Annotated in this window: 54 protein-coding genes and 3 pseudogenes (1 of these 57 running past the window's edge); 45 read left to right on the forward strand and 12 right to left on the reverse strand. The window is 45.6% G+C overall.

All coding sequences use genetic code 11. From position 1 onward, the window contains the following. The 9 genes and pseudogenes from JCM14374_RS13790 to icd all read left to right on the forward strand — a co-directional run. A partial coding sequence (locus JCM14374_RS13790; protein ID WP_172674203.1) for a hypothetical protein occupies nucleotides 1-186 on the forward strand: 186 nt, incomplete at its 5' end. 13 nt (nucleotides 187-199) lie between these two features. Next, on the forward strand, nucleotides 200-835 hold the full coding sequence (locus JCM14374_RS09610; RefSeq protein ID WP_054696595.1) for a TetR/AcrR family transcriptional regulator: 636 nt from the start codon (nucleotides 200-202) through the stop codon (nucleotides 833-835). 17 nt (nucleotides 836-852) lie between these two features. Continuing rightward, entirely contained in the window at nucleotides 853-2,376 is a 1,524-nt protein-coding gene (locus tag JCM14374_RS09615) for an aldehyde dehydrogenase family protein (RefSeq protein ID WP_054696598.1), read from the forward strand. An 18-nt stretch (nucleotides 2,377-2,394) separates the two neighbouring features. Next, nucleotides 2,395-3,585 (forward strand): iron-containing alcohol dehydrogenase, encoded by a 1,191-nt coding sequence (locus JCM14374_RS09620; protein ID WP_054696601.1) that lies wholly within the window; start codon nucleotides 2,395-2,397, stop codon nucleotides 3,583-3,585. Nucleotides 3,586-3,735: 150 nt separating this feature from the next. Further along, nucleotides 3,736-4,278 carry an NADH-quinone oxidoreductase subunit NuoE gene (nuoE, locus tag JCM14374_RS09625; RefSeq protein WP_369397344.1) on the forward strand — a complete coding sequence of 181 codons (543 nt, stop codon included), beginning with the start codon at nucleotides 3,736-3,738 and terminating at the stop codon, nucleotides 4,276-4,278. A 76-nt stretch (nucleotides 4,279-4,354) separates the two neighbouring features. Next, nucleotides 4,355-6,118: an NADH-quinone oxidoreductase subunit NuoF gene (locus JCM14374_RS09630; protein ID WP_054696605.1), complete on the forward strand. Its 1,764-nt coding sequence runs from the start codon at nucleotides 4,355-4,357 to the stop codon at nucleotides 6,116-6,118. A 20-nt stretch (nucleotides 6,119-6,138) separates the two neighbouring features. Then, nucleotides 6,139-9,354 (forward strand): FAD-dependent oxidoreductase, encoded by a 3,216-nt coding sequence (locus JCM14374_RS09635; RefSeq protein ID WP_054696608.1) that lies wholly within the window; start codon nucleotides 6,139-6,141, stop codon nucleotides 9,352-9,354. A gap of 56 nt (nucleotides 9,355-9,410) precedes the next feature. Continuing rightward, entirely contained in the window at nucleotides 9,411-9,611 is a 201-nt protein-coding gene (locus JCM14374_RS13590; protein WP_157049065.1) for a hypothetical protein, read from the forward strand. 113 nt (nucleotides 9,612-9,724) lie between these two features. Continuing rightward, a pseudogene (gene icd, locus JCM14374_RS09640) lies at nucleotides 9,725-11,070 on the forward strand (NADP-dependent isocitrate dehydrogenase). A 106-nt stretch (nucleotides 11,071-11,176) separates the two neighbouring features. Here the strand turns inward: icd and JCM14374_RS09645 are convergent. Genes JCM14374_RS09645 through JCM14374_RS09655 form a run of 3 tightly spaced genes read right to left on the reverse strand, consistent with a single transcriptional unit; the run spans nucleotide 11,177 to nucleotide 14,240 of the window. After that, nucleotides 11,177-12,622 carry a sensor histidine kinase gene (locus tag JCM14374_RS09645; RefSeq protein ID WP_054696611.1) on the reverse strand — a complete coding sequence of 482 codons (1,446 nt, stop codon included), beginning with the start codon at nucleotides 12,620-12,622 and terminating at the stop codon, nucleotides 11,177-11,179. Next, entirely contained in the window at nucleotides 12,591-13,271 is a 681-nt protein-coding gene (locus tag JCM14374_RS09650) for a response regulator transcription factor (RefSeq protein WP_054696740.1), read from the reverse strand. The genes JCM14374_RS09645 and JCM14374_RS09650 overlap by 32 nt, the downstream gene beginning before the upstream one ends. 18 nt (nucleotides 13,272-13,289) lie before the next feature. Beyond that, a complete protein-coding gene (locus JCM14374_RS09655) occupies nucleotides 13,290-14,240 on the reverse strand; it encodes a cation diffusion facilitator family transporter (RefSeq protein WP_054696614.1) in 951 nt (316 codons plus the stop codon). A 257-nt stretch (nucleotides 14,241-14,497) separates the two neighbouring features. On the opposite strand from JCM14374_RS09655, the gene JCM14374_RS15320 reads away from it, so the two are divergent. From JCM14374_RS15320 to JCM14374_RS09665, 3 genes are read left to right on the forward strand one after another with little or no spacing between them, the layout of a single operon-like run. After that, a complete protein-coding gene (locus tag JCM14374_RS15320; protein ID WP_172674204.1) occupies nucleotides 14,498-14,728 on the forward strand; it encodes an ATP-binding cassette domain-containing protein in 231 nt (76 codons plus the stop codon). 2 nt (nucleotides 14,729-14,730) lie between these two features. Beyond that, nucleotides 14,731-15,429, forward strand: coding sequence for an ATP-binding cassette domain-containing protein (locus tag JCM14374_RS09660; protein WP_278279265.1), 699 nt, complete (start codon nucleotides 14,731-14,733; stop codon nucleotides 15,427-15,429). Further along, on the forward strand, nucleotides 15,416-16,207 hold the full coding sequence (locus tag JCM14374_RS09665; protein WP_054696617.1) for an ABC transporter permease: 792 nt from the start codon (nucleotides 15,416-15,418) through the stop codon (nucleotides 16,205-16,207). The genes JCM14374_RS09660 and JCM14374_RS09665 overlap by 14 nt, the downstream gene beginning before the upstream one ends. A gap of 6 nt (nucleotides 16,208-16,213) precedes the next feature. Here JCM14374_RS09665 and JCM14374_RS09670 read toward each other — a convergent pair whose 3' ends face one another. Beyond that, nucleotides 16,214-18,010 carry an eIF2A family protein gene (locus JCM14374_RS09670; protein ID WP_054696619.1) on the reverse strand — a complete coding sequence of 599 codons (1,797 nt, stop codon included), beginning with the start codon at nucleotides 18,008-18,010 and terminating at the stop codon, nucleotides 16,214-16,216. Nucleotides 18,011-18,275: 265 nt separating this feature from the next. Here JCM14374_RS09670 and JCM14374_RS15325 point away from each other — a divergent pair, with 265 nt between their 5' ends. The 8 genes from JCM14374_RS15325 to JCM14374_RS09710 all read left to right on the forward strand — a co-directional run bounded on the left by JCM14374_RS15325 (nucleotide 18,276) and on the right by JCM14374_RS09710 (nucleotide 26,732). Further along, nucleotides 18,276-19,274 carry a peptidyl-prolyl cis-trans isomerase gene (locus JCM14374_RS15325; protein WP_054696622.1) on the forward strand — a complete coding sequence of 333 codons (999 nt, stop codon included), beginning with the start codon at nucleotides 18,276-18,278 and terminating at the stop codon, nucleotides 19,272-19,274. A gap of 47 nt (nucleotides 19,275-19,321) precedes the next feature. After that, entirely contained in the window at nucleotides 19,322-19,756 is a 435-nt protein-coding gene (locus JCM14374_RS09680) for a Fur family transcriptional regulator (protein ID WP_054696626.1), read from the forward strand. 74 nt (nucleotides 19,757-19,830) lie between these two features. Beyond that, on the forward strand, nucleotides 19,831-20,649 hold the full coding sequence (locus JCM14374_RS09685; protein WP_242848947.1) for an ABC transporter ATP-binding protein: 819 nt from the start codon (nucleotides 19,831-19,833) through the stop codon (nucleotides 20,647-20,649). Next, nucleotides 20,639-21,562, forward strand: coding sequence for a SufB/SufD family protein (locus tag JCM14374_RS09690; RefSeq protein WP_054696631.1), 924 nt, complete (start codon nucleotides 20,639-20,641; stop codon nucleotides 21,560-21,562). The genes JCM14374_RS09685 and JCM14374_RS09690 overlap by 11 nt, the downstream gene beginning before the upstream one ends. A gap of 22 nt (nucleotides 21,563-21,584) precedes the next feature. Then, complete coding sequence (locus JCM14374_RS09695) at nucleotides 21,585-22,475, forward strand: selenium metabolism-associated LysR family transcriptional regulator (protein WP_054696634.1); 891 nt, start codon at nucleotides 21,585-21,587, stop codon at nucleotides 22,473-22,475. Nucleotides 22,476-22,693: 218 nt separating this feature from the next. Next, nucleotides 22,694-24,031, forward strand: a complete 1,338-nt coding sequence (gdhA, locus tag JCM14374_RS09700) for an NADP-specific glutamate dehydrogenase (protein ID WP_054696636.1) — start codon at nucleotides 22,694-22,696, stop codon at nucleotides 24,029-24,031. Between the two features lie 89 nt (nucleotides 24,032-24,120). Continuing rightward, nucleotides 24,121-24,972 carry a hypothetical protein gene (locus JCM14374_RS14795; protein WP_054696639.1) on the forward strand — a complete coding sequence of 284 codons (852 nt, stop codon included), beginning with the start codon at nucleotides 24,121-24,123 and terminating at the stop codon, nucleotides 24,970-24,972. Nucleotides 24,973-25,037: 65 nt separating this feature from the next. Further along, a complete protein-coding gene (locus JCM14374_RS09710) occupies nucleotides 25,038-26,732 on the forward strand; it encodes a PEP/pyruvate-binding domain-containing protein (RefSeq protein ID WP_242848953.1) in 1,695 nt (564 codons plus the stop codon). Nucleotides 26,733-26,736: 4 nt separating this feature from the next. Here the strand turns inward: JCM14374_RS09710 and JCM14374_RS09715 are convergent, their stop codons facing one another. Together JCM14374_RS09715 and gdhA (JCM14374_RS09720) are read right to left on the reverse strand one after the other, a co-directional pair. After that, the gene (locus JCM14374_RS09715) at nucleotides 26,737-27,573 is read right to left on the reverse strand and encodes an IclR family transcriptional regulator (RefSeq protein ID WP_054696746.1); all 837 of its coding nucleotides are present in this window, start codon (nucleotides 27,571-27,573) and stop codon (nucleotides 26,737-26,739) included. A gap of 349 nt (nucleotides 27,574-27,922) precedes the next feature. Further along, nucleotides 27,923-29,254, reverse strand: coding sequence for an NADP-specific glutamate dehydrogenase (gene gdhA, locus JCM14374_RS09720; RefSeq protein ID WP_054696645.1), 1,332 nt, complete (start codon nucleotides 29,252-29,254; stop codon nucleotides 27,923-27,925). A 323-nt stretch (nucleotides 29,255-29,577) separates the two neighbouring features. On the opposite strand from gdhA (JCM14374_RS09720), the gene JCM14374_RS09725 reads away from it, so the two are divergent. The 3 genes from JCM14374_RS09725 to speB are packed head-to-tail and all read left to right on the forward strand — an operon-like array spanning nucleotide 29,578 to nucleotide 31,756. Further along, nucleotides 29,578-30,036 carry a pyruvoyl-dependent arginine decarboxylase gene (locus JCM14374_RS09725; RefSeq protein ID WP_054696648.1) on the forward strand — a complete coding sequence of 153 codons (459 nt, stop codon included), beginning with the start codon at nucleotides 29,578-29,580 and terminating at the stop codon, nucleotides 30,034-30,036. Nucleotides 30,037-30,057: 21 nt separating this feature from the next. After that, the gene (gene speE / locus JCM14374_RS09730) at nucleotides 30,058-30,888 is read left to right on the forward strand and encodes a polyamine aminopropyltransferase (protein WP_054696652.1); all 831 of its coding nucleotides are present in this window, start codon (nucleotides 30,058-30,060) and stop codon (nucleotides 30,886-30,888) included. 1 nt (nucleotide 30,889) lies between these two features. Next, the gene (gene speB / locus JCM14374_RS09735) at nucleotides 30,890-31,756 is read left to right on the forward strand and encodes an agmatinase (protein WP_083454013.1); all 867 of its coding nucleotides are present in this window, start codon (nucleotides 30,890-30,892) and stop codon (nucleotides 31,754-31,756) included. A gap of 99 nt (nucleotides 31,757-31,855) precedes the next feature. On the opposite strand, the gene rbr is transcribed toward speB, so the two are convergent. After that, entirely contained in the window at nucleotides 31,856-32,395 is a 540-nt protein-coding gene (rbr, locus tag JCM14374_RS09740) for a rubrerythrin (protein WP_172674205.1), read from the reverse strand. A 40-nt stretch (nucleotides 32,396-32,435) separates the two neighbouring features. Continuing rightward, entirely contained in the window at nucleotides 32,436-32,873 is a 438-nt protein-coding gene (locus JCM14374_RS09745) for a hypothetical protein (protein WP_054696656.1), read from the reverse strand. 250 nt (nucleotides 32,874-33,123) lie between these two features. Between JCM14374_RS09745 and JCM14374_RS09750 the strand changes: the two genes are divergently transcribed. Next, nucleotides 33,124-33,318, forward strand: a complete 195-nt coding sequence (locus JCM14374_RS09750) for a hypothetical protein (RefSeq protein ID WP_054696657.1) — start codon at nucleotides 33,124-33,126, stop codon at nucleotides 33,316-33,318. Between the two features lie 33 nt (nucleotides 33,319-33,351). On the opposite strand, the gene trpS is transcribed toward JCM14374_RS09750, so the two are convergent. After that, nucleotides 33,352-34,347: a tryptophan--tRNA ligase gene (trpS, locus tag JCM14374_RS09755; protein ID WP_054696658.1), complete on the reverse strand. Its 996-nt coding sequence runs from the start codon at nucleotides 34,345-34,347 to the stop codon at nucleotides 33,352-33,354. A gap of 138 nt (nucleotides 34,348-34,485) precedes the next feature. Between trpS and JCM14374_RS09760 the strand changes: the two genes are divergently transcribed. After that, nucleotides 34,486-34,908 carry a MarR family winged helix-turn-helix transcriptional regulator gene (locus tag JCM14374_RS09760; protein WP_054696661.1) on the forward strand — a complete coding sequence of 141 codons (423 nt, stop codon included), beginning with the start codon at nucleotides 34,486-34,488 and terminating at the stop codon, nucleotides 34,906-34,908. Here the strand turns inward: JCM14374_RS09760 and JCM14374_RS09765 are convergent. The 3 genes from JCM14374_RS09765 to JCM14374_RS09780 form a co-directional block, all read right to left on the reverse strand. Beyond that, nucleotides 34,892-35,368 carry a hypothetical protein gene (locus JCM14374_RS09765; protein WP_054696664.1) on the reverse strand — a complete coding sequence of 159 codons (477 nt, stop codon included), beginning with the start codon at nucleotides 35,366-35,368 and terminating at the stop codon, nucleotides 34,892-34,894. The two genes, JCM14374_RS09760 and JCM14374_RS09765, sit on opposite strands and share 17 nt — an antisense overlap. 86 nt (nucleotides 35,369-35,454) lie before the next feature. Next, entirely contained in the window at nucleotides 35,455-37,044 is a 1,590-nt protein-coding gene (locus JCM14374_RS09770) for a threonine/serine exporter family protein (RefSeq protein WP_054696667.1), read from the reverse strand. Nucleotides 37,045-37,859: 815 nt separating this feature from the next. Continuing rightward, entirely contained in the window at nucleotides 37,860-39,023 is a 1,164-nt protein-coding gene (locus tag JCM14374_RS09780) for an alkaline phosphatase family protein (protein ID WP_157049069.1), read from the reverse strand. A 536-nt stretch (nucleotides 39,024-39,559) separates the two neighbouring features. Between JCM14374_RS09780 and speD the strand changes: the two genes are divergently transcribed. The 20 genes and pseudogenes from speD to JCM14374_RS09875 form a co-directional block, all read left to right on the forward strand. Further along, entirely contained in the window at nucleotides 39,560-39,940 is a 381-nt protein-coding gene (speD, locus tag JCM14374_RS09785; protein ID WP_054696672.1) for an adenosylmethionine decarboxylase, read from the forward strand. Nucleotides 39,941-40,233: 293 nt separating this feature from the next. Further along, nucleotides 40,234-40,983: a polyprenyl synthetase family protein gene (locus JCM14374_RS09790; protein WP_054696675.1), complete on the forward strand. Its 750-nt coding sequence runs from the start codon at nucleotides 40,234-40,236 to the stop codon at nucleotides 40,981-40,983. 307 nt (nucleotides 40,984-41,290) lie between these two features. Then, the gene (locus tag JCM14374_RS09795) at nucleotides 41,291-42,139 is read left to right on the forward strand and encodes a UbiA-like polyprenyltransferase (protein ID WP_083454014.1); all 849 of its coding nucleotides are present in this window, start codon (nucleotides 41,291-41,293) and stop codon (nucleotides 42,137-42,139) included. A gap of 128 nt (nucleotides 42,140-42,267) precedes the next feature. Continuing rightward, nucleotides 42,268-42,815 (forward strand): annotated as a pseudogene (locus tag JCM14374_RS09800) (UbiX family flavin prenyltransferase). A 115-nt stretch (nucleotides 42,816-42,930) separates the two neighbouring features. After that, nucleotides 42,931-43,824: a polyprenyl synthetase family protein gene (locus JCM14374_RS09805; protein ID WP_242848948.1), complete on the forward strand. Its 894-nt coding sequence runs from the start codon at nucleotides 42,931-42,933 to the stop codon at nucleotides 43,822-43,824. An 86-nt stretch (nucleotides 43,825-43,910) separates the two neighbouring features. Then, nucleotides 43,911-44,672, forward strand: a complete 762-nt coding sequence (gene tatC / locus JCM14374_RS09810; protein WP_157049070.1) for a twin-arginine translocase subunit TatC — start codon at nucleotides 43,911-43,913, stop codon at nucleotides 44,670-44,672. Between the two features lie 155 nt (nucleotides 44,673-44,827). Continuing rightward, nucleotides 44,828-45,010, forward strand: a complete 183-nt coding sequence (locus tag JCM14374_RS09815; RefSeq protein WP_054696678.1) for a twin-arginine translocase TatA/TatE family subunit — start codon at nucleotides 44,828-44,830, stop codon at nucleotides 45,008-45,010. A 21-nt stretch (nucleotides 45,011-45,031) separates the two neighbouring features. After that, entirely contained in the window at nucleotides 45,032-45,685 is a 654-nt protein-coding gene (locus tag JCM14374_RS09820) for a precorrin-2 dehydrogenase/sirohydrochlorin ferrochelatase family protein (protein ID WP_157049071.1), read from the forward strand. Then, on the forward strand, nucleotides 45,661-47,865 hold the full coding sequence (gene hemA / locus JCM14374_RS15795; RefSeq protein WP_083454015.1) for a glutamyl-tRNA reductase: 2,205 nt from the start codon (nucleotides 45,661-45,663) through the stop codon (nucleotides 47,863-47,865). Before JCM14374_RS09820 ends, hemA begins: the two co-directional genes overlap by 25 nt. A gap of 141 nt (nucleotides 47,866-48,006) precedes the next feature. After that, the gene (gene cobA / locus JCM14374_RS09830) at nucleotides 48,007-49,530 is read left to right on the forward strand and encodes a uroporphyrinogen-III C-methyltransferase (protein ID WP_054696685.1); all 1,524 of its coding nucleotides are present in this window, start codon (nucleotides 48,007-48,009) and stop codon (nucleotides 49,528-49,530) included. Between the two features lie 217 nt (nucleotides 49,531-49,747). Next, nucleotides 49,748-50,929: a radical SAM/SPASM domain-containing protein gene (locus JCM14374_RS09835; protein ID WP_054696688.1), complete on the forward strand. Its 1,182-nt coding sequence runs from the start codon at nucleotides 49,748-49,750 to the stop codon at nucleotides 50,927-50,929. 96 nt (nucleotides 50,930-51,025) lie between these two features. Beyond that, nucleotides 51,026-52,008, forward strand: a pseudogene (hemB, locus tag JCM14374_RS09840) (porphobilinogen synthase). A gap of 186 nt (nucleotides 52,009-52,194) precedes the next feature. Beyond that, nucleotides 52,195-53,193 (forward strand): putative heme d1 biosynthesis radical SAM protein NirJ2, encoded by a 999-nt coding sequence (gene nirJ2 / locus JCM14374_RS09845; RefSeq protein WP_054696690.1) that lies wholly within the window; start codon nucleotides 52,195-52,197, stop codon nucleotides 53,191-53,193. Then, a complete protein-coding gene (locus JCM14374_RS14810; RefSeq protein ID WP_242848949.1) occupies nucleotides 53,190-53,435 on the forward strand; it encodes an Lrp/AsnC family transcriptional regulator in 246 nt (81 codons plus the stop codon). The genes nirJ2 and JCM14374_RS14810 overlap by 4 nt, the downstream gene beginning before the upstream one ends. Next, on the forward strand, nucleotides 53,369-53,662 hold the full coding sequence (locus JCM14374_RS14815; RefSeq protein ID WP_242848950.1) for a hypothetical protein: 294 nt from the start codon (nucleotides 53,369-53,371) through the stop codon (nucleotides 53,660-53,662). Before JCM14374_RS14810 ends, JCM14374_RS14815 begins: the two co-directional genes overlap by 67 nt. Next, a complete protein-coding gene (gene ahbB / locus JCM14374_RS09855) occupies nucleotides 53,652-54,122 on the forward strand; it encodes a siroheme decarboxylase subunit beta (protein WP_054696692.1) in 471 nt (156 codons plus the stop codon). The genes JCM14374_RS14815 and ahbB overlap by 11 nt, the downstream gene beginning before the upstream one ends. A 62-nt stretch (nucleotides 54,123-54,184) precedes the next feature. Next, a complete protein-coding gene (gene hemL, locus JCM14374_RS09860; protein WP_054696694.1) occupies nucleotides 54,185-55,474 on the forward strand; it encodes a glutamate-1-semialdehyde 2,1-aminomutase in 1,290 nt (429 codons plus the stop codon). Nucleotides 55,475-55,488: 14 nt separating this feature from the next. Then, nucleotides 55,489-56,268: a CheR family methyltransferase gene (locus tag JCM14374_RS09865; RefSeq protein WP_083454016.1), complete on the forward strand. Its 780-nt coding sequence runs from the start codon at nucleotides 55,489-55,491 to the stop codon at nucleotides 56,266-56,268. 255 nt (nucleotides 56,269-56,523) lie between these two features. Further along, nucleotides 56,524-57,282 (forward strand): electron transfer flavoprotein subunit beta/FixA family protein, encoded by a 759-nt coding sequence (locus tag JCM14374_RS09870; protein ID WP_083454017.1) that lies wholly within the window; start codon nucleotides 56,524-56,526, stop codon nucleotides 57,280-57,282. Between the two features lie 38 nt (nucleotides 57,283-57,320). After that, nucleotides 57,321-57,671 carry the 5' portion of an electron transfer flavoprotein subunit alpha/FixB family protein gene (locus tag JCM14374_RS09875; RefSeq protein WP_054696698.1) on the forward strand. Its footprint extends 603 nt past the window's final position, so 351 of the gene's 954 nt are visible here — the first part of the coding sequence; the start codon lies at nucleotides 57,321-57,323; its stop codon lies beyond the right edge, outside the window.

A 57,671-nucleotide genomic window follows, 5' to 3' on the forward strand; every position in this document is an offset into this window, starting at 1 on the left:
GTGATGAATATGCAAACAACCCAGGTGCAATTCATCGGCAAATTCTCAGGAAAGCGAACCTCCGACCTGAATAGTAATGCTGTTGAAATTACCATCAGGCGTGTCATGGGGATTGTTCCTCGGCACGCCTTGACTATATTAGAGTATGGTGATACTATGATTTCAGTCAGCCGGATGGCTGACTGAAAAGGAGATTGCTATGAAGACACAAAAGCAGGAAAATCCTGATTTTGATTCCCGCCAGCATATTTTACAAACGGCTAACCGTTTAATGATGGAAAAGGGGATTAATGAAACCAGCCTGGCAGACATTGCCCGCGAGGCCGGAATCAGCAAAGGAACCCTTTATTATTATTATTCCTCCAAAAATGATCTGATCTATGACGTCACCCAACAGCATTTCGCGGCTATTACTGATAATCTCATTAACTGGGTGGAAAAAACCAAAGGCATCAGCAGTTTCAGCGACATTCTCAAAGCTGTGGTGGGGGCTATGCTCCAGGCTGAAACCCGTACCAAACTTCATCTCTATCTCCTGCAGGAAGCAGTATTAAACAATGAACACCTGCGCTCACGTTTTCAGGAAACCTATCAGGAATGGAGAACCCTGGTTTATAACGAATTATATAATTTGGCAGGCTCCATGGATATTAATCAGGATCAGGCCAGGGCCTTGTCATTTTTAGTGGTAGCTATTATTGACGGTTTGATTATCCAGCGAATAGTGGGGGGGAGGAGATACCGTTGGATGATATTATTCGGTTCCTGGCTCGCTAAAACGGAAAAACTTTTTGCTCAATGTCAGGCGGTCAACCGGCTGACTAATATTTTATAAAATAGGAGGAATCATGAATGGCAGAAATAATGGAATACCAGATGTTTATTGACGGCCAGTGGATTCCCGGAACTTCGGGAGAGAGAATGGAGGTAATCAATCCCGGCAACGGGGAAGTGGTTGCCACAGTCCCCAGAGGCAATGCCGCAGATGTTGACCGGGCTCTGCAATCTGCGCGGAGCAGCTTTAATTCGGGAATTTGGCGCAGCAAATCGATTGAGGAGAGAGCCCAGGTTTTAACCACTGCCGCAATTATGATTCTGGCCCAGAAGGATCGCCTGGCCTATCTGGAATCATTGACTTCAGGCGCAACCATCAAACGCAGCAGTACGGTTGATATAGCTTCAGTAGCGGGTTCTCTTATAATGTCGGCAGCTATTCTGCGCGAGATGCCGGAAGTAGAGCATGCTATTTGCCCCCCGGTAATTGCCCCCATGCATTCCTATTTTAAACGTGAACCAATTGGGGTCTGCGCGGGTATTACCCCCTGGAACTTCCCCATGATTTTGGCCGCATATAAATTTGCCCCGGCCCTGGCCATGGGCAACAGTATCGTCATAAAACCAGCCAGTATTACTCCGATTACTACCCTGGAACTGGCCAGAATATTATACGATGCCGGTCTGCCCGCGGGAGTATTTAATGTTATTACCGGCCCCGGTTCATCAATGGGCAGTTACCTGGCCGCTCATCCCGAGGTTGATAAAATAGCTTTTACGGGTTCAACCGAGGTTGGCCGGGGCGTGGCGCGAGTGGCCGCAGACGGAATTAAGCGCGTAACCCTTGAACTGGGCGGCAAATCCGCGGTAATAGTATTGGATGATGCTGATCTGGATGTGGCGGCTAATATGGGTTTGTTCGCTTTTCTTATGCACTCCGGACAGGTGTGTGAATCCGGCACCCGTTTGATAGTGCCGCGGGCCATGCAGGATGATCTGGTGGCGCGGATGATTAAAAAGATAAAGAAGATGAAGATAGGCGATCAGATGGATATGACTACGGATATCGGCCCTATTGCCAGTATGGATCAGTTAAAAACCATTATGGAATATGTGGATATAGGTCTTAAAGAAGGAGCTACGCTGGCTTGCGGCGGAAAGCGTTATGAGAGCGGCGACTGTGCAAAAGGATTCTTCTTCGAACCTACCATTTTTACAAATTGTAATAATCAGATGAAGCAGGCGAGGGAAGAAATTTTCGGTCCTGTGCTCTGCGTAATTCCTTATGACGGAGATGAAGAGGAAGCTATAGCCATTGCCAACGATAGCAGCTACGGCCTGGGCGGAGGAGTCTGCAGCACCAATACCACCCGTGCGCAAAAAGTGGCGGCCAGGATGCGTACCGGTACGGTTTGGATCAATACCTATCATATTCTGCGACCGGATGTGCCTTTTGGCGGTTACAAGGAGAGCGGCTACGGCCGGGAAAATTGTTATCACGCTTTGATGGCTTATAGCGAAGTTAAACATATCTGCCAGGACTTGACTCCGGACGCGGATGATAAACTGGTCAACCTGCTTATTGGGTTAAACAATGCATAGAAGGGGAGGTTTTTGATTATGACGCCAAAATACTTTATGTGGGATTTTCACACCCTGGTAGAATGCGGTTCGGGCTGCCGGACTTTTGTGGCCCAGCGCTTTATGGAAATGGGCTGTAAACGTGTGGGTATGATCACTGACAAAGGCCTGGTTGAAGCGGGTATAGTAGAACTTGTTAAAGGGATATTTGATGTTCAGGGCGGCACCCGCCTGGTTGGAATCTATGATGAAATACAACCCGATGCGGCCATGGGCAATATTAATCACTGTGCTGCCTGGTGTCGGGAGAAGGCTATTGACGGAATGCTTACCGTCGGCGGTGGCAGTGTAATGGATGCGGCTAAAGGTGTTAAGGCCATGCTGGGAATGGGGGTAACTGATATCCGCGAAATTATGCCGGGAAATATCGGCCCTTATTTAAGACCTCTGGGTAAACCGCTGGGCATCCCCCATATTTCTATACCAACTACGGCTGGAACCGGTTCGGAAGTATCGCCTATCGCAGTTATTTATAACGAAGAACAAAAGGTAAAAGGGGATATGCTGCATCCCTATATTGTACCTGATTATGCTCTATTAGATCCGGATTTGACTGTGGGGCTTCCCGCATCTATTACTGCTGATACAGGTTTTGACGCTCTTTCCCATGCTATTGAAGGATATACCTCTCCAGGAGCCAATCCTATGATCGACGCCCTGGCTTTGCAGGCGATGCGCCTTATTAAACGCTATTTGCCCCGGGCAGTGGAGAACGGCAAAGACTTGGAGGCCCGCACCAATATGCTTATAGCCAGTAATATATCTATCATGTCCTTTGCTATGAGCGGGTTTATCTATCCGATCCACAATGTCGCCCATGCCGTCGGGGGGCAGTTCCGTATCTCGCACGGCAATGCCAATGCGGTACTGGTGCCGGTATTGATGGAAAACCTGCCCCAATATTACCTGCCTAAAATTCATGATATGGCTCATGCGTTTGGCCTTTCTACCGCAGGAAAAAATAATGAAGAAATCTTACAAGAAACCATAAATGATATAAAGAGTTTACAAAAGGCTTGCGGAGTAGCGCCCAAATTCACTCTGCATCTTGGCGAAACAGAGATGGAACAGCTCAAATGGGCCATTAAACTCGACCCTGCCGGTATTGCTTTCCCCTTACCCGATGACTGTATTAAGAAATGTCTGGATTGCAGTTTTGATTGCAAATAAAACCCTGAAAAAAAGGAAACAACATGTATAAGAACCAGGGGCAGTTTACCCCTGGTTCTTATTACCGGATATTATAACGTGCATACAATATTATTTACCCATAAAGGTTTGATTACAACCTGGTTTCAGTTAATATAGAAACTGAGTTTGATGTTGGCTAAATCAGAATTTTTAGGGCTGTTTGATGATATAATCTGCCGCCAACCAGGAAAGGACGTGATTTATGTGAACTGCTGCTGCCAGGAGCAAAACTGTGTAAAGGAACGTTTCCCTGCCGGGGAGGTTAACCTGCAGTTAATAGAAGGGATAATTGAACGCTACCGGAATGAAAAAGGCAGCTTGATAACAATTTTACAGGAAACTCAGGGTGTTTATGGATATTTGCCCCTGGCTGCGCTGGACTATATTGCCGGGGAATTAAAAATTCAACCGGCCAGGGTTTATGGAGCGGCTACGTTTTACACCCAGTTTCGTTTGACTCCGGTAGGTAAGCATCTCATCCTGCTTTGTGAAGGTACCGCCTGTCATGTGAATGGAGCAGAAAGAATCGAAACGGCTCTGGTTGAGGAACTCAAAATCCACAAGGGGGAAACCACTCCCGATGGTATTTTCACACTGGAGACTGCGGCTTGTTTAGGCTGCTGCAGCCTGGCGCCGGTGATGATGATTAATGGACAGGCCTACGGACCCTAACGCCTGATAGTGCTCGCAAGATAGTGCGTGATATCAATGCCCGCGAGAGGCAGGCCGCAAAGGAAGGTGAAGCCTCATGAGGATTGTTGTAGGAATGGGCAGCTGCGGTATAGCCGCCGGGGCATTGCCGGTTTGGGATGCGGTTCAGAACGAAATAGGGAAATGGGATATTTCATTTGAAACTGTTCCTACCGGGTGCGTGGGCATGTGCCACCAGGAACCGTTGATGGATGTGGTTGAGGATGACGGCAGAAGTTATACCTATGGTAATGTTAATGCGGAAAAAGCGCAGGAAATAATGGCCAGCCACCTGCAAGGACGCGGCCCGCTTGTTAAATACCTGGCAGCCAGCAGCGAGACGGCCCATGATTTTTTGACCGCCCAGCTAAGGGTAGCTCTGCGCAACTGCGGAATAATTAACCCGGAAGCTATAGACGACTATATTGCCCGGGGCGGTTATAAAGCGCTGGAAAAAGCGATTAAGTTGATGTCACCAGAAGAAGTAATCGATGAAATAAAAATCTCAGGATTACGAGGCCGAGGTGGAGCGGGCTTTCCTACCTGGTTCAAATGGAACTCTACCCGCCAGGAAAAAGGGACTCATAAATACCTGGTCTGCAATGCTGACGAGGGCGATCCCGGGGCGTTTATGGACCGCAGTCTCCTGGAGAGCGACCCCCATTCTCTGCTGGAGGGCATGGCTATCGCTGCATATGTGATAGGGGCGGATACCGGGGTAATCTACTGCCGGGCGGAATACCCGCTGGCTATAAAACGATTGCAGATAGCCATTAGCCAGGCCAGGGAAAAAGGATTTCTGGGCAGCCATATTTTAGACAGCACTTTTAGTTTTGATATCAAAATCAAACAGGGCGCGGGAGCTTTTGTCTGCGGTGAGGAAACCGCATTGATTGCTTCACTGGAAGGGGAAAGAGGCATGCCGCGCCTGAAACCGCCGTATCCTTCACAGAAGGGTTATTGGGATCGTCCCACTAACATTAATAATGTGGAAACCTTCGCTAATGTTCCCTGGATAATTGATCGGGGCGGTGCTGCTTTCGCGGCTATTGGAACCGAGGACAGCAAAGGTACCAAGGTCTTTGCTCTGGCCGGAAAGATAAAGCGGGGAGGACTTGTCGAGGTGCCGATGGGAATAACTCTGCGTGATGTTATTTTCAAAATTGGCGGCGGTATTAAAGAGGATAGACAATTCAAAGCTGTACAATTGGGGGGGCCTTCAGGCGGATGCATCCCGGCAAGCCTTCTGGATACGCCGGTCGACTACCGCTCTATTAAAGCTACCGGAGCTATTATGGGTTCCGGGGGCATGATCGTTGTGGATGAGACTACCTGCATGGTGAATATGGCCCGTTACTTTTTAGATTTTACGCAGAAAGAATCCTGCGGCAAATGCGTGCAATGCCGCATAGGCACCAAACGCATGCTGGAGCTTTTGGAACGCATCTGTGCGGGAGAGGGTCGGGAAGGCGACCTGGAGCTGCTGGAAGAACTGGCCGGCGAAATCAGAGACGGATCATTATGCGGCCTGGGGCAGGGGGCGCCCAATCCGGTTTTGACGACTATCCAATATTTCCGGGATGAATACCGGGCGCATATTGAAGAAAAACGCTGTCCGGCCAAACAATGCAAACACCTGATTAAATACCAGATAGATGCTGTGAAATGTAAATCCTGCGGCATTTGCGCCAAGAAGTGCCCGGTGGACTGCATCAGCGGGGAAAAGAAAAAACCCTATGTGATCGATCAGGAAAAGTGCATTAAATGCGGGACCTGTCTGGAAGTCTGTCCGGTTAAATTTGCCGCGGTCAGTGTGGAATAGAGGGAGAGGTGGGTGAAATAATGATTTGCCTGAATATAGACGGAAAAGAAGTAAAAGGACATCAAGGCCAAACCATATTGCAAATAGCCGAGGCTAATGGCATAAAAATCCCTACTCTCTGTCATAATGAACGGCTCAAGCCATACGGGGCCTGCGGCATCTGTGTGGTGCAGCTGCAGGGCAGCCCCAATCTGATACGTGCCTGCGCAACCGAGGCCCAGGATGGAATGACTGTGGTTACTGATAATGCGCGTATAAGAAAGTCGAGAAAAATGACCCTGGAATTATTATTATCAGATCACAGCGGCGACTGCCGTCCCCCCTGTTCACAGGCCTGTCCGGCGGAAACTGATTGTCAGGGGTATGTAGGCCTTATTGCCAATGGACAATATAAGGAAGCGGTGGCCTTGCTGAAAGAGAGCTATCCCATACCTTTGAGTATCGGCATGGTTTGTCCTCATCCTTGCGAGGATGCCTGCCGCCGCCGACTGGTGGAAGAACCTGTTGCGATTGCTAACCTCAAGGCCTTTGCGGCTCTGGAGGATATGTATAACGAACACCCCTATAAACCTGAAGTAAAAGCTCTTACCGGCAAGAAGGCTGCTGTGGTGGGCTCAGGACCGGCAGGTTTGACCGCTGCTTTTTTCCTGGCGCGACAAGGACATATGGTCACCGTGTATGAAGCGATGCCAGAACTGGGCGGAATGCTTCGTTATGGGATTCCCGAGTACCGCCTCCCCAAAAAACTGCTGGACCGGGAAATAAATATGATAAAGGAAATAGGGGTTGAATTCGTCACCAATACCAGAATAAACCGGGATATTAGCCTGGATGAACTGCGTCAGCAATATGATGCGATATTTCTGGGCATCGGGGCCTGGATATCTTCGAAAATAGATTGTCCCGGAGAGGATTTGCCGGGGGTAATCGGGGGCATTGATTTTCTAAGGGAAGTGGCTATGAACCATCCGGTTGACTTAGGCAGGCGGGTAGCGGTAATCGGCGGAGGAAATACCGCTATGGACGCGGCCCGTACAGCTGTCCGCCTGGGGGCCGATGAGGTAATGGTCCTTTACCGGCGTACCCGCGCGGAGATGCCGGCTGAAGATGTGGAAATCGAAGAGGCCATGGAAGAAGGGGTAATATTTCACTTCCTGGTGGCGCCCGCGGAAATAATAGCGGAAAACGGCCGCGCAGCCGGGATACGCATGCAGAAAATGCGGCTGGGTGAACCGGATAAATCAGGAAGGCGGCGCCCCGAACCTACCGGCGAAGAGGAGCTTTTTGCCGTAGATACAATTATTGCCGCTATCGGCCAGACGGTTAATACCGATGGTTTTGAAAACTTGAAGTTAAGCCGCTGGGGTACGCTGGAGGCTGACGAGAAGAATTATCAGACCAGCCTGCCGGGTGTCTTTGCCGGCGGGGATGGCGTCAGCGGACCAGGCATAGCTATTGAGGCTGTAGCTCAAGGCCAACAGGCGGCCCGGGCTATGAATGCTTACCTGAATGGCGCCGAGCTTTCCCATCATAAACCTTTCCTGGTACAGAGAAAATTAGAGGCAAAACATTTTGCGGATTATGAGAGACAGCCGCGGGAGCAATTACACCATGCTGACCCGCAGGTGAGAAGACGTAATTTTTATCCGGTAAGTCAGGTTTTTGACCAGGCAAAGGCGTTGCGTGAAGCCTCCCGTTGTTTGGAATGCGGCTGTTTGGATTATTATGAGTGCAAACTTATTCATTATGCGCGGGAATATGAGGTGCAGCCTGAACGCTGGGAGGGCGCCAAACATCCTGACGCTGCTTTCAAAGGCCATGCCTTTATTATGAATGAACCTGGCAAATGCATATTCTGCAGTCTGTGCATACGCACCTGTGACGAGGTGGTGGGTGCGGGCGCTTTAGGATTGGTGCGGCGGGGATTTGAGACTATGGTTCAGCCTGAATTTGGCCTGCCCCTGCAGCAAACCGCTTGTATTTCCTGCGGGCAATGCGTGGCGAACTGTCCAACCGGCGCCCTGGCAGAACGCAGCCCGATAGAAAAGCAGGTGCCTCTGGTTTTTAATAAACAGGCTGCTTTATGTTCGCAATGCGCTATGAACTGCGGACAAATAATTGAGAATTATGGAGATATGCTGGTGCGCGCAGTTCCAGAAGCAGATGGGTTCTTATGTGCGCGGGGGCGTTTTGGCTGGAAGGGACCTGAAAAGGATAGGGTTCTGCAAGCTATGCTGCGTAAAAATGGAACATTAGAGATGGTAAGCCTTAAAGAAGCCGTAGAGCAATTTGTCCGGTCACAGCAGGCTAGTATTGATACCGGAGCGCAAACAGCGGTTTTGGTAAGTCCTTCCTGGACTCTGGAAGATGCCGCAGCTCTGGCCGATTGGTCACACCATGTTTTGCAGGCTGACAAATTAAGCAGTTTCAGTTATAACGCGGCTGCGGGAATAGCTCATGTTCTGGGCCAAAGCCTGTCTACCAACCGCCTTGACCAGTTAGAGTCCAGCGACCTTGTTATTGTCCTAGGTTCTTTCCGCCACAGTCAGGTGGCGGCCATGAAGCTGCGCCAGGCCGCAAACAAGGGAGCCCGGCTGGTGGTCATCAGTCCGGGTAAAACCTTGATGGATGACCTGGCCGCAATAAAAGCTATTCCGAATACAAACAGCACCAATTGGTTGCTGCAAATCTTGGCGGCTATAGTTGACCAGGGCTGGTATAATAGTGACTTTATAAATAACAAAACCAATGGTTTTGAGGCTGTCAAATCACAGCTTGCTGCATTGGCTTACGGAGAGGACGCCCGCATGATAGCCCAGGCTTACAGCCAGGCGCAAAAAGCTATGATAGTCATTGACGGATACGAGACCAGCGCTACCGCAGTGCAGATTATGACAATGACAGCTGTAATCTGCGGACATATCGCGGCTTTGCACCAGGGTATTATTGTGGTAACCGCAGGCGGCAATGCCGCAGGAACTGTCATGGCTGGTTTTGACAGCCGCCGCCGCGATATTTTAACAGCTATGGAAGAGGGACGTATCAATATTCTGGTAATAGCTGACGAAGATCCTGTGGGTGCCGGAATAATAACTCCAGATATATTTTCCAGGGTGAAAACGAAAGTGGTTTTAACCGCCTATATGCATGATACGGCCCGTTTGTCCGATATAGTTATTCCCACTCGGATTCCGCTCGAATTATCCGGACACTATATCGCGCCGGGGGCGAGTTAAATGAATTTAAGCAGGTTAAGCCTGCCAGTGTCCCTGATAACCGCAGTATAATAAAAATGCTTACCCAGGCGGCCGGCGGGCAATTGAGTGAGACATCCTGGCTTCCCAACAGGCCTGAACCGGTTCTGTACCAGAACGGGTTTGCGTTTGCAGATGGCAAAGCCCGCCTGGAGTTAACTGGCGAAAACCGGATCTTCTTAACCTGGAAAGAACCGGATTATGCCGCTCGGATGTTCCGGTGCGGCGTAAACGATTAAGTAAGAGGAATTAAGATAAAAGTACCCCTAACGCTGATCGTGCGGAGGGCGAATCTGTTCTCGGAAACGCGGTTTTAGCAAATTGCTTGCTTCAGTTATGCGTTATTGTTATAGTGAAAAATATCACTTGTATAATTGTACAGGATGATTTTGCCTTTAACCTTAAACTTTATGAAGGAGGAGAAATAATTTTGGCACAGGGAGAAAAGATCACCGTAACAAATGGAGTTTTGCAGGTTCCTGACCATCCGGTCATACCTTTTATTGAAGGGGATGGCACCGGCCCTGATATCTGGAGGGCGGCATCACGGGTTCTGGAGGCCGCCGTTGAAAAAGCCTATAACGGTAAAAGGTCTATCGTGTGGAAGGAAGTCCTGGCCGGGGAGAAGGCATTTAAAAAAACCGGTGAATGGCTTCCGCAGGAGACTTTGGATATTATCCGCGAATATATAATAGCCATCAAGGGACCTTTAACTACTCCTATAGGCGGGGGTATACGCTCTCTAAATGTGGCCTTAAGGCAGGGATTAGACCTCTATACCTGCTTGAGACCGGTCAGGTATTTTCCCGGGGTACCTTCGCCGGTGAAACGTCCGGAACTGGTGGATATGGTCATTTTTCGCGAAAATACCGAGGATATATACGCGGGTATAGAATACGAGAGCCAAACGCCCGAAGCTGAGAAACTGATTAAGTTCCTGCAAGAAGAAATGGGAGTGAAAAAAATCCGCTTTCCTCAGACTTCGGGAATCGGCATCAAACCTGTTTCCAGTGAGGGCACAAAGCGTTGGTAAGAGCTGCGTTAGATTATGCTATCAAGTATGGCCGTAAAAGTGTAACCATTGTCCATAAAGGCAATATCATGAAGTATACGGAAGGGGCTTTCCGCAACTGGGGTTATGAACTGGCGGAAACTGAATATGCAGATAAGGTATTTACCTGGGACCAGTATGACCGCATAAAAGATGAAAAGGGCAGTAAAGCCGCAGATGAGGCCCAGAAAGCGGCACTGGATTCCGGCAAAATCCTGATTAAGGATGCGATCGCCGACATCTTCCTGCAGCAGATATTGACCCGTCCGGATGAATTTGACGTAGTGGCCACTTTAAATCTGAACGGGGACTATGCCTCCGACGCCCTGGCGGCTCAGGTAGGCGGAATCGGTATCGCTCCCGGAGCAAATATAAACTATGTTACCGGACACGCGGTTTTCGAAGCCACTCATGGCACCGCTCCCAAATACGCCGGGCTGGATAAGGTAAATCCTTCTTCGGTAATCCTGTCTGGAGAAATGATGCTCAGGCATCTTAACTGGAACGAAGCGGCTGATTTAATAATAGCGGCTATGGAAAAGACTATCGCCGGCAAAGTGGTCACATATGACTTTGCCCGCCTGATGGAAGGCGCGACGGAAGTAAAGTGTTCCGCTTTTGCTGATGCGCTTATCAGCAACATGTAACCTGTTTAAAAACTATAAATATAACGAGAACTCCTCTTGAACAGGGGAGTTCTTTGTCTGATCAGGCGTAAGCTGAGTTATTATTGTCATTTAACTAAAACACTCTTTAAAAATTATAATTGTGTGCGGGAATGGTAATTATGAAATTGGTTCCCTTGTTCAATGTGCTTTGAACCTCTATCTGTCCTCCATGGTTTTCCACTACAGCCTTAACAATAGAGAGTCCCAGGCCGCTGCCCCGGGTGGAACTGCTGGAGGGAGAGCGCCAGAAGCGCTCGAAAACGAATGGCAGTTCCTGCTCGTTTATACCTTTGCCATTGTCTTTGACCCATATCCTTATTTGGTTTCCATCCCGTTTACATCCCAGAGTAATGGCAGCTTCTCTGCCGCTATGATATAGAGCGTTATCCACCAGGTTATTCATCATCTGCTGCAGCCGTTCACCTTCACCCTGAATTATGCAATCCTTTTCGATTTCAACTTTAATCTTTCGTTCCGGATCTAACAGTTCTGCACGCCGGGCGGATTCTTTGATCAGGTCGGCTATATCAACTGGATATTTTTCGCATGAGAGTCTTGAATCGAGGCGCGCCAAGGTCAACAGGTTGTCAAGCAGGCGGCTGAGACGAGAGATTTCACGCTTAATCGAAGAATAAACCCGTTCTTGTTCTATGGGTTCTGTTACGGCGCCGCGGCGTAATACATCTATATAACCGTTGATGGACGTAAGGGGTGAACGCAGTTCATGAGATATGTCAGCAACATTTTTTCTGACCAGATTCAAGGCTTGTTCTCGCGCATCAAATGAATCCTGCAGGCCTTCGAGCATCTGGTTGAAAACTGCGGTAAGATACGCAAGTTCATCATGAGTATTTGTAACCGGAGCGCGGGCGGTGAGATCATTGGCGGCCACAGCGCGGGAGGTATTAACCAGATTATTCAAAGGATTAAGTATTACTGCGGTGAGAATATATATCAGGAAAAATGTGAGGAAAAGCACCAGCAAACCCCCTGCCAACAGAAATATACCTTCAGTTTGCAGGGATTTTATTACATGCCCCAGAGAACTCCAGGCTACAATATAACCTGAGTTATAATCTTCGGGGTTTTTTAAGGGAATAATATAGACCAGTTGCAAAGGCTGATTTATTTGGCCATTTTCAATTTGAAAGGAATTTTGTTGAACCCTGTATTGTGGTTTCCAAGCGGGTTTATTGTCGCTGAACGTTGACAACAATCTGCCCTGGCTGTCGTACACAACGCAATTTACCCCATGCAGGGAGAGAGTAGAGGTTAACAAAAAGGCTCGCTGTTGTAATTCTTGTTTGTTTGCGGCCTGTTCTATTTTTGAGTGATGAACCGGCGGCAGGACCTGGGCTTCCAGGGTTTCTTGCGCGGTATTGAAAAGATCGCTTTTTAGTTCGTTGTACGCGAGCAAAGCATAGCCTATTATCAAAATAGCCACTGCGCTGGTAATAGCCAGGCATAATTTGCCTTGCAGACTGGAGCAGAAGTTAATTTTAATACCGCCTGGCTGGTGAATCGAGAACATAGCCTATACCTCTGACTGTATAGATAAGTGGAGGCTTGCCAAGTTTTTTACGCAGATAACCAATGTAAACTTCAACAATGTTGGTATCACCGGTATAATCGTATCCCCACACCTTATCCAGAATGATATCTTTGGAGAAAACCTGGCGCGGGTGTTCAGCAAATAACAATAACAACTTGAATTCCGTAGGTGTAAGAACAATACGTTTATGGCCACGGCTTACCTCATAGGTATCCCGGTTGATGGTGAGGGATAAAAAACTGACCAGATTGCTGACGTTTTGTTTGTTTTGTCTTCTTAACCCGGCCTCGATACGGGCCAGCAGTTCATCAAGGTGAAAAGGTTTAACCAGGTAGTCATCTGCGCCTGCCTTTAAACCCTCTACCCTGTCAGGAATATCATCCTTGGCGGTCAACATGATAATATAAATATCGCTGTCGGCGCGAAGCTGCCTGCATACCTCTGTTCCTGGCAAATCAGGCAGCATCCAATCAAGCACCGCCAGATCCGGCTTGTTCTGGCAACTTAATTCGAGGGCTTCCGAACCGTTTTTAGCTATTAAAACCTCAAAACCTTCGTAACGCAGCCCGAGGGAAATAAAATCCAAGATAGATGGATCATCATCCACCAGCAATACTTTTTTGACCATAGACAAAGGCAAATCACCTCAATTGTCGTCCTGATTTGAGAATTGTTTTTTTTCGCAACCTCTGCAGACTGAACAGTCACTGTCAACGCAAGGTTCAGTATGAATCAGGATAATACTATGCGGGAGCCGTGTTTTTAATTGATCTTCTACCCGGTGAGCCAAATCATGCGCTTCTTTTACAGTCATATCACGCGGGACTACAAGATGCATATCCAGGTGACGTTCGGGTCCCGATTGTCTGGTTCTTAACTTATGGTAACCCAGAAGATTAGTTTCGACCATACTCTGCAGTACTTCGTTTATTATGCCTGCTTCATCCTTTCCGACGGCAATGTCCAACAACGGGCGAAATGCTTTGGCAGTCAGGTCATAAGCTGCTTTGATAATTAGTACGGCCACCCCGATAGCGATTATCGGGTCTAATATCTGTATGCCGGTTAACTGGATTGCGGCTAACCCTGCTAAAACACCCACAGAAGTATATACATCTGTACGCAGGTGCATAGCGTCAGCCTCCAGGGCCACAGATCGGGTCTTTTTGGCGGTTTTCATTAATATAGCTGAAATTATTGTATTAACCAGGGCCGAAACACCCATAACAATAATACCCAAGGCCAGTGTTTCCACTTTGGCTTTATTAATAAGCTTGTCATAAGCTTCTATAATAATCCAGACCGCAGCTATAAATATTAGAATGGCTTCTATGGTACCGGAAAGGTTTTCAAACTTGCCATGTCCATACTGGTGTTTTTGGTCGGGAGGTCGTCCTGAAACCCTGACTGAAACAAAGGCTATTATGGCTGCCAGGAGATCAAGTCCGGAGTGAATAGCTTCCGATACAATACTGACTGAACCGGTTACTATCCCAGCCGCCAGTTTTAAGGCCACCAGAGTCGTATTAGACACTATAGACAGTAAAGCTATTTTACTTTTTTCATCAGGGGCTATTTTATTTACTAGATATTTCATGTTTGAAACCTCCCTATTTAGTATGGACAAATAACGTTAGTTTTCATTAAAAAAAGGGACTTCTTGCGAAGTCCCACGTCCATGTCGCTGCCCTAAAGGCCCGGCAGTAAAACTGCCTGACTCAAAGATTTATATAAAGATGTATACTTAATATATCTTTTAATGCTGAGAATAGGCTGAGAAAAAAATAAGACTTTTCTGAGAAGGCTCTGTAAATGGTGTAAAATCAATAAACCGGGTATCAGCGGAGGAAAAAGATGAGTGAACCAGCAATCATTATTAGAAACCTTAACAAGTCATATGGAAACATCAAAGCAGTGAACAACCTGGATTTTCAGGTGGAGTCAGGCGAATGCTTCGGACTTCTGGGCCCTAACGGAGCCGGTAAAACTACTACTATGAAAATCATTTATGGAAAAGCCGCTGCTGATGATGACAAAAAACCATTATTAATGTTTTTGGGTATCGTCCAGGTCGTGATGATCTGACGATTAAAGCCTTTTCGGGAGTTGTCCCCCAGCAGGACAACCTGGACACGCAATTGAACGTGAGTGACAACCTTTTAATATATGCTCGTTTTTACGGCCTGGGGGTAAAGCAAGCCCGGGTTAGAATAACCGAATTGCTTGAATTTATGGAACTGCGAGATAAAGCCCGGGTAAAAATTCACGAGTTGTCGGGGGGCATGCAGAGGCGTTTGACTATAGCCCGGGCTTTGTTGAACAATCCCAGGCTGTTGATTTTAGATGAACCCACCACCGGCCTTGATCCCCAGGTGAGACACCTCATATGGAATAAGATTCGCGAGTTAAAGGAAATGGGGGTTACAGTGCTGTTAACTACCCACTACATGGAGGAAGCTTTTCAAATCTGTGACCGCATTATTATTATGGATAAAGGCTGCAAAGTTATGGAAGGTAATCCCCGTAAACTGCTGCAAGAGGGTCTGGAGTCTTATGTTATGGAAATATATGGCCTGGGACAGGACATAAACCGATTCACGCATGATGTCCAAACCGGAATCCGATATGAGATTTACCAGGATACCCTGTTTGTTTACAGCAACGAACCAGACAGGCTGAAAAAATTTGCCCAAACGTCATCTATCAGTGATTATCATATTCGGCAGGCCAATCTGGAAGACCTGTTCCTGAAAGCAACCGGGAGGAGCTTAAATGAACTGCAATAACGAACATAATGTACCTGCAATGATTAATAGAATTATAAGCGTTTGGCGCCGTCATGAACGTGTTTATAACTCGGATTTTCTAAGCAATGCATTCCCGCCTTTTTTGGAGCCCTTGATCCTTCTGGCCGGTTTGGGCATTGGTTTTGCGCCGTATATAAAAACCATGGGAAATATGAACTACATCCTGTTCTTAGCCAGTGGTATTATTGTAACCAGTTCCATGTATACGGCCGCCTTTGAATGCACCTATGGAACTTTTATCCGCCTTGAATTTGACCATGTTTATGACGGCATGCTGGGAGCGCCTCTATCACCCCATGACCTGATTGCCGGGGAAATCCTTTTTGCCGGTACCAAGGGAGGGTTTTTTGCCCTGGCGGTCTTGATAATAACCTGGCTGTTCGGGATAATTACCTATCCATTAAGCATTGTGGCCGTACTGGTAGGATTTTTATGCGGGATAATGTTTGGCACGGTATCTATGTGGATTACTTCTTTCGTAAAAAATATCAATCACTTCAATTTCTTCTTTACCGGTATCTTATCCCCCATGTTCTTTTTTTCCGGGGCGGTCTTCCCGTTAAAAAACCTGCCCGAAATTTGGCAAATGGCTGCCGAAGTTATTCCCCTTACTCATGTGGTGCGCATGGCGCGGGCTTTCTGTGTTCCAGGGCAATTGGGGTCATACCTGTGGTTTGATCTGCTCTACAGTGTAATCTTTACCCTGATTACCGGTTGGCTGGCCGTAAGGGGAATAAAACGACGGCTGATTGACTGAATTTATTTAGTATAAAGATCCCAATCTATCACTGCGGAGACTCTCAACCTGCCAGCTGTTGTTGCTTTTTTTAAGCACCAGCTTGAATAATTTCTCCTGTCCGTTGCTTTTTACCTTTATATATGCTTTGCAGTAATTGGCCGAATTAATTGTGTATGCCGGGTGGGGTTCGCTTAAGGCCCAGAATTGAACCTGTCCCACACTGGCTTGTTGTCCGTATAGAGATTCCAGTCCGGGGATGTTGGCTGATATCGCTTGCCGGAGCAGTTTTTCAATAAAGGTCCGGGTATCCTGGGCCTGAGTTGAACCAGGAAAGGTACTCAACCCGGTTATAAACCATTTGTCATTCTTCTTAACCAGTTCAGCCGCCCATCCGTCTCCGCCGCCGCTGCCCTGGGAGTTTAAACTGGAGAAGCCCAGGTTGGCGCTGGCCCGGTCGCCGTAAACTTTTAGTTCATGCAGTTGAATATTGACCGCGTAGCTGCGGGCAAAAGGTTTATAATCCCGCTCTTTAAACCGGGTCTGCATGTCAAAAAGGGCGCTCTGTTCAGGATTATGGGTGTTAATAAAGTATTTTTCCAGTAATTTATAATCCCCTTGTCCGGTCATTTCGAATTTACAGCAGCAGTCCACTGCTCCCCGCAAAAAAGCTATAATATCTTCGTGTTCCTCTTTGCCGGATAAAACAGGTTTCTTCATAGTTTTATCAACCAGATTTATTTCTTCGTTGTCCCCACCCATCGTTGCCAGGGATGTGCCGTCCGGAGACAGGGCCAGGGCTGTGCCGGTTACCAGCATCTTCCTGGTGGTTTGGCCTTTTTTATTGGTCAGGTACAAATAGAAGTCGTTTGCTTCAGGGTCTTCCCCTTTGATGATATAGGCGATACTGCCATCATATATGAAACGGGCATCATAGATGTATTCATCACTGAGTTTAATGGTTTGAGGCCTCATATTGTCCGGGATATAATACAGGCCGAAACGGTTCTCACCTACATTCAGGACCGAACGCCCATAAGCATCGCGAAAACGCCCCTCATAAACGGTTTTGATTATTTTGCCCTGGGTGTCGGTAATGACGGTCTGGGGAGATGGCATACCATGTTTTTTAAGTTCTGTTTCACTGGGGTTTTTGATATAGGTAGCGTAAAAGTACTTATCATTAATCTTCCCTTTATAATATAATTCCGCCTGGTTCTCATATTTATGGACTATTTTACCTTCTCCGGGGTCTATGATACTGCCATTGGGCAGGTTGGGGTGTTCGGTATAAATGATCTTGCCATCCGGGGACCAGGCAAAAGCAGTAACCTGTTCATTTTTTAACTCGTCTTCCATTAGAAAACGTTTTTGTTTCATATCATAGATTAACAGGCGGTTTCCTCCTGATAAAGCTAATACCGTGCCGTTGTTGTTCCATCCTGCCCGGGTCATAAGCGGAACATCAGGCAGAAGCAGCTCTGTTTTCTGCAAGGTGCTGTCCAGGAGATAAAGGCCCATGCGGGCAGGGGCTTCTCCCTTAATAATACGGTCCGCGTTTTTCTTAGCCTTAACTATTGAAGGCTTCATGATAAAGAACTTTTTGTGATCAGGCGAAACAGCCACTACCAGATGGTCAGGACCATGATGTACGGAAGCGGGAAGGGTAACAAACTTGTCTTTAAGTACGGCATCAAATAGCCTGGCCTCTCGGTGGGTTTTTTGATTTTGCGTAATATTCGGTTTTGAAACTGAACTGTCATCGAAGCATCCTGCCAGTAAAAAGCAGGTTAAAATCAATAATAAATATTTTACCCTTTGCATATATTTTCCTCTCCTTTTCCATATATCTGCTTTAATATCCAATTGTACGTTATACAGGGAGACATTCTTACATCGATATTAATAATTTCTTATTAGCTGACCCTGTTCTTCTAAAGAGGGATTTCTAATTAATGTTTAATAAAAATATTAGAATTAACGGCTCAGGTAATCAACCCGAGCCGTTTCTATTTTCTGCAAACCTGACAGTAAGAAAATCTACTATGGTATAATAATGAGCAGTGAACCAGAATGGGGAGGAAAGATGATGAGTTTAAGACGGATCGGTATAGTAATTATGGTATTTGCGGTTTTGCTGGCAGGCTGCAAATCGACTAAATCAGATGTGGTAGTCGGTGAAGTTAATGGGGATAAAATTACCCAGGCGGAATTGGATCAGGAATACAAGCTGCTGAAAATGACGTATGAGCAAAATTATATGTATAAACTTGACGCTAACGGCCAGCCCCAAAAGGAGGAGGGTTCTTTAGATCCGGTTAAAGATAAACAGATTATCGATGAGTTAAAAAAACAAGCTTTTGAGGCCATGGTTATGCAAAAACTGCTCTTGCAGCAAGGAAAAAAAGAAGATATTGAAATCAGTGATAAGGACCTGGATGCAGAGTTAAATAAATACCAGCAATCATTAAAAGAAAATAAAATGGATACCGGCCTGTACAGAAATGAACTTAAGAGTCAGATGATTCAAACCGCGCTTTATCAAAAGGTTACGAGAGGAATCGAACCCACTGAAGCTGATCTGAAGAAGTATTATCAGGATCACCTTAGTGATTTCACGACCGGCGGAGGAACACAGATATCGCATATCCTGGTGAAGACCGAAAAGGAAGCCCGGGACATACTGGCACAATTAAATAACGGAGCGGATTTCGCAGCTATGGCGAAGAAGTATTCAACCTGCCCCAGCAAGGATAAGGGCGGGGATCTGGGAATTGTGAATGAAGAAACTGACTTTGTGAAGGAATTTAAAGACGCGGCTTTGCAGCTAAAGCCGGGCGAAATGACCAAAGCCCCGGTGAAAACCCAGTTCGGGTATCATATTATTAAAGCCGGTCAGCGTCAGGCTTCCCAGGTACGCACCTATGAACAGGCTCGTAATGAAATTATTATTAAACAGCAGAAGCTTAAACAAAACCAGGTTTTCCAAGACTATTTAAGCCAGTTGAAAAAGAAGGCTCAAATAAAGAATTATAACGAGTCCGCGGCAAAAAACACCGGAAAAAAGGCTGACAGTTCAGGCAAATAATGAGGTTTTATTGGGTTTGAATAAATCAATTGCGGAGTTGAGTGCCTGTGTATGGTAAATCAGTTCGCGAAAAATTAGAGGCAAACAATTATAAACTGACCAGCCAGCGGGCAGTAGTGCTGGATGTTATGTCAGCTAACCGCGGACAGCATCTTAGCGCTGACGAGGTATTTTTTATTGCTAAAAAAGAGATGCCGAATATCGGCATAGCCACAGTATATCGAACCCTGGAAAAAATGGCCGCCATGGATGTCTTGCATAAAACCGTATTTGACCAGGGCAAGTATCGTTATGAATTGTGTGATGAGAACAGCCATCATCATCACCACATCATCTGTTTGGACTGCGGGGCTATATTTGAGGTGCAGGAAGACCTCCTGCACAGTTTGGAACAACACCTGGAGGAACAGGGCTTTAAAATCGTTGATCATGAGCTTAAGCTATATGCTTACTGTCCTAATTGTCTCAAAGTAGAGGAATAGTAAAAAAGTTTGTAAAAAGGGGACGGTTCAGCCGTCCCCTTTACGCTTATATTGTGACTATTGGATTTATAACCATGAGTTATGTTAAAATATACTTTAACATTATCATGGTCGGCCACCTGGAATTTAAATGGGGGATAGATTTTATGTTACAGCTGGAAAACGTAACTATGGCCGTGAACGGCGGCGCAGGTGAAAGCAGGGAAATTATTCGCGGTATAAATCTGGATTTTAAACCGGGCAAGCTTTATGCTATAACCGGTCCCAATGGGGGCGGCAAAACCACCATTGCCAAAGTCATAATGGGAATTTACCAACATAACAGCGGGCGGATTATCCTCAATAATGAAGATATCAGCCAGTATGGGGTTACAGAACGGGCCAGGATGGGAATTGCCTACGCATTTCAGCAGCCTCCCCGTTTCAAGGGTATAACTGTTTCCGAGTTAATAAAAATCGCTTATCCGCAGGTTGACACCATGGGGCTGCGCAAAAGCCTGCGTGATGTGGGTTTGTGCCCTGAGGATTATATAGAACGTGATGTGGGTCCGGGACTCAGCGGAGGCGAGATGAAACGGATAGAAATCGCTCAGGTTCTGGCGCGTGATGCCCTGGTAAGCATTTTTGACGAACCGGAGGCTGGAGTGGACCTGTGGACTATACAAAGGCTCTTGGGGTTAATTATAAGAAAATACCAGGAGAACCCTCAATCAACCGCTATAATAATTACTCATAATGAAAACGTACTGCCGATATGTGATGAGATAATTGTAGTCGAAGATGGCCAGGTGGCTATGCAGGGGACTTCGAATCAAATCTGGCCTATGATAAAAGGTGATATAGAATGCAAGATTAAAGACCAGTGCAGAGGTGAAATAGGATATGCTAATTAAAAGCGAAGATATGCAGCTGATCAGCACCATTACTGATTTAAAAGAGATTCCGTCTGGAGCTTTGAACATTCGCATAGATGGCAAGGCGGTAATTCGCAGCTCGTCTCCTCATATTCATGTGGGACCCAATGATGACGGAAACGGTTTAAAGGTAGAAATAGATCCGGGAACCAAAAATGAAACGGTGCATGTTCCGGTTATCGTTACACAGGCGGGTTTTAAAGATAAAGTTTATAATACCTTTATTGTGGGTGAAGATGCTGATATAACCATAATAGCCGGTTGCGGGATTCATAATGACAGTCATGCCGATTCTGGCCATGACGGAATTCATACCATTATTGTCAAAAAGGGCGCTCACATGAAATATGTTGAAAAGCATTATGGAGAGGGTACGGGCCTTGGTAAGCGTATATTGAATCCTACTACCGATATAACGATTGAAGACGGCGCCAGCGCGGAAATGGAAATGGTGCAAATCAAGGGAGTTGATGACACCATTCGAGAAACCGTGGCCCACATTGGGCAGGGCGGAAACCTGAAAATCATTGAGAGACTTATGACCCATGATGTTCAAAGGGCCAGTTCCCAAATAGAAGTATTTCTTGACGGGAAGGGAAGCAATGCTCAGGTTTTATCCCGCTCGGTAGCCCGGGACAGTTCGTTTCAGTTATTTAAAGCCAATCTGGTGGGGCGCGAGGAAAGTATGGGACATGTAGAATGTGACGCTATAATAATGGACCAGGCCCGCATACAATCCATACCCCAATTAGCCGCTGAGGATGCGGAAGCGATATTAACCCATGAGGCGGCTATCGGCAAAATTGCCGGGGAACAGTTGGTCAAGCTAATGTCATTGGGATTAACGGAACAGGAAGCCGTAGATACGATACTCGAAGGATTCCTTAAGTAGTTAAATATAAGGTGGTTTGCTCATGAATCTTAATCTTTACAGAACCTATGTTAAAGTCGTGGAAACCCAGAATCTTTCCAAAACAGCCGAGGAGTTCGGACTGTCACAGCCGGCCATAACCAAACAAATACAGGCATTGGAAGACCTGTATGGGGTTCTGCTGTTGGAACGGTCAGGCCGTAAGCTTAAAACTACGGAAGCGGGGGAAACCCTTTACCAGTGCGCCCGCGATATATTGAAGGTAATGGATAAAACCGAGCAAATAATGGAAGAGTTTTCTGAGTCGCGCAAAGGAAACCTATTTATTGCTGGCAGCAACATTCCCGGTGAATACATTCTGCCTAACCTGATTAAGGCCTTTAAAGATAAATATCCGTACATCAATATCAGTATGGCCGTGGCTGATACGGAAAAAGTATTCAGCCAGGTGGCCGAAAGGGAAATCGACCTGGGAATCGTGGGAGGCTGGATAAACAACCGCAAGGTAGATGGTTTTCAGTGGCTGGAAGATGAACTCCTGGTGGTTTTCCCGGCTGAACACAGATTTGCCGGATCAACCGAAGTCAACCTTCATGATCTGGCCCAGGAAAAGTATATATTCAGGGAAAAAGGCTCCGGCACGCGCAGGGTCTCGGAAGAACTGCTGCTGGCCCATGGCATTAAAAAAGAGGATATTAATATTTATATGGAAGCCGGGAGCACTGAAGCAGTTCTGGCACTGGTTGAAGCAGGCATGGGTATCTCTATAGTTTCCAAGTGGGCGGCAGAAAGAATAGATCCCCATCGTAAGATTAAGAGTAGTCGTATCGCTGATGCTGCCATAAAAAGACATTTCTATGTGATCTATCCCCGTCAAAAACACCGCCGCAAGTCAGTACAGCACTTTTTGGAATTTATTAAAGAGATAGATTAGCTATATTGGATGATGATTAGACATAATGATACCCTTCAGGAATTATTCCAAATTTCCTGGAGGGTATCATTAATGTTGTTTTTGCCATTTTTTGCTTCTGCCTGATTTTGAATACAATATACCCGCATAAATCTATTTACATCTTCTCTTATCTAAAACTATAATTTGGATTAGCAAACAGGCAAGCCTGCAATAATTCCAAAGGAGGAAAAGATGCAGTGGCATATGTAACGGAATTAATGGAGAGAGTTGTAAAAAGGAATCCAGGGGAACCTGAATTTCACCAGGCGGTGCATGAGGTTTTAGAATCTCTGCGTCCGGTTATCGCAAAACATCCTGAATATGTAACCAGCGGAGTCCTGGAGAGAATAGTCGAGCCCGAACGGCAGGTTATTTTCCGTGTTCCCTGGGTGAATGACGCTGGCGAAATGGTAGTCAATCGCGGTTTCAGGGTGCAGTTTAACAGTGCTATTGGCCCATATAAAGGCGGTTTGCGGTTCCATCCCTCGGTATATCTGGGAATTATAAAATTCCTGGGCTTTGAACAGATTTTTAAAAATTCCCTAACCGGTCTTCCCATGGGTGGCGGCAAAGGCGGCAGTGATTTTGACCCGCGCGGAAAATCCGAGGGTGAAATTATGCGTTTTTGCCAGAGTTTTATGACTGAGCTTTATCGCCATATTGGACCTGATACTGACGTTCCGGCAGGCGACATCGGCGTGGGCGGCCGGGAAATCGGTTATTTGTTTGGCCAGTATAAACGAATTGTCAATGCATTTGAAGGTGTTCTTACCGGCAAAGGTATTTCCTGGGGCGGCAGCCTGGCACGGCCGGAAGCTACCGGTTATGGTACAGCTTACTTTGCCGAAGAGATGCTGGCATCCCGCGGCGAAAGCTTCGAGGGAAAAACCGTTACCATTTCCGGTTATGGCAATGTGGGAACATATCTGATTGAAAAGGTTAACCAGCTGGGCGGTAAAGTAGTAACTATTGCTGATGAATATGGTTATGTTTATGATCCCGATGGCATCAAAGATGAGAAACTGAACTTCCTGATGGATCTCTGGACAGTTTATCGCAGGCCCGCACAGGACTATGCTCGTGAATTTGGGCTGCAATGGGTAGAAGGACGTTCACCCTGGGAAGTTCCCTGCGATATAGCTGTACCGACTGCCACCCAGAATGAATTGTCTCTGGCTGACGCCCAGCGGTTGGTAAGCAACGGATGTATTTGTGTAGCTGAAGGAGCTAACATGCCTTGTACAGCAGATGCTGTAAATTATTTCCTGGAGAAGTCGGTCCTATTTGGCCCGGCCAAGGCAGTAAACGCTGGCGGCGTTGCGGTGTCAGGGCTGGAAATGTCTCAGAACAGCATGCGTTTTGCCTGGACTTTTGCTGAAGTGGATGAGCGCTTGAAAGGCATTATGAAGGACATCTACCGCAAATCCAGTGAAGCAGCCAAAGAATATGGTTTAGGTGAAAACCTGGTTGCTGGAGCCAATATTGCTGGTTTTATAAAGGTAGCTGACGCTATGATGGCTCAAGGTGTAGTATAATTCCGCCTTAATAAGAAGCGATAATAACTGCAATACTAAGAAGGAGCCCTGGCGGCTCCTTCTTGTATTCACATTGGGAGGACACTCATATGAACACTTTTCCTCGTTTGTCCACAGGTTTGAATGGACTGGACAAAATCCTGGATGGTCTCCGCCTGGGGGACAATATTGTGTGGCAGGTTGATCAAATTGAGGACTACCAGCATTTTGTGCGGCCTATTTTGGTCAAAAGCATCGAAAACCATGGAAAGGTTATATACCTGCGTTTTGGCCAGCACCCGCCCCTAATAGAAGATAATCCGCAGGTCAAAACCTATTATCTTGACCCAACTCTGGGTTTCGAGGCCTTTTCCAGCCGTATATACAATATTGCCAGTGAAGAAGGCATGGGGGTATATTATATTTTTGACTGTTTGTCTGATCTGCTTCCGGCCTGGGCGACCGATTTAATGATCGGCAACTTCTTTCGCGTGGTTTGCCCCTACTTATACGAACTGAATGCAATCGGATATTTTACGGTTTTGCGCAATTCCCATTCCTATGAAACCATCGCCCGCATCAGGGAAACGACTCAGCTGCTGATTGATGTATACCAGCATGAGGGAACCTATTATGTCCACCCCATAAAGGTTCTGGGTCGGTATTCTCCTACCATGTTTTTACCGCATGTAGAGATTAACAATGATTTTGTCCCTATGACCAGCAGTGTTCAGGCGGCCCACTTTTTTCGCTGTTTGAACTCAGGGGGCCGGGGGCGGCGGAACGCCAGCTGGATTACTGGGACCGCATTTTCCTGCGGGCTGGTGATTTGCTGGAAAAGGTGGCTGCCGGAGACCCTGAATCATTGGCTGAGGAAGAGGAAATGCGCGAGAGGATTTGCCAAATGCTCATTGGGCGTGATGAACGTATTCTGTCTTTGGCGCGCCGTTACCTCACTTTAGAAGATCTCCTGCATATCCGCGACCGGCTCATAGGGTCAGGCTTTATTGGCGGCAAAAGTGTGGGTATGCTGCTGGCTCGCAGTATCCTCAAAGCCCAAACGGAAGTTGACTGGGCAGAGTGGCTGGAACCTCATGATTCTTTTTATATAGGCTCTGATGTTTATTACACCTATTTGGTTGAAAACGGGTGCTGGAAGTTGAGGCTGCAGCAAAAACAGCCTGAGTACTATTTTTCGGTTGCCCAGGAATTAAAAAATCATATTATGAACGGATATCTGCCGCGGGGAATACAGGAACAGTTTTACCAGATGCTGGATTATTTCGGCCAGTCTCCTATAATCGTACGTTCAAGCAGCCTATTGGAGGATGGTTTCGGAAATGCTTTCGCGGGCAAATACGAAAGTATATTTTGTGTCAACCAGGGGACACCGCAAGAACGCTACCATATGTTTGAGGAAGCGGTTAAGAATATTTACGCCAGTACTTTGAATGATGATGCTCTGGCTTATCGTTTGCAGCGAGGTCTGGACCAGAGTGATGAACAGATGGCTTTGCTGGTGCAGAGGGTATCGGGAAGCCATCACCGGCGCTATTTCTTTCCTGACCTGGCAGGTGTCGCTATGTCGCACAATCCTTATGTTTGGCGCAGCGATATGGACCCCCGGGCCGGTATGGTAAGACTGGTTTTCGGTCTGGGTACTCGGGCGGTTGATAGGGTAGGCAGCGATTACCCCCGGGTTATAGCTTTAGATAAACCGCTTTTGCGGCCTGATTCCAGCCGTGAAGATATTATGCGTTTTTCCCAGCATAATGTGGACCTTCTCGATACGGTCTTAAATGATTGGGATACGGTTAAACTTAATGAACTGGCTGTCGGTCATGAGCGCCATCCCGGCTGGGAACTGACAGCATCATATGATTATGAAAGGACTAAAAGGTTAAGGGAATTGGGACGTCCCCATCCGGAGAGCTGGGTTTTGACATTTGATAAACTGCTGACTTCCACGCCCTTTACCGATTTGATGCAGAAACTCCTGCGTCAATTAGAAACCGCCTACGATTACCCGGTGGATACTGAGTTTACCGTAAACTTTTCTGCAGAGGGTCAAATGCAGATTAACCTTTTGCAGTGCCGTCCTTTGCAAACCATTAAACGGGTTTTGATTGATACAGAAAAACCTGCATTTAATGGCGAGAGTAAGGTGTTTTTGCAGAGCCACAGTTTCATGGGCAGCAATGTTTGGGAAGAGATGCAGGCCATTGTTTATATTAGTTCGGATTATCATAAGTTGAATCAGGCCGACAAATACCAGGTAGCTCGTTTAGTCGGCAAGCTGAATCGCCAGGCCAAAGAGCAGAATGTAATGCCCTTTATGTTGATCGGACCTGGAAGGTGGGGTACTACTACGCCGTCCCTGGGAGTACCGGTTTCATTTGCAGAGATTTGTAATGCTTCTATGCTGGTGGAAGTAGCTGAACAAAAGGAGGGTTTGATGCCCGAACTCTCTTTTGGGACACATTTTTTCCAGGACCTGGTAGAAACACAGATTTTTTATATCGCTTTAATTGAAGGGCAGGAAGGGTGTGTGTTTAAACCTGAGCTGCTGGCGGGGGTCCCGAATAGATTTGCGGCTATTTTTCCTGAATATAAGACTCTGGAAGATGTAATTAAAGTATGGGTACTGGAAAAGAGGCCGGAAAAAGTTTTCGTGGAGGCCGCTCTACAGGATCACACAGTCCGCGGATATTTATGTTCCTAAAATACTAACGTTTAACATCCGCGGTTTGCGGGTATCCCAGTTTATTGGATATTTTGGCCGCCAGCTCCTTGACCACAGGTACGAGTTCATTGGTCAGGAATGAGGCGGTCATGCGCATGCTGGGTCCGGATACGCTTAGGGCGGCAATTACGCTGCCTTCCTGATTCTTGATCGGCGCCGCTACACACCGTACTCCCTCATCACGTTCCCCCAGATCCAGGGCGTAACCGTCCTGTCTTACTTTATCCAGTTCCCGGGCCAGTGTGATGGGATCGGTGATAGTATCAGTAGTAAAGCCGCGCAAAGCCACGTTTTTAAAGTAACGCTGCAATTCGTCTTTGCCAAGACCAGCCAGAAGCACTTTGCCCGAACCGGTGCAATATGCTGGTCCCCGGTTGCCAACCCGGGCAAACATTCTGACAATAACGATATGATTTGATTCCAACTGGTCTATATAAACGACTTCGCCCCTGTCCAGTATAGCCAAATTAACGGTTTCGTTATATCGTTCCAATAATTCCTGCATTACCGGATAGGCCAGTTCTTTTATATTTGCGGCATAAGTGGCAGAATTACCGATATAGTATAGCTTCATAGTCAGGCGATAGCGGCTGTGAGCATCCTGTTCCACAAAATCATGTTTCATTAAAGTGCTCAGCAGGCGGTGTACGGTACTGGGTTTAAGCCTGACCTTTTGCGCCAGTTCTCCCAGCTGCAGCGGCTGACCTGCTTGAGAGAGAGCTTCCAATATAGAAAGAGCCCGGTCTACTGACTGGACTGATTTGTTATCATCAGCATTGGCTTCCAGATGGTAATCGTCTTCACAGTTACGTCTGGGCATTTGGGCTTCCTTCTTCCGCGCAAAAATATATCTGGCCATAAGGCAGGTTCAATTCATTCTACCCAAGGATTAAATGGCTTGTCAAATACGGGTTACAAAAGGGAAATGAACCCCGCAGCACCGTTCAAAAGCGAAGGGTGAGGGGCTGCGATGTCATTCGAGCGCAGCGAAGCAATCTATATCCTTAAATTGTAGGGCCAAACTCACTGGCTTTTCAACTGTAGGATAATACGACTTCCCTTCACCCGTAACATCTTATTCCTAACCCCTCGCCCCTGACTGTTTTTACACGTGTTTGCGGCCTGCTGGCATATTTGGCTAAGAAGGCAGAAAGGCAATCGACTTATTATTATACCAGGCCTTGAGAAACCATAGCATTGGCTACTTTAAGGAATCCGGCGATATTTGCGCCTACCACCAGATTATCTTCATGGCCGTATTCCTTAGCGGTTTGACTGGCATTGCGATATATTGAAACCATAATGTTCTTAAGTTTCGCATCTACTTCTTCAAAAGTCCAGGAGTAGCGCATGCTGTTCTGAGACATTTCCAGGGCTGATGTGGCTACCCCGCCTGCATTAGCGGCTTTTCCCGGAGCAAACATCACTTTGTTTTCTTGGAATAGTTTAACAGCCTCGGGTGTGCAAGGCATATTGGCACCTTCGCCTACAGCGTAACAACCATGGGCTATCAGCATTTCAGCATCAGCTTGTTTTAATTCATTCTGTGTGGCACAAGGAAGGGCAATATCACAGGGATAACGCCAAATACTTTCACCTTCGACATATTCTGCCTGCGGGAAGTATTTAAGGTATTCCGAAATGCGTTTTCTTTCGACTTCTTTAATTTTCTGCATAGTTGCGAAATCTATGCCATTTTCATCGTGGATATGTCCTGTGCTATCGCTCATAGCGATGACTTTTCCACCCAGCTGATTAATCTTCTGCAAAGCATAGATAGCGACATTTCCGCTGCCGGATATGATTACCCGCGCTCCGTTAAGGCTTTTGTTTTTATCCTGAATCATTTCATCCACAAAATATACCAGACCGTAACCGGTAGCTTCGGTTCTGGCCAAACTGCCGCCATAACTGAGGCCTTTGCCGGTTAATACGCCTTCATTCAAACCGGTTATACGTTTATATTGTCCAAAAAGGTAGCCGATTTCCCGGCCGCCCACACCGATGTCTCCAGCGGGAACATCTATATCGGCGGAAACGTGTCTGTAAAGTTCAGTCATAAAGCTCTGGCAAAAACGCATAATTTCGAGGTCTGATTTGCCTTTGGGGTCAAAATCGCTGCCGCCTTTACCGCCGCCAATGGGCAAACCAGTTAGAGAGTTTTTAAAAATCTGCTCAAACCCCAGGAATTTTATAATGCCAGGATAAACCGTAGGATGAAGTCTCAGCCCGCCTTTATAAGGACCGATAGCGCTGTTAAACTGGATACGCATACCGCGGTTTACCTGCACCTTGCCATTATCATCCATCCAGGGAACCCGGAACAAGATCTGCCTTTCGGGTTCGACAATGCGTTCCAGTATTCCAGCCTGTTCATATTCGGGGTGTCTTTCCAGAGCTGGTTCCAGTGATTCCAATACCTCGGTTACAGCCTGAATAAATTCTGGTTCATGAGGATTTCGTTCTTTTACTTTGTTGATAACATCCTGTACATAAGACATGACCTTTACCATCCCTTCATTAGGATTTATTTAGGTAGTCATACATTCCGCGATATGAAAAATAATTCCGCATAACTACGCTTATGATTATAAGGGAGGCCCAAAATACATGTCAATGGATTAACATTTCATAATACGGAATACAATCATGAATGCTGTATGCAATTTGGCAAACATAATTTAACCAGGTTTTCGGGCTGTTTGGGTGTTTGCGAAGTATTACGTTAAATTTACGGTAAAAGAAGTGATTTTTAATTTAATTTTGCGAATGCTTTGTATATAATATACCTGTTGTCCACATAAATATCTGGAGGTGTATATTATTGTTGCCATTACCAAAAAAATATTTTCTCACCGCTGCTGCGTCTGAAGGGGAGAGTCAACTAACCGCGTTTGACGGCGCACTTTTAAAAGCTCGGGTGGGCAATACTAACCTTATCAGGGTAAGCAGTATTCTGCCTCCAGGCTGTGAATATGAACCGGACCTGGTAATACCCCCGGGATCGTTGCTGCCCATCGCCTATGGCTATATCATCAGTTCAGTTCCTGGAGAAAAAATTGCCGCTGCTGTGGGGGTAGGAATAAAAAAGGATAGCTTCGGTGTTATTATGGAATTTGAAGGGGCTTGTTCCCAGGCAGAAGCGGAACAAAAGGTTATCGAGATGGTGAAAGAAGCCTTTCGTATTCGCAATCTCGAATTGGACGAAATTAAAGTGGCGGCGGCCGAACACGTGGTGCAAAATATTGGCTGCGCCTTTGCCGCCGTACCGTTATGGTATTAGTAAGAATTAGGAGGATTTAGATTGGAACTTTGGGTGACCGAATACCAGACCCCGGCTTTGGGTTATAGCTGTAAGATAAGTGAGACCCTTAGAACTGAACAAACGGATTTTCAACACCTGTCAGTAGTGGTTACCGAGCAGTTTGGCCGTATGCTCTTGCTGGATGGTATGGTGCAAACTACCGAAAAGGACGAATTTGTTTACCATGAAATGATTACCCGCGTGGCTTTGAATACCCATCCTGCTCCGCGAAGAGTACTCATAATCGGGGGAGGCGACGGGGGGACACTGCGTGAAGTAGTACGTCATCCCCAGGTAGAAGAAGGTGTTCTGGTGGAGATTGATGACCGGGTGGTCCAGGCAGCCCGTGACTTTTTCCCCGACCTTTCTTGTTCCTTTGATGAACCTAAAGCCAGGGTGCTGATTGCAGATGGTATTCAATATATAAAAGATCATAAGGACAGCTTCGATGTTATTATCGTAGATTCTACTGAACCGGTGGGGCCTGCGGTGGAGCTGTTCTCAGCCGCTTTTTACCAGAATTGTTTTCAGGCTTTGAAAAATGACGGCATTCTGGTGGTGCAGAGTGAATCCCCGTTTTTTAATGCGGATGTAATAAAGATGGCCTATGGGGGCATAAAACAACATTTTCCTATTACCAAACTGTACCTGGCCAATGTTCCTACCTACCCCAGCGGTTTGTGGAGCTTTACTATCGGTTCCAAAAAGTATGATCCTGAAACCTTGAGCTGTGAGGATGAAGGAAACGCCAGGTATTATACCAGTGAAGTCCACCGGGCAGCATTTAAACTTCCGGCCTTTGTCAGGCAAATAATTGAAGCGGGTGAATAGAATGGTATCCAGTCCGTTGAATCATTTGGAACAAAGGGCTGTTTTTATGGCCAGTTCCAGGGATATTGACAAATGTAACAAAGTAATTATGGGTTTGCCTATGGATTCTACCACCAGTTACCGCCCCGGAACCCGCTTGGCTCCTTATAGGGTCAGGGAGGTATCGGATGCGGTGGAGGAATATAGCGTATACCAGGACCGTTCTTTGGCAGAGATTAATTTCTATGATGCCGGAGATGTATGTATTCCCTATGGTAATGTCGTGGAAAGCCTGCAGCGCATGGAACAGGCAGCGGACTGCTTTTTAGGGCAAGGGAAAAAGCTGTATTGCATTGGCGGAGAACACCTGGTCTCCTTACCTATAATAAAGGCTTATCATCGTCATTATCCTGAACTGGTAGTAATACAGATGGACGCGCACGCTGATCTGCGCAGTGACTACCTGGGAGAACCTCTTTCGCATGCTACGGTAATGAGGCATGTGCTGGAGGAACTGGGAGAGCGAAGGCTCTTTCAGCTGGGCATCCGCTCCGGAACCAGAGAGGAAATGATGTACGCGAGGGAAAAGAGCAATCTCTATCTGGATAGCTTCCTGGAAGTGCTGGAAGAAGTAAAAGTCAAAATCGGTGAGAGACCCGTTTATCTCACCCTGGATATAGATGTCCTGGATCCCGCTTTTGCGCCCGGCACCGGCACCCCGGAAGCAGGCGGCATATCTTCCCGTGACTTGTTTAAGGCTTTTCATGAACTAAAGACTTTAAATATTGCAGGGTTTGATATGGTAGAGATTTCGCCTCCTTATGAAAAAGGGGACAATACCTCTATCCTGGGCGCCAAGATAATGCGCGAAGCACTTTTGGCGTTTTAGGATTTAAATCAGTCACAGATTTCCACTAGCTTAATTTACTCGCAGCTTATAAGCTGGGGCTATTTAAAATTAAAGGCGGCATAAATGCCGCCTTTGGCTTTAATAGTTTTCCGCCAGTACTTCGTAGTAGTCTTTAGGGTGGGCGCAGGCCGGGCACTTTTCAGGGGGTTCAGTACCTTCATGGATGTATCCGCAGTTGCGGCATTTCCACTTTACGGGCTGGGCCTTTTTAAATACTGTTTTATTGGTTACATTGGCCAGAAGTTTGCGGTAACGCTTTTCGTGCGCTTCCTCCACTTCGGCGACTTCTTTAAATAAATCCGCTATCTCGTTGAAACCTTCTTCACGGGCGATTTTTTCAAACTCGGGATACATCTTGGTATGTTCTTCATTTTCACCTTCGGCGGCAGCCAGGAGATTCTCCTCAGTGCTGGATACAGAACCGCCGTTAAGAAGTTTATACCAAAGTTTAGCATGTTCTTTCTCATTATCAGCGGTTTCCTGGAATATGGCGGCAATCTGCTTGAACCCTTCCTTATCGGCCTGGCTGGCAAAATAGCTGTACTTGTTGCGGGCCATTGACTCTCCGGCAAAAGCGGCCATCAAGTTCTGCTCGGTTTTAGATCCTTTTAAATCCATAATTGTGCCTCCCTTAAAATATTTTAAACACCGCTGGTGTTTAATACAGGGTAATACCGAGTGGAAATACCAGCAATTCTTTGCTGTTTGCGACCCGCTTAAAGTTCAGGTAATTTTGCAGTTGATCAAGTACTGTTTCCAAGGCTTCGTCTTCATTTTCAATTTTGTCGGTAAATATAATCTCAAAACGGGCCAGGGGCTGCTGCATCCAGTTCAGGAGCCTTAATTCTTCCAGGCCCTCATCTAAAAACTGCAGGTCAGATAATGGCATGGAAAAGGGGATTTGCAGCTTTTGCTTAATGTGTTCTTCTAGCCTGGAGATAAAAACCTTGAGCTTTTGTTCGTATTCTTCAGTGATGGCGTATTGGAATAAAACATCATAAAGATGCTGGACTACCTTGATAGATGTAACATTTGGCAAGAGCAGGTGTTCTTCAATTTGGATAAATTTTAGTTCAAATCCGGGTAGTTCTTGCATTTATTTCACTCCTTAAGCCTTGTAGTATTTGATTTTACCTTTTTATTATGGTTTTCTCAACCAGATTTATGAATTGCGCACCATTATCGTTCCGTTGGTTAACATGCGACCGGTGACGGCGGGATAAAGTGTTATGATTGCCTGAATCCTGCATTTTACTGTAAATCAAAGTTGATCAATTATTATTTAAGACGCTGTGTTATCATATAAACCATGAGATATTCTATCTTGGCAAAAACGGAGTGTTCATATGAGCAGGCGTTATCAGCGTGACAGACGGCTGAATTTTGAAGAGAGCGAACGGGAAGATAAAAGACGGGAACAACTCAGATTAAAGCTAAACCTGCTTGGAATTCTGGCTCTGTTGATTATGCTGGCTATGTCATTTGATATTGCAGGGATAGGCGGCAAAGTTGTCAGGTGGCTTACGGGGGTAAAGTGGTAGGGGCAATTTTATAAACTGCCCCTGCCAAAAGTTTTACCGGTCAAAATAATTGATGGCCATAGCCTCTCTGACTTCCGCCATGGTATCTAAAGCGGCAGCATGTGCCTTGCGGGTGCCTTCCATTAAGATATCTTTTATGGCAGCCTGGTTGTACTGCTGGCGCCTTTCTCGCATAGGTTCGAGCAGGTTATTCAGCTTTACGGCCAGGTTTTTCTTGCACTCCACACATCCGATCTTACCCTGACGGCAGTTGGACTCGATCTCTTCCAATTCAGGACGGTTAAAAACGGAATGGTATTCATAAACTGTACATACTTCGGGATGTCCGGGGTCATTTTTATGAATACGAGCCGGGTCGGTAACGGCATTTTTCACTTTATCCTGAACGGTCCTGGCATCATCGCACAGATAGATGGCATTGCCCAGGCTCTTGCTCATTTTGCTCTTGCCGTCCAGACCGACCAGGCGCGGTACTTCTCCAACCAGGGCCTCGGGTTCGATAAGCACCGGTTTATAAAGCTCATTAAAACGACGTATCACCCGGCGGGCCAGTTCTATATGCGGCAGCTGATCTTCGCCTACAGGCACAAGATTGGCTTTAAAAATACTGATATCCGCCACCTGGCTTAACGGGTATCCCAGGAATCCGTAGCTCATTTCCTTAAAACCATGTTGGGCAGCTTCGGTTTTAACCGTGGGATTGTGCCGCAAAACATTGACCATGGTAAACATGGCATAATACATGGTCAATTCATGAATCTCCGGGATCATACTTTGAATGAAAATGGTTGATAATTCCGGATTTAAGCCGGCTGCCAGGTAGTCTTCAGTAATTTGCATAATATCGTTGCGCAGGTGGTCGTCCTTATCCCAATGGGTAGTCAGGGCCTGCACGTCAGCAATAATTATATAGCTTTCATAATCATTCTGCAGCTTTACCCGGTTGGCCAGGCTGCCTACATAATGTCCTAAATGCAGGGCGCCGGTGGGACGATCCCCGGTTAGAATCCTTTTTTTACTATTGACCATTGGTTTTTTATCCTCCATCCTCAGCTATTTTAATTTTGAATTGTTTACAACTGCTTGTACTATATAATACTATAATTAAATAAAATAAAAATCGAGGTATTCTATTTACAAGCTATCTCGAATCAAAGGAGAAATGAAATGACCGATCTAAATAGTTTTATCTGTTTTGGTATGCGCGCGGCGATGAAAAAGATAGATAAACACCTCTCCGCAAAGCTTGAACCCTATGGCATAAGCATCCCGCAATCCTTTATATTAGCATGCCTGGAAGCGGAAGACGGACTTACTTTAAAAGAAATTGGCAACCGAACCCTTATTGACAGTTCTTCTATGACTGTACTTGTAGATAAACTCGAAAAGGATCAGCTGGTGGAGAGACATCTTGATTCTCAGGACCGCAGAGCTATTCGCGTTTTTATGACTCCAAGCGGTAAGAAGATAGCGCTTGACATCACTCAACAGGGCCTCGAATTGAATGCCATGCTCTATGACCTGCTGGGAGAAGGAAACCAGAAAGAGTTTATCCACGGCATTAAGAATATTATTAACGGGTTGGAATAAACCTGCGTTCTCCATGATAGTAACCGATAATCAGCATTGAATAAATGAACAGGGATGCAGCGGCTGTTAGTCCGGAATCGTTAAAAATGATAGCGACTACAGCCGCTATTATTAATCCTTTTAAACCTTTATAAATATAGGGAAAGGTATTCCTAATTCCGCTGAGAACCTTACCGGGGCGAAAGATCACATAAAGGGAGGCCAGCAACGCTCCCAGCAGGACCCATCCGAAAATAGTATAATTTATTACCCGGGACTGCATTTGCAGTTTCCTGGTTATTATATAGAACATTTCTCTATAGTTTCCGTTTATAATCAGGTTTAAATTCTTGCCCAGGTGAGACTGCAATTCAGCGGGCTGATGCAAGTCAATCATGGCCACAATTGCCAGCAGAAGTATGGTGCCTATCACCAACACTATTGCTTTCCGCAGATTAATCCGTTGGTTTACATACTGCATATAGGTGTAACCAAGCGCTATAGCGGCGGTAATAGCTCCGCCGACATCAATTCCAAACAGGGGGTAGGCTATAACAAAAATAGTAATTACAAAAAAACAATGACCCCAAAACGTCTCCAGGCACTGTAAGCATTGTTGAGAAATATCGCGGAAAAGCCCAGTGCGGCACTGATAAAAACCCCCATATACTCGTTGCCGAGTCCATAGTAACGAGATCCCCTCATTATCCGGTAGCTCATCATTGATCTCTCCAGCATGCCCAAACCTAAAATCAGATCCAGGGCAATACAAATAGCGGTTGCCAGAAAAATAGGCAAAAGCAGGTTTGATTTAAACCGCTTGGCAAAATACATGCTCAGAAGGCTGATTAATGCAGTGCAGATTAAAAATGCGGCTGCCAGTGATACTTTATTGACAATGTTAAAACTGATGAGCAGAAGGCTCAAGGGAACGGCCGCAACAAAACCCATGAGGAATTTACTCAATGTCCTGTATTTTTGTTTAAACGTAAAGTAAAAAATCAGGAACAGCATCAATACTATTAACGCGCTTACTACAGTCATAAACCAGGCCTGATTTACGTAATCAAAAACCAGCCTTTGGTTAAGGCTTTTAATATAGCTTAATTGATCAGGATTATTATTCGCAGCAATGCTCTCCGGCAGATTATTATCAAGACAGTTTAAAATCGAATCACTGACGACCAGGCTGGCCACGATTCCTGCCCGGCGCGTGGAAATGCCGGAGAGAATGCCATGAAAACCTGGCTTCACAATAATCAAAGGGGTCAGCAGCTCCCCGCGCTCTTCGGCAGCGTTAGACGTTGACGGACTGATAATATACCAGCAGGTTCTATTCAGACCTTTATTTTGTACGATTTGAGCCATGGCTTTATCAATTGACTTAAGGATGTGTTTTCTTTCCCTGCTCATAACGGGTTTAGAAAATAATGTTCCGGCATTATCCAGGCGGTAGAGATCGCCGAATTCAACCAGCAGAACCTCGTGCTTATGTTTTACAGCTTCCCGGACAAGTTTTTGGTAGTTTGTGGCCAGGCCCATTACAGAGGAGGTTTGGCTCAAGTTGTCATCTATTGCACCCGCATCCACGATACCGCGTGAATCCATAAGCAATAGAGCCCCTGCCCGGGAATAGTACCCGGGTAAATCGGAATTGCCTATAAACGCGGTTCTGCAACCCAGGCTGTGAATTTGATCGCCTAAACGGCCTGGTTGGGCCAGGTTGCGTTCCTGGTTATTCCTGGTTATAGCCGCTATACTGCTGATTATAATGTTATTTGAATCAGGTGCTGCGCCGGTATTTCTTGTAAAAATATCACCAGCCAGTTCGCAGTTATACGATTCGCGGGCTGCAAAATTCAAGCGGGCATCGTTGGCTGCCAAGGCAGGCTTGCCCGCAGAAATTGTGCAATAGGTATTGACCGTATTCCTCAAACCGGCGCTGGGCGTATTTAAGAGGCCTATGGCGCCGGCCTGCGTCATTTTCCACATACAAGGGGTGAGTGCAGGATCTATATCTCCCGGATCCAATCCTTCTACCGCAAAAATAACCACTTGTCTCTGCGGCGGTTGTTGAACTGCCAGGGCCCTGTACGGACACATCCCGGTGATAATCAAACCCATTGCTAACAGTATTAATATAAGTCGTTTAAGCAATATCTTTACCGTCCTTATCTGCGCATATTTTTTGCGCAGGAATCAAACCGAATAAAGCCAATATATAGAGAAGAATGATGGCAGTCGCAATAACCCCGGTATCATTTACCAAAAACATGATAAGGGTAGATATACTGAGTATTCTGAGGGTTTTATAAACGACCGGATTTTCCTGGGATATGATTTCAAATAATTGGGGGTTCTTTAACCTGGCAGCCAAAATGAACAGCAATGCTATTAAAAGTATTATACTCCAGCTGGAATGGATAATAGTGCTGCCCAGAATGCCGAGTTTGGTGACGACAATAGAAAAGAATACTGTACTGCCGCCGGTCAGTAAGCTGTTAATGGTCTTCCCGGCGTGGGAGGGAGCGGCGCTGAAAAGGGCGTCCAGTTCAGCTACTGCCAGCACGCCAATCACGGCTGCAAAACCGATAAGTATGAATCTTTTCCAGGTAAAACGGGTGCCGCTTATAGTGATGAAATATAGACCCATGGTTACCAGTGAGGTAATCAAACCACCTACATCTGCTCCAAAACTAGGATGACCAATTGCTATAGTCATTAATCCCAGGGGGAATAAACCCAGCAGCCCTTTCCATAAAGGTTTGATTTTAAGTTTCTCAATAAAAAAAACCGTAGCAATTACAGTTGCGGCCAGTAAAACTCCCATATAATCATTCCCTAAACCATAAAACCGTCCCCCGGCAATAGTGTCGGATCCCAGCGGGGAGGCAAGCATCCAAACCGAGCCGTGAAAGCAGTCAAAAATTATAAGGATAGCTGTAACCGCGGTTAAGAGCAAAAGACGTTTGTCAGTCTGAGGCAGCTGTTTTAATAAATATGCGATAACAAATGATGCCAGAAGTGAAATCAGAATGGTCAAAGGCAGTGAACGGTAAGACGTAAAACCCAGGAAAAGAAATACCAAAGGCATACTGAGTACTCAAGATAATAAAATCCAGCCATGATTTTTGATGGGGTTTCGTTTGGCGGTAGTATAAAAGTCCGACAATCATCATCAAAACCGCCAGGGCCATAAATGTATAATGGAGCGGATTGCGGCTGCTGCGCAGGTTTATGTAGAAATTAAGCTGCCGGTCCAGGAATTCGAAGCTGTTATTGCCAGCTTTTACAATACTTATTCCGCCTGGCATAGCATTATGGTTAAAATAGTTTATTATGGTAGGCAGCAAATCCGCATTGCTTACCAGACCGCAACGGCGTGTAGTCGGGGAGGTTAACAGACCCGCAGTAGCGCCGGGTTTATGTATTACAACCGGGGTCAAGGATAAATTGTTGTCCAGAACCATATCCGCGTTAGGGTTGGGAGTAACTAAAACAATCATTGTATTTGTCAGATCCAGCATCTGAATTATCTTTCCCAATAACCGGTCGTTTGAAGCGATGGCATTTTGTCTCTGTTTTAGCAATACATCAGGAGAACAATTTGCGCGGCTTGATTCCACCCGGGAGGTATCTCCAGTATCCAGGACCACGATATCGCAACTTTTTAATAGTTTATCAAGGTTGTTAATTATCTTTTGATGGTCGCAACGTAAACCGCCCGGACTTAAGGGCGATTTCTCCATTAAATCCCGGCTGACATTGCCCAGAGGTGTCACACCGTTTTCATCCATGGTCAGAAGGGCTGCACTGCGGTCAAATGTGTTTACAGTATCAGCATTGCCCAGCACTCCCGTGCGAAGATGATTCTGTCGGGCCAGTAAACCTAATTGGCCAGGCTGATATACTGGATTACGAGTTTCAGCATAAAGCTTACCGGGTTCAATAAATAAATTAACCACTCCCTGAGCGGGTGCTCTGTGTCCGGTAAAATTCTGGTATAATTCACCTGCTTTTATACCGGAATAGTTAATCGGAACTATTCCCATAAGGCTGATGTTTGTTTCACCACTATTATAGGAGAGTTCAGCTCCGCTCGCTGCTGCAACGCGGGTTCCGACCGCGAGGGACATATAAGTGCTGACAGGCAGTTTATTCTTCCCGCGGTTATTCATCAAACCTGTGGCGCTTTTTTTAATCAGGGTATCAAGATTGGGAGTTCGCGCAGCGATGATATCACCGCTGCCGATATAATCGTTTACGATGATTAAAACCTTTTTTTGCTGCCGGAAGCTGCCCAGGCGGAGTCATTAATTACCATAACCAGGATTAGAGTAAATATTAACAGAAGACCTGGAAAAAGTTTTTTCATCAGGGTAAAATCCTCCCAACTGTTTGCATCTTTAACCCAATCCCAATAATAACCTGGACAGGTTGAAAAGGCAATATTTAAGGAATTGGTATCATTTTTTTAAAAGGGTTATATCAATTTTGCCCAATGGGCATATACTATTAAAAGTATGGAATAATTTACTTATAAAGTTTGGGTTTCGCTCAATATTTTATTGGGCATAATCATTGACATGCGACAGAAATATGCTAAAATTCTACATGGACTTTTCACAAAAGGAGGTTTGGGAGTCTAAAAAAATGAAGGGAGGCGACATGATTGCAGTCTTTGGGGCGCCATGTTTTGGCCGAATTGTACGGCTGTAAATTTGAGGTGTTGAATGATATCAACCGAGTGGAAGATATCATGGTCAACGCAGCTTTAGAGGCTGGAGCTGAAATAAGAGAGTTTGTCTTTCACAAATTCAGCCCACAAGGGGTTAGCGGAGTAGTTGTTATTTCCGAATCACACCTGGCGATCCATACCTGGCCTGAACTGGGTTATGCGGCAGTTGACGTGTTTACGTGCGGCGAAAAGGTAGATCCCTGGGATGCCTGCAAGTATCTTGAAAGTATGTTCGGAGCCAATCAGATGAAGGCATCAGAGGTTAAGCGCGGGATTATTGCGCTGGAGGACCAACGCCTGGTGGTTAATTATTAGGAGGGATACTATTTTAGTAGACCGAAGACGGTTTGAAATTAAATTTTATAGTGCTTAAATAGCCTTACTTGCTAAAATCAACAAGTAGGGCTAAATTTTTGCCCGAATTTATATCTTTTAATTAACCAAAAACTAAGATAGCCTGGTATTATGTTATAATAGATAAGATGTTTTTAAGTAAAGTCTAATCAACGGGAAAAAATTAGATCTAGGGGTTAGTTGATTAATAATTCAATGATAATGATTCTAATTATAGATTAAAGCCATGCAAAACAGAGGAGGACAAGCCTTAAATGCAGCTGCTGTTTGGCCGGGAATTGGATATTGAGATAAAAGAACTGGAGGCCTTCTTTAAACAAGGCTTATCAGAATGGTGGGATGACTTATACCCGTATTTAAATGCTTTGCAGGGTGACAACACCTGGAATTTTATGCCTGCCTTGATTTTATCTGCTTATAAATATAATGGTTTGAATCGGCAAATGAGTGTTAGTATGGCCAGCATTTTTAAAACGGTTTATCTAGCTAATTATATTCATGGACTGGTGGTTGATGAAGAACAGGGGCAGGTTCAAAACCAGGAGCTGCAGTTTAATATCCTGATCGCTGATTTTTTATTTGGACACGTTTTAAAACAACTGGTGGACTGCGGGAATGCTGATTTGCTGGATTTACTTTCTGTAATGATAGCCGAGATCAACGAAGGACTGGTTTTAAAACATAAATTCAATGCTGATGATCTGCAATCTCTAGTTAAAACACGCGGCCCATTATATTCCACCGCTTTTGTGATGGCGGCGAAATTGGCAGGCCATAACGAATATGACCGGAAGGTGTTTCAAGAACTGGGTTTTAACCTGGGTATGGCCCTGGAGCTTTTACAGGAAGAAATGATGGTTGTCGAAGCTCAGAACTATATTGTTAAGTCAGAAAGCTTATTTCATGAAATTAACCGGCATAATAAAGTGGGTAGTTTGCTGGAAACGGCTGTACACGAATTACACCAACATTTTTACTGTGCGGAAAAGGCTGCGGTTATATAAAAGATCAATTAAAAAACGACCAACAGCTTTTCAGGTTTTTGGTGTGTTTGCTTATATGGCGGTTTCGCCTTGGTTATGACTGTGGGGTAAGACAAAGCTTTGAAGATGAAGGCGGGTTTGTCGCTGGTCTGACTAGTCTGAAAGGAAAACTTATGTTTTCCTTTTTTAATATGTATGGATATAGAAAAGCAATGATTTACAAAAGGCCGCGGATAAGAGCCTCGGGGCCGTCTGCGGGGCGATCTATAGTGCCATTGCGAGGGCAGAGAAGCAATCTTGTTTTAAATGGTTGGAGGTTGTCAGGTTCTTGGGGAAAATAACTGATTTTTTAAATATGGTAGATTTTCAACATACCCTTTTTGGGCTGCCCTTTGCTTATCTCGGTGCTTTTTTAGCGGCACAAGGACTGCCAACTCTGGCTCAGTTTGTCTGGATTACGCTGGCCATGATAGGCGCTCGAACTGCGGCTCTTTGTTTAAACCGTTTAATCGATTTGCAAATCGATGCATCTAATCCCCGTACGGCTGGCTGGGTTATGCCGGCAGGGAAACTTTCTTCTTCCAAAGTATGGTTAATGGTTTTCGTTTGTTTTGGGGTATTATTTTTATCTGCCTGGAATTTGAATTTATTATGTTTTAAACTGGCCCCGTTGGCTGTGCTGATATTATGGTTATATTCATATACCAAACGGTTTACCTGGTGGTGCCATTTTATTCTGGGTTTAGCGATTGGGATCGGCCCAATCGGCGCCTGGATAGCTATCAGCGGCGTCTTTGACTGGCAGCCGCTATTATTGGGCCTGGGGGTGGCATGCTGGATTGCCGGTTTTGATACCATGTATGCCTGTCAGGATATTGAATTTGACCGCCGTCAAGGCCTGCATTCCATACCGGCCCGCTTTGGAGAAAAGGGAGCCTTAATTTTTTCAGCGGTTTTTCATGGCTTCACCATAATATTTTTAACGCTGGCCGGCTTTGTTTTAGAACTGGGCTTTTTCTATTACAGCGGTATAGCCCTGGCTGCGGTTATATTGATTTACGAACATATTCTGGTTAAACCCGGCGATCTCAGCCGGGTTAATTTCGCTTCATTCAAGATCAATCGTTATGTGGGGCTGTTAATTTTTATTGCCACTACTATTGACTTATTTGTATAAATTAACAAACCACAGCTGGATACAGATTAAACATTGTAAGACATCTGTGTGTATCTGTGGCAATTCGGATCTTTGGGGGTTTTGATTTGCGGCGTTTCATTGTAGCTCTAACCGGGGCCAGTGGGGTAGTGTACGGCATTCGTCTCTTGGAATACCTTTTGACAGCGGGAATGGAGGTACACCTCATTATCAGTGAGGCTGCTTATCTCGTGCTGGAACAAGAAATGGGCTGGGATTTTACTCTAGGACATGAGAAAGTGTTGCGTTCCCAATTACCGCCGGGCAACTTGTTCTTCTATGAGAACAAAAACCTGGCTGCCCAAATAGCCAGTGGATCGTTTCTGCATGAGGGGATGGTAGTGGTTCCCTGTACCATGGGTACACTGTCGGCTGTAGCCAGGGCAGTTCCAATAATTTAATCGAACGGGCTGCCGATGTGGCTTTAAAAGAGAAAAAACCATTAATTCTGGTTCCCCGAGAAACACCTCTTAATTCAATTCATCTGCATAATATGCTGAGGGCAGCTGAAGCTGGAGCGCAAATAATTCCGGCCATGCCGGCTTTTTATCACAACCCTTTAACTATTGAAGATTTGGTTGTGTTCCTGGTGGGTAAAATTCTTGACAACCTGGGAGTAGCCCACCAGTTGTTTGCACGTTATCAGGGAAACAATTAAAAAATAAAAAGCTTGAACAACGGTACAATAATATTAAAAGAAATAATGCGGGTGTTAGTTGTTTTTTTGTTTTTAATCTTTATAATGAAATGGAATTGCATTTTGAGGGGAAACTATGCCTGACTTTAATTTTTTTGATTCGGTGGAAAAGGAACTGGAGCTGGTCGAAGTCAACCTGGCATCCAATGTAGACAGTTCGGTAGGGCTGCTCAACCAGGCTTCGGTACATTTAATAGAAGCTGGCGGGAAACGTATGCGTCCGGCATTTACCTTGATGGCGGCCAGTATTTTTCAGGAAGAATTAGAACCGATCATTCCGGCTGCGGTAGCTCTTGAACTGATTCACCTGGCCACCCTGGTTCATGATGATGTTATTGATAACTCCGATAAAAGACGGGGAACGGAAACGGTAAAAAAGGCCTGGGGCAACCGGGTGTCAATTTATGCCGGAAACTTTATATTCGCCCGGGCTTTAGGACTGGTTGCAGGATATAAGCGCAGTGATATTGTGGCGCTTCTGGCTGATGCCAGTATGAAGATATGTGAAGGCGAAATAATTCAAATGTTAAGCTGTTATAATGTTAAACTTGGTTTAAAGAATTATCTGCGCCGTATTGAACGCAAAACAGCTTTGCTTATTTCCGTAAGCTGTGCCATGGGTGCGATGTTAGCCAATGCCCTGCCCGGTCAGATAGAAGCGTTAAGCAAATACGGGTATTATTTAGGGATGGCCTTTCAGGTAACTGATGATATCCTGGATTTTATTGCTGATGAAAAAATACTTGGCAAGCCTACCGGCAGTGATATTCGTCAGGGGGTAATAACCCTGCCTGCCTTATATGCTTTAAAACACGACATTCATCGCGATGAGCTGGCTGTTCTGCTTTCATCTCCAGAAGCTTGCGAAGCCAAAGCAGACAGAATAATAGAAATAATTACCAATTCAGATGGTATTGATTACTCTTATTTTGTAAGCAGGCATTTTGCTATAAAGCTCGCAAACAGTTAGAATTAATCCCGGATTCACCGGTAAAACAGAAGTTATTCGAAATGACTGATTTTGTTATGGACCGGGATTTTTAGAGGAGGGTAGAAATGGGACTGTCCGATATGTCTCCGGAGGACAAACAAACAATATTGGAACATCTGGAAGCATTGCGTTTTTCAGTAATTGTCAGCTTCGTAGCTTTAATAATTGCAGCTTTTGTTTGTTTTTATTACAGCGAACAGATTTTAGCCGTAATAACACAACCTTTAAGATCCCTCAATGAAAACCTGGTGGTAACCGGTGTCACCGAGGCTTTCTTTGTGAAGCTGAAATTGTCTTTTTACGCTGGTTTTGTTCTGGCCTTTCCTGTTATTATTTGGGCTTTGTGGCGTTTTATCAAACCGGCCCTCTATCCTCATGAAAGGAAATATGTATATATTTTTGTACCCTTGTCAGTTTTGCTTTTTAGCGCTGGGGTATTATTTTCATATTTTGGCATTTTGCGTTTGGTTTTAAATTTTTTCATTTATATTGCCGGTGAAAACCTGGATACTATGTTCAAAGTAGACCAATATGTATCATTTGTTACGGCTTTTACATTGCCTTTCGGTTTAGTCTTTGAAATGCCGGTAGTAGTTTTTTTCCTGGCCAAACTTGGTTTTATAAAATATGAAGCGATGGCTCGCAACCGTAAATACGCCTTGTTAGTAATTGTTATTCTGGCTGCTGCCTTAACTCCTGGCCCTGATCCCTTTTCGCAAATGATGATGGCAGGACCTGTTTATCTGCTTTACGAGATAAGCATCTGGGTAGCTAAAAAGGCCAAACCGACACGGGACAGATGGGCTGACAACAATAATGACAAATAACCCGAGAAAGCAGGAAAAGCGATTAAATCCAGGCTTGGAATAGTATGCTAATGACCAGTGCTTGCTTTACAAAGCATTTGCTTTTTGTCATAATAGCGATAGCGTAAAGGAGAAAAAGTCGACGTTAGAGGATAGTTTTAAGGAGGTTTAATCAGGTGTTTGGTTTGATTGGCAATTTCGGCCCCTGGGAACTAATTTTGATAGTAGTGATTCTTCTTATTATCGTAGGACCCGGAAAACTGCCCGCAGTAGGGGAATCCATGGGTAAGGCTCTGCAGAACTTCCGCAAGGCCAAACAAGAAGAGTTTGACGAACTGGAAGAGAAAAAAGAAAAATAGAGTCTAATTACAGACTTTTATTTGGAACTTGCAATGACACAATTATTCCCGGTTTTTATAAACTTAACGGACAAGCCCTGCCTGGTGCTGGGCGGTGGGCAGGTTGCGGCCCGAAAGGTGCAAAACCTGCTTGATTGCGGCGCTGTTGTCATAGTAATTAGTCCCGAGGCTGTAGATGATATAAAACAATATTCAGAGCAGGGTTTAGTAAAGTGGCTGCCCAGAGAACTGGAAGTCAATGATCTGCAGGGTATCTTTATGGTCTTTGTAGCTACCAGCAGCCCGGAAGCCAATCAACAGGCTGTGGATTGGTGCCGAGAGCGTAATATTCTGGTTAATGCCGTTGATGATCCTCCTAATTGTGATTTTTACGTGCCATCAGTATTGAGAAGGAACTCGCTGGTATTAGCCGTTTCAACTGAAGGGAAAAGCCCTCTTTACGCGCGTAAATTGCGTAAAGAACTGGAAAGCATTATTACTCCCGAACATGGGGAGTATGTTGATTTATTGGGGGAACAGCGGGAACTGATTAAAGAGACCGTCAGCGATATAAATGTCAGGAAAAGAATATTCGAAGCTTTGGTAAATTCAGATATTCTTGATTTGCTGCGCAGAGGAGAGCGAGTAAAAGTCAGGGAGCGGGTGCAAGAATGTATATCCTCCTGGCAGGATTAAATCACCGGACTGCTCCGGTAGATATTCGTGAAAAGTTTGCCATCTCCGGATCCAATCTGGAGGAGGCTTATAATTATCTCAAAACATGCCCCGAACTTGAGGGTGTGGTTATACTGGCTACCTGCAACCGTACCGAGGTATATGCTACCGCTCGGGAAATTGAACCCGGGGCTCAGGTTCTGAAACAGTTTATGGCTGATTATGCCAAAATGGATTTGCAGAACCTGGAACAGTATTTATACCAGCCCAATTGCTATGATGCCATTTATCACCTTTTCCGGGTAGCTTCCGGGCTTGATTCCATGATCATCGGTGAGTGCCAGATAATCGGACAGGTTAAAGACGCCTATCAGGCCGCGGTTGAAGCCGGAGCAACAGACGGAGTCTTGAACACCCTCTTTCATAAAGCCATCTTTGTCGGAAAACTGGTACGCACTGAGACCTCTATTGAAAAACATCCCCTTTCTATCAGTTACGCGGCAGTCGAATTAGCCCGCCACCGGTTGGGCAGCCTGCAGGGCAAAAGCGTTCTGGTGGTAGGTGCTGGTGAAATGAGTGAACTCACCACCAGACACTTGATGATGAACGGGGTTGAATCGGTTATTGTGTCTAACCGTTCCTATGACCGCGCCGTGGCCATGGCTGATACTTTTAACGGCCGGGCGGTAAAGTTTGATGATTTACCGCAAGAGTTGACCTCTGCTGATATAGTAATCAGCTGCACAGCCGCCAATCATTATGTAATTAGAGATGACAATTGCGGCGCGGCCCTAAAATCGCGGCAGGGCAAGGATATTATTTTAATAGATATTGCGGTGCCCCGGGATATAGATCCTGCTCTGGCTGAATACGATAATGTATTTGTTTACGATATTGATAAGCTTCAGGACGTAGTGAGTTTGGATAATGCCAAACGGCAGAAGGCTATTGCTGATGCTGAGAATATAATTACCGCAGAAATCACAAAGTTTAACGAATGGCTGGGATCGTTATATGTAGTGCCGGTAATAACCGCATTAAAATCCTGGGCCGAAGAGATAAAGAAACAGGAATTGAATCGGGCTTATAACCGCCTGGGAAAAGTGACCGAGCGGGAGGAAAAGATTATTGGTTCTCTGGCTACCTCCCTGGTTAACCAATTAATGCATTATCCCATTGTAAATCTAAAGGAAATGGCGGTAAGCAATCAGGGGCATCTGTATGCAGAGGTAGTTAAAAAGCTGTTTGCTTTACAGGTAGATACGGGGGAACATGCGGATGAAAAATGTCTTGAAATTAGGAACCGGGGTAGCAAACTGGCTCTCTGGCAGGCTCACTGGGCTGCCGGTGAACTGGAAAAACTGCTGCCTGAAATTACGGTCGAGATTAAAACAATTAAAACCACCGGTGATAAGATTTTGGATGTGGCCCTTTCCCGTATAGGAGATAAGGGGCTTTTTACTAAGGAAATAGAAAACGAATTACTGCAGGGTAATATTGATATAGCCGTACACAGTATGAAGGATCTGCCATCGGATATAGCTCCCGGGCTTAGCATCGGCGCAGTAATGCTGCGGGAGGATCCACATGATGTTTTAATTTCTCGCAACGGAAACGGTTTTGATGAACTGCCTTTGAATGCGGTTATTGGAACTTCGAGCCTGCGCCGTATAGCTCAATTGAAATCCCGGCGTCCTGATCTGAAAATTATAGATATACGCGGAAATGTTGAAACCCGGATCAGAAAACTTCACGAAGAAGGCCTTGATGGTATTATTCTGGCTTATGCGGGAGTAAAGAGATTAGGATTCGAGTCTTCAATAAGCGAAATATTACCGTATGAACTGGTTCTTCCGGCGGCAGGCCAGGGATGTGTGGCTATAGAAACCAGAAGCGATGACCATAAAATCCTGGATATTGTGAATATAATTAATCATTCCCAGAGCCAAAGGGCTGTATTGGCTGAACGAGCCTTTCTGAAAGTGCTTGAGGGCGGATGTCAGGTACCCATTGCCTGCCTGGCTGAAGTAAATTCTGAGCGGATTGAAATGCAGGGATTGGTAGCTTCACTCGCAGGGGAGAAAATAATCAGAGGGAGTATTTCAGCCAGCCTGGATGAACCTGAAAAAGCGGGAAGGGACTTGGGCCGTCAGCTGTTAGTGCGGGGTGCGGACACAATTTTACAGGATATAAGGGCTTAAATTAAACGATGATAAACACAAAACATAATAGTCTTGATGTTGGTTAAAAAAGATGCCAGATTGCGGGCCAACGAAAAAAACATTGCATACCATAGCATGTTAAGACAGATCCCGAATATGTGATTAATGGAGCGGGGTTATATGAAGGGAAAAGGAATAGTATATTTGATTGGGGCAGGTCCGGGAGATCCGGGACTGTTTACTCTTAAAGGGCAAAAACTGTTACAGCAAGCCGATGCGGTGGTCTATGATCGCCTGGTCAGCCATGAAATACTGGCTATGGCCAGAGATGATGCCGAAAAGATTTATGTAGGCAAGGAATCGGGACGCCATGCGCTTTCTCAAGAAGAAATAAATGCTCTGCTGGTGGAAAAAGCCCGTGAAGGCAAAAAAGTCGCCAGGCTGAAAGGCGGAGATCCTTTCATGTTTGGACGGGGCGGGGAAGAAGCCTTGTACGTTCGGCAAAATGGGTTTGATTTTGAAGTCGTGCCGGGTATTACTTCTGCCATTGCCGTACCTGCGTACGCGGGGATTCCGGTGACTCATCGTGACGCCACCTCCAGTTTTGCGGTTATTACCGGTCACGAAAAACCTGATAAACAAGAAAGCTCTATAAAATGGAAAGAAATAGCTACAGGCATAGGCACGCTGGTTTTCTTAATGGGTGTTGAAAACCTGGGATTTATATGCGAAAAACTTATGGCAAATGGCCGGGACAAGGATACACCCGTAGCGCTGGTTCGCTGGGGGACTCTGGCCGAACAGGAGGTTTTAACCGGAACACTGGAAAATATTGTAAAGAAGGTTGAGGAAGCTGCCTTTAAACCCCCGGCGGTCATAGTTGTCGGTGAAGTAGTAAATCTTCGCGATGATTTAAAATGGCTGGAATATAAACCCTTATGGGGTAAAAAGGTAGTTATCACCAGGGCACGAGCTCAGGCCAGTCTCCTGGCTGATGGCGTGAAGGCTTTGGGCGGTCAGGCTGTAGAGTTTCCTTCTATAATAATTAAACCGGAAGAGGACCTGCATACATTGCATCGGGCTTTTCAGTCTTTGTCCCGTTATGATTGGATAATATTTACCAGTGTTAACGGAGTGGAGATATTTTTCTCCGAGTTAATAAAGCAGCAGAAGGATGTTCGCGAGTTAAAGGGCATTAAAATATGCGCCATAGGTCCGGCCACTCGGGAAAGCCTGGAAAAACGCGGTTTGCAGGTAGATGTAATTCCAGACGAATACAGGGCTGAGGGTATTATTAAAGAAATGCAGGTTCGGGTGAAAAGGGGCGAATGGGTTCTTCTTCCCCGGGCGCGGGGAGCCCGGCCGGTTCTGCCCGATGCTTTAAGAGGTCTGGGGGCGCATGTAAACGAGGTATTTTTATATGAAGCTATTACGGCCTCTAATATCAGCCGGGAACAGATGACGGAAATTATGACCGGCAGGATAGACTACTTAACTTTTACCAGTTCATCAACCGTGAGCAATTTTGTTAAAATTGTAGGGCAGGAAAATGTTAAAAAACTCAATCAGCAAATTAAAGTGGCCTGCATTGGGCCTATAACCGCTGACACTGCCCGAGAGTTAGGTTTTGATGTTCATATTATGGCTAATGAATACACTATAGAAGGTTTGTTAAATGCTCTGGTAGAAGACGCTGAAGTATAAAGTGAATGTGCAAATAAACTCAATAGTTGCCGGTTAATGCTGCCCAAGGTGTTTATTATAACCGCATATTGCCGCGCCAAGTTCGCAATGACACTTTTGCAGCCCATGTGCAAACCATATAAAAGCTGAGTTTTAATACATAATTTATCTTTCAAAATTCAGCGTTATTCATAAGAAGTCCGCGTTTGTGCGTTTTCAAAATTGGGAGGGTTAATAGATGATTGGATGTACCAAATTGCTTTGTGGAACCGCAACCGTCTCTGAGGCTATTAAATACCGGGGCAGTGATCGCGAAATACCTCCGCAGTTGCTGCAGTTTTCAGCCCAAAACCGCCCTCTGGTGGTATGGAATATGACCAACCGCTGCAACCTGCGCTGCAAACATTGTTATATTGATGCTGAAGATCGCAGTTATGCCGGTGAACTTAGCACCGAAGAAGCGCGCACATTCATAACTGACCTGGGTGAAATGAAAGTGCCGGTATTATTGTTTTCGGGCGGAGAACCCCTGATCAGAAAAGACATTTTTGAACTGGGACGCATGGCGGTAGATCTGGGGTTAAGACCGGTTATATCAAGCAACGGGACCCTGATAGACGATGAAATTGCCAAAAAGATTAAAGAAACCGGTTTTCAATATGTAGGCATAAGCATAGATGGCGCGCCTGCCACCCATGATGATTTCCGCAACAAGAGCGGAGCTTTTGAAGATGCCTTGCGTGGTATTCGGGCCTGCTTAGAAAATGGGGTTAAAACCGGAATAAGATTTACCGTGAACAAATATAACCAGAATGATCTTCCTGAGATATTTGAAATAATTGAGCGGGAGCGTATTCCGCGTTTCTGTATGTATCACCTGGTTTATGCCGGACGGGGTCAGGAGATGGCAGGGATGGATACCGCCATTTCCGACAAACGTGAGATCCTGGAATATATTTGCCGCAAGACCATTGAACTTAACCAAAAAGGGGTAGAAACAGAAATACTTACAACCGATAACCACGCTGACGGGGTATTCCTCAGAAATTATATCCAACAGCACCAGCCGGAAAGAGCGGGAGAGATTGTGCAGCTGCTGGATATGCACGGCGGATGTTCGGCCGGCACGAAATTCGCCAATGTGGATCCGCGCGGCAATGTGCATCCCTGCCAGTTCTGGCAGGACTATACCGTGGGCAATGTTAGAGAAAAACCCTTCAGCCAGTTGTGGCTGGGTGACGATGAATTAATGGTAAAGCTTAGAGAAAAGGATAAATATCTGAAAGGCAAATGCGGGCAATGCGATTTTAAAACCCTGTGCGCAGGCTGCCGCATAAGAGCCCGGGCGGTCTACGGCGACATCTGGGCCGAAGACCCCGCGTGCTATCTTAACGAGAGTGAGCTGAAAAAGGGTAATTAACACAGATTAAACACAGATGTTCACAGATGAGTTTTAAATAATATCTGTGAAGAATTTGTGTTGAATCATCGTTCTCTTTATTCTGGGGGTGTATTAATGGGTTTTCCGGTGAAACGGATGCGCAGGCTGCGGGTCAGTGAAGGAATGCGCAGGCTGGTGCGTGAAACTGAACTAAATGTAAATGACCTCATTTACCCGCTCTTTATTATTTATGGGAGAGATAAAAAAACAGCTATAGAATCGATGCCTGGAATATACCAGTGGTCTTTGGACCGTTTGCCTGAAGAAATAAATGAGGCCAGGGAACTTGGGATTTCTGCATTCCTGCTTTTTGGCATTCCCGAACACAAAGATGCAGAAGCAGTTCAGCCTGGCAGGAAAACGGGGTAGTCCAGCAAGCAGTTCGTTTGCTCAAAGAAACCTATCCCGAAGCTCTGGTTATAACTGATGTCTGTATGTGTGAATATACGGATCACGGACACTGCGGCCTGGTAGACAGCGATGGGACCATAGACAATGACTCCACTCTGGAACTCCTGGCGCGTGAGGCGTTGTCACATGCCCGGGCGGGCTGCGACATAGTAGCCCCTTCTGATATGATGGACGGCAGGATTGGTTTTATACGAAAAACTCTTGACAACAACGGTTTTGAAAACACCGCGATTATGTCTTATGCCGCCAAATATTGTTCTTGTTTTTATGGACCTTTTAGGGATGCGGCCGGTTCAGCGCCCCAGTTTGGCGACCGCCGGACTTACCAGATGGATCCGGCTAACCTGCGGGAAGCATTAAGAGAAGTCGCTCTTGACATCGAAGAGGGCGCAGATATAGTTATGGTCAAACCGGCCATGGCTTATCTGGACGTCATTAAGGCCGTAAAAGATAAGTATGCCTACCCCCTGGCGGCTTATAACGTAAGCGGAGAATACTCGATGATTAAAGCTGCGGCCGCACAGGGCTGGCTGGATGAACAGCGGGCTATGATGGAGACCTTAACCTCCATAAAACGCGCCGGCGCTGATATGATCATCACCTACTTCGCCAAAGACGCCGCCAAATATCTAAATGAACACCGGTAAAAGAGAACAAATCAACACATATTTATACAGATTTTGCGCTGATTAACACAGATACAATAACCTAACGTAACTAACAAAGAAGCTTCCTTTTTGTAACTATAATCTAAATATAAATAACTATAAATTTATCTGTGTATATCTGTGGACCATCTGTGTTCATCTGTGGTTAATTTGGAGGTGTATTCGATGCTTGTTTCCTGGAATTCTACCAACCAGTGCAATATGTTCTGCGACCACTGTTATCGCGAAGCCGGAGCCAGATTGGAAGAAGAACTTAGTACAGATGAAGCTAAAAAGCTCTTGCGGGAAATCAAAAGAGCCGGATTCCGCATCATGATATTCAGCGGAGGCGAGGCCATGCTGCGTCCGGATATTTATGAATTAGGGGCTTACGCGGCCGAAATAGGCTTAAGACCGGTTCTCGGCACCAATGGCACTTTAATAACCCCCGAAGCAGCTCGTAAACTGAAAGACGCAGGTTTCATGGCCGCGGCTGTCAGTATTGACAGTCTGGACAAAGAAAAGAATGACAGGTTCCGGCGTTTTGAAGGCGCGTTGGAATTAGCCTTGCAGGGTATTGAGAACCTGAAAGCAGCTGGTATAGCCGTGCAAATAAATACTACGGTGATGGAATGGAACCTGGAAGAAATAGACGCCATTATAGATTTTGCCGCAGCTAAAAAGGCGATGGGGCATCATCTCCTGTTCCTTGTTCCTACCGGAAGGGCAATTAATATCGAAGAAGAAGCCTTGCGAGTGGCGAAATATGAAAAAACCCTGGCTCATATCATGGAAAGGCAGAAAACTGTGGATATTGAACTGAAACCGACCTGTGCTCCGCAATTTATGCGCATAGCTGATAAGAAGGGTATAAACCTGCGTTTCAGCCGGGGATGCCTGGCGGGAATCAGCTATTGTATAATCAGTCCCCGCGGTGATGTTCAACCCTGTGCCTACCTTAATATCCCGTTGGGTAATGTAAAAGAACAACCATTTGATGAAATATGGCGGGATAATGATATGTTCAAGGCTTTGCGCAGTGAGGAATACAAAGGCAAATGCGGAATCTGTGATTACCGCCAGCGCTGCGGCGGCTGCAGAGCCAGGGCTTATTATTACAGCGGAGGCGATTATATGGCGGAAGACAGCTGGTGTTTATATAAGCCTCAGGGGCAAATATCATGAATATTAATTTAACCGCAATTGATCGCAAGATATTGAATCTCCTGCAGCAATCATTTCCGATCAGCTCTCAACCCTATGCCTGGCTGGCCAAACAACTGGATATAACCGAAACAGAATTACTGGAACGGATAGCTATTATGAAAAAAGCCGGTATTATTCGCAGGTTGGTGCGGTTATGGACTCGAAAAAACTGGGATTTTCATCTACCTTATGTGCTTGTCGGGTTGCAGAGCAGGATATAGAAAATGCAGCCGCCATTATCAACGCTGTACCAGGAGTAACCCATAACTACCAGCGTGATCATGACTATAACCTGTGGTTTACTTTAACCTGCGAAAATGAGGAAACCCTGCAGAAAACCATCAAGGATCTGGAACAAGCAATAGGATATGAAATAGCCTCTATGCCCGCGGCAAGGGTTTATAAGATTAGAGTAGCTCTGGACATGGGTGAAAATAATGCTATATGATAAATTAGACAGGGAAATAATTAAATTCTTACAAGGCAGCTTGCCGTTAGAATCTCGTCCCTATGCTGAACTGGCCGAGCATTTGCAGGTTAGCGAAGAGGAGATTGTTGCCCGCATCGGCAGTCTGGCTGACCGCGGCATAATAAGGAGGCTGGGGGCTGTACTGCGCCACCAGCGGGCGGGTTACCGAGTAAATGCCATGGTGGCCTGGAAAACAGATGTTAGTAATCAGGATCGTTCCGGGCAGATTATGGCTGAATTTCCACAGGTGAGTCATTGTTATTTGCGGGAGGTACCACCTGATTTTGCATATAATTTGTTTTCCATGATCCACGCCCGCAGTGAGGAAGAACTAAAACATCTTGTGGCAGAGATATCCTTGCGTACAGGCTTGGACGATTATCTGGTTATACGCAGTATAAAAGAAATGAAAAAGGTTAGTATGGAATACTATCGTTAAACAGGGAATAATTGATTATTGTTAATTATTCAGAGCTATTGCATAATCAACGGGGGTTCATAATGAAGAATACAAATAAATCAGAAGAATTATTCGGCATTGCTCAGCAGATAATACCAGGGGGAGTCAACAGCCCGGTACGAGCCTTTAAATCTGTGGAATCAAGCCCTATTTTTATTGATAGGGCCAGCGGCGCCAGGTTATATGATGTTGATGGCAACGAATATATTGATTATGTAGCTTCCTGGGGTCCGTTGATACTTGGACACAGCCATCCTGCAGTGGTTGAAGCTGTCTGCTCTGCTGCCGAGAGGGGTACCAGTTATGGAGCGCCCTGTGCAGCCGAAATTGAACTGGCGCAGATGATCTGTGAAGCTATTCCTTCAGTGGAAATGGTGCGCATGGTCAATTCCGGCACGGAAGCTGCCATGAGCGCGCTGAGGTTGGCGCGGGCTGTGACCGGTCGGGACAAGGTGGTGAAATTTGAAGGTTGTTATCATGGCCATGCCGATAGTTTTTTAATTAAAGCCGGCTCAGGTCTTTTAACGGCTGGAGTGCCAAGCAGCCCCGGGATACCCTCCGGACTGGCTGAGAATACCCTGATTGCTCGTTACAACGATATGCAATCAGTCGAAGATATTTTTAAAAAATATGGGCATGATATTGCCGCAGTTATTGTTGAACCTGTTGCTGGCAATATGGGCTTGGTACTTCCTGACCCTGATTTCTTGCCGGCACTGAGGAAATTAACCGAGCTTTATGGCAGTTTGCTTATCTTTGATGAAGTAATCAGCGGGTTCCGCGTAGGGTATGGCGGTTTTCAGAATATTATCAACGTTAAACCTGACCTGACCACATTGGGTAAAATAATCGGCGGAGGGTTACCGGTCGGCGCCTATGGCGGCAAAAAAGAAATAATGACCAGGATAGCTCCCGAAGGTGATGTTTACCAGGCCGGAACTTTATCCGGCAATCCTTTGGCCATGGCTGCAGGAGTGGCTGCATTAAAGCAGCTTCGCGACCATGATTGGTATGACCGCCTTGAAGTTATGAGCTATTTATTGTGCAATCGTCTCAAGGCTGTTTTTGAGGACCATGATTACAATGTGAATATTAACCGCTTTGCTTCTATGTTCTGCCTTTTCTTTACTGATAGAGAGGTAAATGATTATGATGCGGTTATGAGCTGTAATACCAGGGAATATGCGCGTTTTTACCGCGAAATCCTTAAAGAGGGGGTTTATTTGCCTCCGGCCCAGTTTGAGGTGTCTTTTGTATCTTGCGCACACGAGCTGGAAGATTTAGATAAAACAGTAGAAGCAGTAAGCAGGGTGCTGGACAGGATATTATAAAGGAGGGGAAGCCTGTGGAGTACACTGCTGACTGGGATTGGTTTGTAAAAAGGTTTGAAGGCATGAGCCGCATAGATTTAACCGCCTATAAAAGACCGCAGATGGAGCGGCGAATTAATAGTTTCATGCGTACTGTCGGTGTACCGGACTACAAAAGTTTTGTTGATCTGCTTTTAAATGATAAGGTTGTCTATCGCAGATTTTTAGATCATATTACCATTAATGTATCCGAATTTTTCCGCAACCCCAACCACTGGGAGGTGCTGGAGAAGGAAATCGTTCCCGTATTATTAAAAGACAAGAATTCGTTGAAGGTCTGGAGTGCCGGTTGTTCGACGGGTGAAGAACCCTATTCGCTGGCTATGATGTTTAAGGGAAAAAATATTAACATCAGTGAGAAAATTTTAGCTACAGATATAGATATGGATGTACTTGAAAAGGCGAGTATGGGAATTTATTCTGATAAGGCCGCCCAAACCGCACCTGATACATACCGAAATAGGTATTTTACCCGTGAAGGGGATTTCTTCCGGGTTAATGATGACATTAAAAAAATGATCAAATTTGAACGGCAGGATTTATTAAAGGATCAGTTTGGCCGGGGATTTGATTTAATTTTATGTCGAAATGTAGTTATTTATTTTACTGAGGAAACCAAGCAAAAGCTATATCATAAATTTTCCGAAGCCTTAAGACCTCAAGGAGTGCTTTTTATAGGCAGCACCGAACAAATATTTCAGGCGAGGGATATGGGATTGCAGTCCATCGCCACGTTCTTTTACAAGAAAATATAAAGTCAGGGATTGTCGCCAGGCAAAAACTTTGTCAGCAATAAATTTGAAAAAAGCAGGAAAAATAAGATATGTATCGAAATGATTATGGTGGTATTTTCTTATCGTGAAAAAGGGGGGAAGGTTCAAATACTTTTGCCGGTAAAATTGCCGAAGGCAAAGATATACAAGAAATTCTTTTGGAGGTGATCGGTCGAGTTATTAGGATCATATAAGGAAAAATAACCCTAAAAACCAATTATCAGATGAAAAGGAGGAATGACCTTGAAGGTTGTAGTATGTGTTAAGCAGACATTTGACACAGAGGCCAAGATCGAAATAAAGGATGGCAAAATCGCAGATGCGGGTATCAATCTGATCATTAATCCCTATGACGAGGTAGCAGTAGAAGGTGCTATTCAGCTGAAGGAAAAGGGAGTAGCCACAGAAATCGTGGTTGTTTCCGCCGGCTCCGACAAAGCTATGGATGCTATCCGTACCGCTCTGGCCATGGGCGCAGACCGGGGCATACTTGTTACTATCGATGCTGCTGCTGATGAATATGCCAGAGCAGTTGCCCTCGCCGAAGCTATCAAAGCTGAGAACCCGGACATTGTCCTGGCTGGCCATGTTGCTGCCGATGACGGTTCTTCACAGGTTCCGACCCGTATAGCTGAAATACTCGGCTTACCACATATCAATGTTATTACCAGCCTGGAGATTGCTGGCGGCAAGGCTGTAGCCAGCAGCGAAGCTGATGGCGGAACTCAGGTTACTGAGGTTGCCATTCCTGCGGTTATTTCCAGTCAGGTTAGCTGGAATGAACCCCGGTATCCTTCCATGAAGGGTATCATGGCAGCTAAAAAGAAACCGGTTGCCACTGTAGCTGGCAAAGCTGCTGACAACAAGACCAAGATTGTCGAATTCTCTCTGCCCGCTGCCAAACAGGCCGGTGTTAAGATTGAAGACGAGCCCGATGTAGCAGCAGCTAAACTGGCTGACTGGATGAAGAATACCGTTAAGGTAGACGTGAAATAATTGCAAATTTGATTTGCTGAAATAAAGGAGGGTAATTGATGGCAGGAACATGGGTATTTGTAGAACAAAGAGACGGTAATATCCGTAAAGTTACTTTTGAAATGCTTTCCCAGGCCAAGAAATTCGGGGATGAAGTAGTTGCTGTTCTGTTTGGCAAAGGTGTAAAAGGCATCGCCGGCGAATTTGGCAAATACGGTGCTGACAAGGTCCTGGTAGCAGAAGCAGACGTTTTTGCTGATTACAACACCGGTGCTTATGTAGCACAGATGGTGGCTATGATCAACGAAATGAAACCCAATGCGATACTGTTTGCTCACAGCTTTAACGGCCGTGACTTTGCATCCCGCCTGGCTCAGAAACTGGAAGCCGGTCTGGCAACTGATGCTATC

Source organism: Syntrophomonas palmitatica JCM 14374 (genome assembly GCF_001311885.1).
Classification (GTDB): domain Bacteria; phylum Bacillota; class Syntrophomonadia; order Syntrophomonadales; family Syntrophomonadaceae; genus Syntrophomonas_A; species Syntrophomonas_A palmitatica.

Excerpts from the sequence above, each read along its gene's own strand:
- JCM14374_RS09610 (WP_054696595.1), top strand. The coding sequence starts at position 200 with ATGAAGACACAAAAGCAGGAAAATCCTGATTTTGATTCCCGCCAGCAT.
- JCM14374_RS09615 (WP_054696598.1), top strand. The coding sequence starts at position 853 with ATGGCAGAAATAATGGAATACCAGATGTTTATTGACGGCCAGTGGATT.
- JCM14374_RS09620 (WP_054696601.1), top strand. The coding sequence starts at position 2,395 with ATGACGCCAAAATACTTTATGTGGGATTTTCACACCCTGGTAGAATGC.
- nuoE (WP_369397344.1), top strand. The coding sequence starts at position 3,736 with ATGTTGGCTAAATCAGAATTTTTAGGGCTGTTTGATGATATAATCTGC.
- JCM14374_RS09630 (WP_054696605.1), top strand. The coding sequence starts at position 4,355 with ATGAGGATTGTTGTAGGAATGGGCAGCTGCGGTATAGCCGCCGGGGCA.
- JCM14374_RS09635 (WP_054696608.1), top strand. The coding sequence starts at position 6,139 with ATGATTTGCCTGAATATAGACGGAAAAGAAGTAAAAGGACATCAAGGC.
- JCM14374_RS13590 (WP_157049065.1), top strand. The coding sequence starts at position 9,411 with ATGCTTACCCAGGCGGCCGGCGGGCAATTGAGTGAGACATCCTGGCTT.
- JCM14374_RS09645 (WP_054696611.1), bottom strand. The coding sequence starts at position 12,622 with ATGTTCTCGATTCACCAGCCAGGCGGTATTAAAATTAACTTCTGCTCC.
- JCM14374_RS09650 (WP_054696740.1), bottom strand. The coding sequence starts at position 13,271 with ATGGTCAAAAAAGTATTGCTGGTGGATGATGATCCATCTATCTTGGAT.
- JCM14374_RS09655 (WP_054696614.1), bottom strand. The coding sequence starts at position 14,240 with ATGAAATATCTAGTAAATAAAATAGCCCCTGATGAAAAAAGTAAAATA.
- JCM14374_RS15320 (WP_172674204.1), top strand. The coding sequence starts at position 14,498 with ATGAGTGAACCAGCAATCATTATTAGAAACCTTAACAAGTCATATGGA.
- JCM14374_RS09665 (WP_054696617.1), top strand. The coding sequence starts at position 15,416 with ATGAACTGCAATAACGAACATAATGTACCTGCAATGATTAATAGAATT.
- JCM14374_RS09670 (WP_054696619.1), bottom strand. The coding sequence starts at position 18,010 with ATGCAAAGGGTAAAATATTTATTATTGATTTTAACCTGCTTTTTACTG.
- JCM14374_RS15325 (WP_054696622.1), top strand. The coding sequence starts at position 18,276 with ATGAGTTTAAGACGGATCGGTATAGTAATTATGGTATTTGCGGTTTTG.
- JCM14374_RS09685 (WP_242848947.1), top strand. The coding sequence starts at position 19,831 with ATGAGTTATGTTAAAATATACTTTAACATTATCATGGTCGGCCACCTG.
- JCM14374_RS09690 (WP_054696631.1), top strand. The coding sequence starts at position 20,639 with ATGCTAATTAAAAGCGAAGATATGCAGCTGATCAGCACCATTACTGAT.
- JCM14374_RS09695 (WP_054696634.1), top strand. The coding sequence starts at position 21,585 with ATGAATCTTAATCTTTACAGAACCTATGTTAAAGTCGTGGAAACCCAG.
- JCM14374_RS14795 (WP_054696639.1), top strand. The coding sequence starts at position 24,121 with ATGAACACTTTTCCTCGTTTGTCCACAGGTTTGAATGGACTGGACAAA.
- JCM14374_RS09710 (WP_242848953.1), top strand. The coding sequence starts at position 25,038 with ATGCTGCTGGCTCGCAGTATCCTCAAAGCCCAAACGGAAGTTGACTGG.
- JCM14374_RS09715 (WP_054696746.1), bottom strand. The coding sequence starts at position 27,573 with ATGCCCAGACGTAACTGTGAAGACGATTACCATCTGGAAGCCAATGCT.
- gdhA (WP_054696645.1), bottom strand. The coding sequence starts at position 29,254 with ATGTCTTATGTACAGGATGTTATCAACAAAGTAAAAGAACGAAATCCT.
- speB (WP_083454013.1), top strand. The coding sequence starts at position 30,890 with ATGGTATCCAGTCCGTTGAATCATTTGGAACAAAGGGCTGTTTTTATG.
- rbr (WP_172674205.1), bottom strand. The coding sequence starts at position 32,395 with ATGGATTTAAAAGGATCTAAAACCGAGCAGAACTTGATGGCCGCTTTT.
- JCM14374_RS09745 (WP_054696656.1), bottom strand. The coding sequence starts at position 32,873 with ATGCAAGAACTACCCGGATTTGAACTAAAATTTATCCAAATTGAAGAA.
- JCM14374_RS09750 (WP_054696657.1), top strand. The coding sequence starts at position 33,124 with ATGAGCAGGCGTTATCAGCGTGACAGACGGCTGAATTTTGAAGAGAGC.
- trpS (WP_054696658.1), bottom strand. The coding sequence starts at position 34,347 with ATGGTCAATAGTAAAAAAAGGATTCTAACCGGGGATCGTCCCACCGGC.
- JCM14374_RS09760 (WP_054696661.1), top strand. The coding sequence starts at position 34,486 with ATGACCGATCTAAATAGTTTTATCTGTTTTGGTATGCGCGCGGCGATG.
- JCM14374_RS09765 (WP_054696664.1), bottom strand. The coding sequence starts at position 35,368 with ATGCAGTATGTAAACCAACGGATTAATCTGCGGAAAGCAATAGTGTTG.
- JCM14374_RS09780 (WP_157049069.1), bottom strand. The coding sequence starts at position 39,023 with ATGTCCCTCGCGGTCGGAACCCGCGTTGCAGCAGCGAGCGGAGCTGAA.
- JCM14374_RS09790 (WP_054696675.1), top strand. The coding sequence starts at position 40,234 with ATGCAGCTGCTGTTTGGCCGGGAATTGGATATTGAGATAAAAGAACTG.
- JCM14374_RS09805 (WP_242848948.1), top strand. The coding sequence starts at position 42,931 with ATGCCTGACTTTAATTTTTTTGATTCGGTGGAAAAGGAACTGGAGCTG.
- tatC (WP_157049070.1), top strand. The coding sequence starts at position 43,911 with ATGGGACTGTCCGATATGTCTCCGGAGGACAAACAAACAATATTGGAA.
- hemA (WP_083454015.1), top strand. The coding sequence starts at position 45,661 with ATGTATATCCTCCTGGCAGGATTAAATCACCGGACTGCTCCGGTAGAT.
- cobA (WP_054696685.1), top strand. The coding sequence starts at position 48,007 with ATGAAGGGAAAAGGAATAGTATATTTGATTGGGGCAGGTCCGGGAGAT.
- JCM14374_RS09835 (WP_054696688.1), top strand. The coding sequence starts at position 49,748 with ATGATTGGATGTACCAAATTGCTTTGTGGAACCGCAACCGTCTCTGAG.
- nirJ2 (WP_054696690.1), top strand. The coding sequence starts at position 52,195 with ATGCTTGTTTCCTGGAATTCTACCAACCAGTGCAATATGTTCTGCGAC.
- JCM14374_RS14810 (WP_242848949.1), top strand. The coding sequence starts at position 53,190 with ATGAATATTAATTTAACCGCAATTGATCGCAAGATATTGAATCTCCTG.
- JCM14374_RS14815 (WP_242848950.1), top strand. The coding sequence starts at position 53,369 with ATGGACTCGAAAAAACTGGGATTTTCATCTACCTTATGTGCTTGTCGG.
- ahbB (WP_054696692.1), top strand. The coding sequence starts at position 53,652 with ATGCTATATGATAAATTAGACAGGGAAATAATTAAATTCTTACAAGGC.
- hemL (WP_054696694.1), top strand. The coding sequence starts at position 54,185 with ATGAAGAATACAAATAAATCAGAAGAATTATTCGGCATTGCTCAGCAG.
- JCM14374_RS09870 (WP_083454017.1), top strand. The coding sequence starts at position 56,524 with ATGACCTTGAAGGTTGTAGTATGTGTTAAGCAGACATTTGACACAGAG.